A 56,621-nucleotide genomic window follows, 5' to 3' on the forward strand; every position below is an offset into this window, starting at 1 on the left:
CGTGGTCTTCGGCACGGTGGTGTTCGCGATGTTCGCCGGCTTCTACTTCTGGTGGCCGAAGTGGACAGGCAAGATGCTCAACGAGCGCCTCGGCAAGATCCACTTCTGGCTGCTGTTCCTGGGCTTCCACGGCACGTTCCTCATCCAGCACTGGCTGGGCGTGCTCGGCATGCCGCGCCGCTACGCGGACTACATGCCGGAGGACAACTTCACCGGGATGAACCAGTTCTCCACGATCTCCTCGTTCGTCCTCGGCGCGTCGCTGATCCCGTTCCTCTGGAACGTCTTCATCACGGCGCGCAGCCGCCAGCGGGTGACGGTGGACGATCCCTGGGGCTTCGGCGCTTCACTGGAGTGGGCCACATCCTGCCCGCCGCCGCGCCACAACTTCACGTCCCTGCCCCGCATCCGCTCCGAGCGGCCTGCCCTGGACCTGCACCACCCCGAACTCCGGGTGCGTGAACACGAGGCGACGCACTCCCCGGCCGCCGATGTGCTCGGGGCGGCGGACATTGGGTCCCGTGACGTGCGGAGCCCAAGTCCCGACGAGTAGTTTTAGCGGCCCACCGTTCAGCCGGGACCTTTAGGCGGGCCCCTGAGCCGCGAGTCTTAGGCCGCGACGGCCAGAGGTGCCCTTCGCGCGGAGGTTTCCAGCAGCCCGGCGTCGGCCGGTGCCAGGACTCGGACATTGCATTCGGACTGCTGCGGATCGATAGACAGCGGCAGGTGGTGCGATTCGGAGCATTTACGAAGCTGCTCCAGCGCCGAGGGTTCAACGTGCGCGTGGCTGACGTCCACGACGAGCTGCAGGCCTTCCCTCAGATGGTTGGCGCGCTTCATGACGACGTAGAGAGCCTGGATGCTTCGGGCGGTTACATTTCCCTGCGCGGCCACCTGGGCTTCGCCGCATTCGAGATCGAGTCGGACCAAAACCTTAAGCTTGTCGTTCAAAGAACATCTCCCCTCATGCACGGCCGCGACGCTGCGACCGGAAACCACCATAGCCCGAATGTGATTCAGGTAACAGCCAAAAGACCGAATGTTTCTGAATTGCCGCACAGCGCCCTGTTGCCGGGCCGGAGAAACCACGACGGCGGCTGGGCGGGCTTCTCGAAAAGCGTTTCGGCAAGCTCACCCAGCCGGCGTACAAGGCGGACAGCGGGCAACTAACGGGCGGACTCAGTCCCTGGTGGGGTCCGGACGCAGCGGGGCCGGGCCGGGGTCCGGCACGGGGAGCGGTCCCGGCGGTTCGGGCGTCGGGAACGGACTGGGCGGCGGCGTAGGGCCGGACGGATCCGGTCCGTTCGGATTGGGCCGCATGGGATCGGGACCCGGTTCAGGCGGGAATGGTTCGGGTTCGTGCACTGGCGGAATTGTCATGGCTCCCCCTCGGCTGCTCGATGATTTCCGGTTTGCGGACGCGAGTTCAGGATACGCCCGCGCCCGCGGCGGGAACAGGGTTCAAGCCGGCCGCCAGGTTCCCGCTCCCCCGGTAGCGAACGGCCACCCAATTGTCAGTGCGGATCTATATATTGAGGGAATGACCCAGACTCCACTGCAGCACCCCGCAGACAACCCCGCCGCGGCCACCCCTGCGCCTCCCGTCGCCAGGAAAGTGCCCGCCGAGCGCACCCACCACGGCGACACGTTCGTGGACAACTACGAATGGCTCCGGGAGAAGGAATCCGACGAGGTCGTGGCCCACCTGAAGGCCGAGAACGCCTACCAGGAAGCCGTCACCGCCCACCAGGAACCGCTGCGGGATGCCATCTTCCAGGAGATCAAGGGCCGCACCCAGGAGACAGACCTGTCCGTCCCCAACCGCAAGGACGGCTGGTGGTATTTCAGCCGCTCCGTGGAAGGCAAGGAGTACGGCATCCAGTGCCGCGTCCGTGCCCAGGACACCGGCAACAGGGTGGCCGACTGGACACCCCCGGCGGTGGAGGCCGGCGTCGAAATTCCCGGCGAGGAAGTCCTGCTCGACTGCAACGTGGAGGCAAAAGGCAAGCCCTTCTTCTCGGTGGGCGGCTCGGCCGTCACCGTGGACGGAAACCTGTACGCCTACGCCGTGGACAACTCGGGCGACGAACGCTTTACGCTGCGCATCAAGGACCTCCGCACCGGAGAACTGTTGCCGGACATCATCGAGAACACCTTCTACGGCGTCTCCTTCTCCCCGGACGGCACCCGCATCTTCTACACCGTGGTGGATGATTCCTGGCGCCCGTACCAGGTCAAGGCCCACGTTCTGGGCACGCCCGTCACCGAGGATGAGGTGATCTACCAGGAGGACGACGTCGCCATGTGGCTGGGCTTTGAACTCTCCTCCGACCGGCGCCACCTTGTGCTGGGGATCGGCTGCTCCGAGTACAGCGAAACGCGGCTTCTGCGCTTTGACGACCCCTCTGCCACCCTCACCACCGTGATCCCCCGCGGCGAGCGCGTCCTCTACGAGGCCGAACCGTTCCTGCTCGAGGGCCCGGACGGGCAGAAAAATGAGCGCATCGTCATCACCCACAACCGGAACGCAGTGAACTCGATGGTCTCACTGGTGGACCCGGCCGAACTCGCCAAACCGCTGGCCCAGCAGCAGTGGACCACCGTCGTCGAGCATTCCGACGACGTCCGCATCAACGGCGCGGGAGTCACCTCCACGCATCTGGTGGTCTCGGTCCGGAAGGACACCATCGAGCGCGTGCAGGTGATTTCCCTCGCGGGACTCGGCACGGCCACCCAGGAACCCCCTGTTGAACCGGCGTTTGACGAGGAGCTGTACACGGCCGGGGTTGGCGGCTCCGACTACGAGGCCCCGGTAATCCGGCTGGGCTACACCTCCTACTTCACCCCGTCACGGGTCTATGACTTTGTGCTGCCCACCCCGGAGCAGCCGGCCGGTGAACTGCTGCTCCGCAAGGAGAGCCCGGTGCTCGGCGGCTACAACGGGGAGGACTATGTGGCATCGCGGGAATGGGCCGAGGCCGCGGACGGGACCAGGATTCCGCTCTCGGTCCTGCGGCACAAGTCGGTTGCCCGGGACTCCACCGCGGCCGGCCTGGTCTACGGCTATGGCTCCTACGAGTTGAGCATGGATCCGGGCTTTGGCATCGCCCGGCTGTCACTGCTGGACCGCGGGATCGTCTTCGTCATTGCGCACATCCGCGGCGGCGGCGAACTCGGCAGGCACTGGTACGAGGACGGCAAGAAGCTCAGCAAGAAGAACACCTTCACGGACTTCATCGCTGCCACTGATTGGCTGGCGGCCTCTGGCTGGGTCGCGCCGGACCGCATCACGGCCTTGGGCGGCTCCGCCGGCGGGCTGCTCGTGGGCGCCGTGGCCAATATCGCCCCGGAGAAGTACGCGGCCGTCGTGGCCGAAGTGCCATTCGTGGATGCACTGAACACCATTCTGGACCCCGAGCTGCCGCTGTCCGCGCTGGAATGGGAGGAGTGGGGCAATCCCATCACCGACCCCGCGGTGTACCAGTACATGAAGTCGTACACCCCCTACGAGAACGTCCGCGAGGCCGCCTACCCGAAGATCGCCGCCGTGACATCCTTCAATGACACCCGGGTGCTCTACGTGGAACCGGCCAAGTGGGTGCAGGAGCTGCGCAACAAGACCACCGGATCCGAGCCGATCGTCATGAAGATCGAAATGGACGGCGGCCACGGAGGTGCCTCCGGCCGGTACGTGCAGTGGCGCGAACGGGCCTGGGACTACGCCTTCATCGCTGACTCCCTTGGGGCCACGGAGCTCCTCCCGGGCGCGGGGCTGAAGTAGGCCTCAGGGCTGGCTTGCGGTCGTGCCGGCCAGGCGCTGGACCAGCGCCAGGCCGGCCGGGCTGCCTGGCCAATGGCGTTCCAGCGGTTCGTTGCCGGCCCTGCGGATGACTGAGCGGAGCACCAAGGCCACGATGATGACATCGTCGGCATAGCCGATGACGGGCAGGAAGTCCGGGACCAGGTCGATGGGCATCAGGAGGTACCCCAGCAGCAGAACGAGCCGCACGCGGATTCCACGGTGCAGGGTCCGGTCCGCGGCCAGGCGGCGCAGCAGGGTGAGCAAGTCCGGCAGCAGCCTCAGGGCGTCCTTCATGCCGACCGTTTCCGGGTGACGACGGGCGTAGAGGGCCAGCAGGACCAACAACGCGGCGTAGATCAGGGCGATCCCGCCGATGACGGCGATCGCTGCCTCCCACCAGTTCATGGGGTGGCCTCCTCGCAGCACCGGGTTCACGGAGATACTCATCATGCTTACTATTATGCAATGGGCATGTTCGGGGCACCTGTCCGCTGGGGGCAGGGAACCCGGTGCCGGAACTGGAGCATAGCGTGAGCAATGAACAGGGAATGACGCCACTGTCCGATGACGAGCTCCTCGCGCAGGCAGGCACTCCCCTGCCTGACAAGGAAGTCGCATCCGTACTCGATCTCAATGCCGACCTCGACCTCGGCATCAGCGCGGCGGCGCCAATCGACCTCGCCGTTGCGGCGAACGCCAACGTGGCTGCCCCGATTGACGCGGCAGCTTCCGCCAACGTCCTCTCCTTCGGCTCCGAGTCGCAGGCCCTTGCCGATCAGGGGGTCATCATCAACCAGGGAATTACCGCCGACGCCACGGCCGAATCCGCCCAGGACAGCACGATCACCCAGGGCGGCGGCACTGCGGACGGCACGGCCGACGGCGGCACTCCGGAAGGGTCGAGCGCCGATTCGGCGGCTGACGGGACACTCCCCGACGTCGGCGCCCTTCCCGTGGACCCGGCAGGCGCCTTGGACGGCGACCTCCTGAACGTGAACGTGGATCTCGCCGCCGACGCCGACATTGCCGCGCCGATCAATGGCGCCGTGGCAGCCAACGCAAACGTAGCCGCGCCGATCGATGCCGCAGTGGCAGCCAACATCGGATCCATCGACAGCGATGCCTTCGCCGTGGCACAGCAGGACGCCATCATCACGCAGAACATCGACGGTTCGGCAACTGCCACTGCAGACCAGCAGTCCGACCTCGAACAGTAAATCCTCCATGAGTATTGCGTCTGGCGGGCCGTCCTACACGGACGGTCCGCCAGCCCCTTCCGTGTCCACAGGGATCTCGACGGCGCCTGTCCGCGCGGATGGCGTCCAGCTGATCGGCGAGGCCAAAGGCTCCGGCTACCGGGAAGCCCCGTTTCTGGTCCGCCGCGCCGATGGCCAGACCATCCAGCTGACCCGGTTGCTCTTCCTCGTCCTGGAGGGCATTGACGGCGAGCGGGATGCCGTCGACATCGCGGAATACGCCGGCAACCGCTACGGGAAGCTGGTTAGCGCCGACAATATACAAACGCTGGTCGAGGGCCAGCTGCTGCCGCTGGGGCTGCTGCGGCTGGCCGACGGCTCCCAGCCCGGAGTCCGAAAGTCCGATCCCCTGCTGGGCATGCGCTTCCGATACACGGTCACTGACCCGGAGCGCACGCGGAAGCTGACGGCGCCCTTCGCAGCGCTCTTCCATCCGCTGATCGTGGCAGCAGTGACAGTGGCTTTCCTGGCCTCGTGCTGGTGGGTACTCATGGTCAAGGGACTGGGGTCGGCCACCCACGACGCCTTCGCCAACCCCGGACTGCTGCTGCTCATCTTCGCCATCACTGTTCTCTCCGCGGGCTTCCACGAGTTCGGCCACGCGGCAGCTGCACGCCGGGGAGGAGCCACGCCGGGCGCAATGGGGGCCGGCCTGTACCTCGTCTGGCCGGCCTTCTACACCGACGTCACTGACTCGTACCGGCTGGGACGCGGGGGCCGGTTGCGGACGGACCTCGGCGGCCTGTACTTCAACGCGATCGTCGCCGTCGCCATCATGGGCATCTGGTGGGCCAGCGGCTACGACGCGCTGCTGCTCGTGGTGCTCACCCAGATCCTGCAGATGGTCCGCCAGCTCCTGCCGCTGCTTCGCTTCGACGGCTACCACATCCTTGCCGATGCGACGGGCGTGCCGGACCTGTTCCAACGCATCAAACCCACGCTCCGGGGCCTCCTGCCATGGAACTGGCGCAAGCCAGAACCCGAAGCGCAGGCCCTGAAGCCTTGGGCCAGAGCGGTCATCACCGCCTGGGTCCTGATCACCGTGCCGCTGCTGCTGGCCAGCCTGGTGCTGATGGTCCTCGCCCTTCCGCGGCTGCTGGGCACCGCCTGGGCGAGCCTCGAGGACCAACAGGGCCTGCTCGCCGGCAGCCTCGCGGGTGGCAACTTCGCGGATGCCGCCGTCCGCGTCCTGGCAATTGCCGCCGTCGTCCTTCCGCTGCTGGGCATCGGCTACATGCTGGTGCGGCTGGCGCGCCAGCTGGCCGTGGGCCTCTGGAAGAAGACCCGCGGCGGACCACTGCAGCGCGGCACAGCCGTGGCCGCCACCGCTGCCCTCCTGGCCGGGCTCGCCTGGGCGTGGTGGCCTTCACCCGGCACGTACCGGCCGGTGCAGCCCTACGAACGCGGAACGCTGTTCGATGCCACGGCCGCGATCTACCCTGCCCTGTCAGGAGGCGCGGACGGGGCAGTCCTGCAGGAAGGTCGCGGGGGCCGGACGGTGGCGTTGTGGCCCGAAGGCACGGAACCGCCTACTCGCGACAAGCCCCAGCTCAGCATGGTGCTCGTGCCCCGGCAGGATGCAGCAGCGCAGACGGATGCCGGTGAACGGTCGGTCCCCGGACCCGGCACTCCCCTGCCGCCGTCGTGGGTTTTCCCGTTCGACAAGCCTCCGGCACCTGAGGAGGACGGCAACCAGGCCCTGGCGGTGAACACGGTGGACGGGTCCGTGACGTACGACGTCGCTTTTGCCCTCGTCTGGGCCGAGGACGGGCCGGTGGCTACGCGCAATGAGGCCTATGCCTTCGCCAGCTGTGCGGACTGCGCAGCGGTGGCTGTCGGCTTCCAGGTGGTACTGATCATCGGCCAGGCTGACGTGGTGGTGCCGGAAAACCTCTCGGCGGCCGCCAACTACAACTGCGTCCGGTGCCTCACCTACGCCCTGGCCAGCCAACTGGTCCTGACCCTGGACGGTCCCCTGAGCACCGACGGCATGGCACGGCTCACCGCACTGTGGGAGGAGATTGCGGAGTTCGGCCGCACGCTGCAGGGCGTCCCCCTGTCCGAAATCCAGGGGCGGATCGAGGCCTACAAGCAACGCATCATGGACATCATCCGGAACGACCCCAGCGCCTCGCCCGGCAGGACCCCGGGCACGAACCCGACGCCGACCACCGGAGGCGGGCAGACGCAGGCACCGCCGTCCGGAGCGACCACATCAGGTCCGACGCCCGATCCGATGCAGTCTGGATCGGATGATCCGGCTCCTGCTCCCCTGCCATCCGTAGCCCCCGCTCCGGCCGACCCGGCTCCTGCGCCCCCGCCTGCCGACCCGGCACCAGCCCCGGCGCCGACAGGTCCCGCCCCCACCGGGGCACCTGCCGAACCCGCGGAGGCCGTACCGACCCCGGCAGGCGCAGCCCCCGCGACCAACGAGCCGGCTCCGTAGCCGCCGCTGAGGAAGCAACGATTACGGCAGATGACAACGGCCGTCGCCGTCCGCACCCTATATTTGGACGGTGCTCTCATCCCTGAAGAAATACCTGCTGGTCCCCAAGCTCGTGAGGCTGTCCTCCGAGGCGCCGAAGGATCCTCACACGGCCTGGGACCAGTACTGGGGCAACGTCAACAGCACCGGTGCCCAGGGAGACGTTTTGTGGGATGCGGGAGACGACCACGAACTGCTCGGCTACCTGGAACACCTGAAGCGGCAGATGCATCCGGACCTTCCCATCGTGGATATCGGCTGTGGCAGCGGCGCGTTCAGCCGGCGACTGGCTGCCCACTTTCCCCACGTTCTTGGCGTGGACGTGGCCCCCAATGCCATTGCCCGGGCCCGCACTGATTCCGAGGGGCTAGAGGGCATCTCCTTCCTGGTTGCCGACATGACAGCACCGGGAGCCGCACGCTCCGTCGCCGCGGCCCTGGACGCCGCCGACATGCCCGGGGAAGCCAACATCTTCATCCGCGGCGTCCTCCACGTGCTGAAACCCCGTTCCCAGGCGGCCCTGGCAGAGCAGCTGCACCCTCTCGTGGGCAAACGCGGGCGCATCTTTCTGGCCGAAACAGATTTCCGGGGAAACGCCGTCGAATATGTCAGCCATCTTGGTGCCACCCGCCACTGCATTCCGGCGCCCCTCGCGGCTGCGATCCGCGGCCTGCCCATGCCCGGACGCTTCGGTGCCGCCCAGCGCGCGCGGGCCTTCCCCGAGGACCGATGGGATGTGGTGGAGGACGGGCCCGCCGTCATCGAAGCCCGTCCGCTGACCTCCGCTGAGCCCGAACGGATTCCGGGATACTTCTCCGTGCTCCAGGCCCGCTGACCGTGGCACACGAAGCAACCTGCGTTACGTGGCCTTCAGCCAGGCCAGGGCGTCGCGCTCCGAGGTGAAGAACTTCGTGGGGCACGGGACCTTGTTGATGCCGAGAAAAAAGTTGGCGAGCACCCGGTCCACGGGCGACGAGCCGAGGAGTGCGATCCTCGATGCCTGGCAGGGGCGCCCGAACACGGACCGCGCTGCCCGGCTCACCTCGGCGGTCGTGGCCATATCCACAAGCATGGGATGGCGGCTTGCACCGCAGAGCCTATTCACCTCTCCCATGGCGGACTCCGCATCCTCTTCAGTGATGCTGGCACCACGAGCCCAGGTCAGCCGAAGGAGGCCTTCGGCCTCCAGGGTGAGATCAAACAATGTGTTCCGGCCGCTGACATTGGCATTCATTATCGAGACCTCCACGGTGTTGACGACAGTTATCAAGCTACCGTCGCACGCGGCCGCGGCCAATGCGGTCCGAGGGCTGATAATGTGAGTCCAAAATCACGCGTAGCCGCACGGCGGCGCGCAACACGGGGGGCATAGTGGTACAGGCACCGGCGGAGAGTGTTCCGGCACCGCGGGTAGCTGTGGTTGCAATTCCCGAAGCGGACCGCTTGGCCGCCACGGGAAGCGTTCTCACGGCTGCCGGCTTCACCGTGCATTCAGCGTCCGACGGCGGGACGCTCGCGGTCGAACTGGAACGGAACCATGCCGCCGTCGTACTTCTTGATCCGCGCATGATCGACGGAATCTTGTGGGAGGGCACGCCCGTGCTGCTCCTCGTGGACCTCACGGACGACATTGATCTGGCGCGGCTCGAGCCGCAGGGCGTCGCCGACTACGTCTCCCGTGACGCTTCCGCGCAGGAACTGGTCTACCGCGTGGAAACGCTGATTGCACGTGCCCGGGAGCGCCGCCGGCTCCGCGCCCACGCCGAATTCCTCCGCGAAAGCCTCCGAAACGTTTCCGCGGCCATCCGCGGCACCAACAGCCCCCAGCAGATGGCCGGGCACCTGGTCCGGGGCTTTGGAAAGTCACTCGGCGCGGATCATGTCTGGTTCACCACCTTCCAGGATTCACGCGTGCCGCGGATCACCGCCCAGTGGTGCAAGCCGGGACTTTCTGCGCTGCCGGACGGGCTCGGGTCCTATGAGGAAGCGGCCCGCGGACTGGCCACGTCCCTGTGGTCCGAGGCAGATGTCCTGGCGGTGGCCGACCACCAGGCCGAACCCACCTCACCGCTCACCGAAGGGCTCCAGGGCTGGTCCGGACTCACTGACGCCCGCTCCTCCGTTGTGGTTCCCGTCGGCGATGGCGAGTCCGCGCTCGGGATCGTCTGGATCGCCCAGCTGGACACTCCCCACGAATGGACGCGGGCCGAGATCGCCCTCATCCAGCACGTCGCAGGAAATCTTGCCCACAGCCTCATTCAGGGGCACCTCATCAGCGCACAGGTCCAGGTGCTGCAGCAGCTCCGGGAACTGGACAAGGCCAAAACGGACTTCCTGGCCACCGTGAACCACGAGCTCCGCACCCCGCTGACCTCCATCACCGCTTACCTGGACATGATCCGCGACGGCGCCGGCGGTCCGGTGCCGGCAGGCATCGAGTCCATGATGGAGGTCATCTCAAGGAACTCGGACCGTCTACGGCGGCTCATTGAGGACATGCTCACCGTGTCCCAGCAGGACGGCTCCGGAAACCTGCACCTCAAACAGGTGGAGCTGGGGCAGGTCCTGCGGATTGTGGTCGCCGCGCTGCGTCCGCTGGCTGAAGCGCGGAATGTGGTCATCTTGGGCGCCGATTCCCACGAGGACGTCAAGGTCCAGGCGGACGAGGCCCAGCTCGAACAGGTGTTCACCAACATCGTGGCCAATGCCATCAAATTCACCCCCGACGGCGGCCGGATCAGTATCAGTGTCATGCTCGACCCCGCCGGGGACGGCAGCCAGTCGGCCGTCGTTCGCGTCGCGGACACCGGCGTCGGAATTCCCGAGCAGGAAATTGCCCAGGTGTTTACCCGCTTCTACCGGGCGTCCAACGCATCCTCGGCGGCGGTGCCCGGCAGCGGCCTTGGGTTGGCGATAGCCTACGACATTGTGCGGCGCCACAACGGCTCGCTGGAGATGAAGTCATCACTCGGTGCGGGCACCACAGTGTCGGTTTATCTGCCGGTGGCCGGGCCGCAGGAGTAGCCCGGCGGGAATGGCGGACTCCAAACAGTCATGCTGGATGCAAATAAAAACTGCCCCGGGACCATTTGGCCCGGGGCAGCTTTAGTTCGTTTACAGGCGCCAGGATTAGTTGGGCCAGGAACCGATGTATGAGTAGTTGACCGTGGTCTCGGAGGAAGAGGACGTGGTGCCCTTGTCCTTAGGTGCGGCATTGGCAGGAGCAGCGAACCCTGCCACCGCCAGGATGCCGGTCATGAGAAGTGTTGCGGCAAATTTTTTCATCCGCTGATCCTTTCCTATAGTGCGGTGCATTACGGTTACGGGCCATAGTATACGGTTCTTTCCTCAAGTTTTTGCAAGGTTTTTATAAGGACTATTTGCTAGCGAAAATCCACGCACTTTAGTAATCAGAAAGTCCGTAATGGTGCATCGCAAAGGCCCGGCGCAATGACGCATCGTCCAGTCCGTGGATAATTGTCATCATGCCGATGTCTCAAGATTTGTCGCCCTTCGTGATTGCCGAGCTGGAGGCCCGTGAAAGCTGGAAACGGCGGGATTACAGCGCCGGTTACACGCAGGCAGGCCATGCCGCAGATCTCGCCATTGCAGCGGGCGACGAACACCGGTGGTGGAAGATGGTGTTGCTGCAGGCTGAATGCCTGCGGGACCAGGGCTCCTTCGAGGAATGCCAGCAGCTCGCAGCCACGCTGGCCGCTCATCCGGTTTCTGCCTCTGCCCCGGATCTTGGCGCACGCGCCCACATCCTGCATGCCCAGTCGCTGCAGGCCTTGGGCCGACTCCCGGAAGCTGTCGACTCGGCGTCGGCAGCTGCCGACCTGGTGGCCGGCGACTTCGAAAACGTATACCTTCACATCCAGGCCCAGCAGGCCCTCATTGCTGCCCTCGCCGAAAGCGGCCGGTTGCCCGCGGCCTGGCGGGAGTGCCTGGTACTGAAGTCCCTGCTCACCGACGTCATCGATGAGGACACGGCCGGCAAGGCCTACTGGGTGATCGGCAACGTCGCGTTCCTCACCCAGCGGGCTGCCGAAGGCAGCAAGTACCACGATCTGGCTGCAGAAAGGCTCTCCCCCTCCCGGGATGTGGACCTGTGGGCGCGCTTCAACCGCGGCTCGGCGGATATGCGGCTGCGGGCACAGCTCAGCGACGGCGCCACGCTCCGCTGCATCGAACGCGCGGAACTGGCCACCGAGGTAGTGGGCGGCAGTGAGCGCGACCTCCTGGAGATGGCGCTGGTCCGGGGCCATTGGTATTACATCACCGGGGACCTGGACGCTGCGATAAAAATCCTCGCACCGGTCCGCAGCAAGTTCCACATCCTCGCCAGCCAGACCGCGGCAGAGGCCGCCTTCGTCCTGGGCAAGGCCATGATGGAGCAGGGAAACGACGCTGAATCACTGCAGATCCTTGAAGAGGCGGCTACGCTGTTCGATACGGCTGCCGCAACGGAGCGGAGCGCCACGGTGCGGGACTACCTCGTATCCGTCAAGCGTCAACAGCGGTTCCTTCAGGGGGGATAAGTGTCAGAAGCAACGACGGTTCCCGTCGCCCGTTCGAGAACGCCGGACACATCCAATCATCCGACGGCTGCCGGCGTTGCCTGCACAGTGCTGCCGAATCTGGCCGTGTGGGCCGTGCTGCCCCCTGGCGCCGATCTCAATGCGGCCACCATCGCCCGGTTGCGCCAGCAGATCGGTGAACGGGTAGGCGACCGGAGGGCCGCCGTCGTGCTGCATCTCAATGGAATAGCGTCGGTCAGCCGCACGGCTCGGGCCGCCTTTGCGGCCATTGACACCGTGTCCTCCTGGGCGCTGGTCGGCGAAAGCCCTGTGGACCGGCTACTGGGGCATTTTCTCCTCGGCGCAGAATTCCACTCAGCCCGGGCAGAGTATTTCACTTCGGACCGTGAAGCCCTGAACTGGTTGGCCGGTCCGGACGCGGCGTAGTGACGAAGATGTTTGATGACCGCGATCCCCGGCTCGGGCAGCTCCTCGACGGCATTGTCCGGCTCGCAGCGGGTGAGCTGCATTCCCGCATTGCAATCTCGGAAGCGAGGGACGAGCTCGATGCCGTGATCATGGGCACCAACCTGCTCGCCGAGGACCTCCAGATGATCTACCAGGAGCTGGAGCAGCGCGTGGAATCGCGGACCGAAATGCTCGAGGCGGCCCACCGGGAGCTGCAGCGGATGGCCCTCACCGATTCTCTGACCGGCCTCTACAACCGCTCCGCGCTGGTCAGCGCGGTCAACGAGGCCCAAGCCCAGGCGGACAATGGCGGGATGCCGCCGGCGCTGCTGCTGCTGGACCTGGACGACTTCAAGAGCATCAATGATTCCCTGGGCCACTCGATCGGTGACCATGTATTAATCGAAGTGGGGAAGCGGATCCGTGCCTGCGTTCGCGAGGAGGACATGGTGGCCCGGCTGGGCGGGGACGAATTTGCCGTGCTGCTGCCCGCAAGCACGCCCGCCCAGGCCACGGTGGTGGGAACCCGGATCCTTGACGCCCTCCGCGGAACCATCGAGGTAGACGGCAAGACCATCCGGTGCGGGGCCAGCCTGGGCCTTCGCATAGCTGACCGAGGTGAGACGTCCGAGGCCCTGCTCATGGAAGCCGACATCGCGATGTACGCGTCGAAGGCGGACGGCCGCAGCAAACTGCGCGTATTCGAACCGGCCATGCTCCATGCCCGGCAACTCCGGAACCAGCTGGTGGGGGAACTGCGCCAGGCCATCGCCGGGTCGCAGCTGGTGCTGTTCTACCAGCCGGTCATTGAACTGGCCACCGGCAGAATCGAAGGCGTGGAGGCGCTGGTCCGCTGGCAGCATCCCACCCGGGGCCTCATCATGCCGGACGAGTTCATCCCCGTCGCCGAGGAAACAGGCCTCATCTCCGCGCTGGGCAACTGGGTCCTCAACGCCGCCGTGGAGCAGCTGCGGCGCTGGCGGACAGCCCCCGAAACCAGCCGGCACGACTTCTCCATGCGGATCAACATCTCGGCGGCCGATCTTCAGCGCCTTGAGTTCATCGAGGATGTCCGCGATGCCCTGACCGCCAGCGAACTGGACCCCGCGCTGCTGGTCCTGGAGCTGACCGAGGGTGCCATCATCCAAGGCAATGAACTCGACCGCTACACGCTGGCCAGCCTGCGGAAACTCGGCGTGGGCCTGGAGATCGACGACTTCGGCACCGGATATTCCTCGATCAGCTACCTGCGGCGCCTGCCGGTGGACCGGGTCAAGGTGGACCGCACACTCCTCTCCGCCCTGGGCAGCGACCCGGCCCAGCCCGCCCTGATTGCGGCCATCCTGCAGCTCATCCGGGCGTGCGGACTCGAGGCCGTCTGGGAGGGCGTGGAAAACGCGGAACAGGCCGAGCACCTGCGGAGCACCGGGTGCATCAGCGGGCAGGGCTACTACTTCAGCCGTCCCCTGCCCGAGGCCGAATTCACGAAGCGCCTGGCGCAGCACGACGTCTGGCCCGCCTGATTCCCATCTGTTGCTCCGTAGATGCCGTTATCAGGGCTGATAAGGGCACCTACGGAGCACTCGACGAGATCAACCCCCGACGACGGCGGCTGTTGCCTCGGCGATCGCCCGTTCCTCGTCCGTGGGCACCACCAGCACCGGGATGAGTGAGGCAGCGGTGGAAATCACCCGGGGTTCCTTTGACCGCTCACGGTTCAGGCCGGCGTCGAGCTCAATGCCCAGGGCGCCGAGCCGCTCCCCCACCAGCGCACGGAACTGATGCGAGTTCTCGCCGATCCCGGCGGTGAACACCAGCGCCTTCGCGCCGCCCACGGCCACATGGTAGCCGCCGATGTACTTGGCCAGCCGGTAGGAGGTCACGGCGAGCGCCGTCGCCGCGCGGGCGTCGCCTGCCTCAGACGCCTCCACCACGGAGCGCATGTCGTTGTTGCCGGCCAAGCCCTTCAGCCCGGATTCGCGGTTCAGCATGGAGTCGAGATCCTCGGCGTTCCAGCCGGTGCGGGCCAGGAACACGAGGATCGACGGGTCGAGGTCGCCGGAGCGGGTGCCCATCACCAGACCTTCCAGGGGCGTAAAGCCCATCGACGTGTCCACGGACTTGCCGCCCCGGATCGCCGTGACTGAGGCGCCGTTCCCCAGGTGGGCGATCACGCCGTCGAACTCTTCAACCGGAATGTCCAGCAGCCCGGCCGCCTGGTGGGTGACATATTCGTGCGAGGTGCCGTGGAAGCCGTAGCGGCGGATGCCGTGGTTTGTGTAGAGCTCGTCCGGGACGGCGTAGCGCCAGGCGTGCTCGGGCAGGCTGCGGTGGAAGGCGGTATCGAACACCGCCACCTGGGGCATGTCCGGCCACTTCTTCGAAATCGCGCGGATGCCCAGCACGTTCGCGGGGTTGTGCAGCGGCGCCAGCGGGTTGAGCCGTTCGATGGCGCGGGTGATCTCGTTGTCGATCAGCACGGGCTCGCCGAACCGTTCGCCGCCGTGCACCACGCGGTGCCCCACGGCATCCAGCTCCCGGCCGCCCAGCACCTCGTGGATGGCCGCGTCCACCAGCTCGAGCGCCTCCGCATGGTCGGCGGGACCGACCACTTCCCCGTCGCCCTGGCCGCCGGTGGACATGCCGATCCTCTCGATCAGCCCTTCGGTGAGGATGCTGTGGGACGCCACATCGCGCACCTGGTACTTGAGTGAGGACGAGCCGGAGTTGATGACGAGCACGAGCATGGGGCCTCCTAGGCTGTGGCTTCTGCGGACGGGACGGGTGCTGCTGGCTTGCTTTCGGTGGTCTGGGCCTGGATCGCGGTGATGGCCACGGTGTTGACGATGTCCTCCACGGTGCAGCCGCGGGAGAGGTCATTGACCGGCTTGCGGAGCCCCTGCAGGACGGGCCCGACGGCGACGGCACCTGAGCTCTGCTGCACCGCCTTGTACGTGTTGTTGCCGGTGTTCAGGTCCGGGAAGATGAACACGGTGGCCTGCCCGGCGACGGAAGAGCCCGGCATCTTGGACTCGGCGATCGACGCATCCACCGCAGCGTCGTACTGGATGGGACCTTCGACGGCGAGATCAGGGCGGCGGCTCCGGACCAGGTCGGTGGCCTCCCGGACTTCCTCGACGGCCTCACCCGAGCCGGAGCCTCCGGTGGAGTAGGACAGCATGGCAACCCGCGGCTCAACGCCGAACTGGGCCGCCGTCTCCGCCGAGGCAAGGGCGATGTCGGCGAGCTGTTCCACATTGGGGTCCGGGTTCACGGCGCAGTCGCCGTACACCAGCACACGGTCCGGCATGAGCATGAGGAAAACCGAGGACACGATCTTCACGCCGTCCCGGGTCTTCACGAATTCCAGCGCCGGGCGGATGGTGTGGGCTGTGGTGTGAGCTGCACCGGAAACCATGCCGTCCACGACGCCCAGCTGGACCATCATGGTGCCGAAGTAGCTTTCGTCCTGCATGACCTCCAGCGCGCGCGCCAGGTCCACGCCCTTGTGCGCCCGCAGCTCCGCGTACCTGGCGGCAAACTCCTGGCGCAGTTCCGAACTGGCTGGGTCCACGATGTTGATGCCGGCGAGGTCGATGCCCCGGCCTGCCGCAAGCTCCCTGATGTCCGCCTCGCGGCCCAGCAGGGTGAGGTCGCAGACGTCACGGCGGTGCAGGATCTCCGCGGCCCGCAGGATGCGCGGGTCCGTGCCCTCCGGAAGGACGATGTGGCGGCGCTGGGACCTGGCCCGTTCAATGAGGTCGTGCAGGAACCGCAGCGGGGTCATGCGTTCCGGCCGGGGCAGGTGCAGGCGCTCCAGGATCTCGGCCTCGTCCACCTGCCGGGACCACAGGCCCAGGGCCGATGCCACCTTCCGGCGGTGCCCGCTCCAGATTTCGCTCCGCACCTCTGAGACCCGGCGTGCGGTGGTGTAGGTGTCGTCCGTGGTGGCGAACACCGGGAACGGGGCCGAGGCCAGCAGGGGGTAGATGTTGGCGTCCGGGGCCAGCCCGCCGGTGAGGATGAGCCCCGACGGCACCGGGAATTCCGGCGAGAACGACGACGCCAGGCAGGCCACCATCACATCCGCCCGGTCACCCGGCACGATCACCAGGGCGCCGTCGTCGAGCACGTTCAAAAAGTTGCCCACGCTCATGGCCGCGACTTTGACGTCCCTGACATCGCGCTCCATGTCGGCACGCCCGGCGATCTGCCCGATCCCCAGCGCCGTAGCCACCTCACCGGTGGTGGGCCGCGCGATCTCCTCCAGCTCGGGGAAAACGTACACCGGGCGGCCGGACGCGCCGGGCTTCACGGCGGCGGCAATCGCGTCCACGTCCGCGGGATCGGCGCGGTTCACCATGATGGCCAGCAGCGAGCACTTCTCCGCGCTCAGCTCCTTGCGGGCGACGTCGACGGCGGCGGCGGCCTCGGCGACGCTGCGCCCCTTGGCGCCCACCACAGCCACCACGGGGGCAGCCAGGTTGTTGGCAAGGCGGGCGTTGAGGTCGAACTCGACGGCGGCGTCGTGGCCGGTCAGGTCCGTCCCCTCCACGATGATCACATCGCAGTGCCGGCCCATCTCGGCGAAGATCTCCACGCAGCGGGCGTCGATCTCCTCGCGCCTGCCCTCGGCCAGCAGGCCGCGCACCTCGGTGAACGTCAGGCCTCCGCGGCAGCGCCGGTCATCCAGGTCGAAGCGGGATCTCATCAACGCCACCATGGGATCCGCGCCCGCATCGTTGCCGTGGACCACCGGCTTGAAGAATCCGATCCGGTCCGCGTGCCGGTGCAGCGTGTCCGCCAAACCCAGCGCTACGAGCGATTTCCCCGAGCCCGGGGTGGTCGCACTGACATAAATCCCTTTGGCCATGTTCAAGTCCTCTGGTTGGAAGGTCCCCTCCATACTTTCACTTGTTCGCCGCCTTTCGGGAGCAGACAATGGTGTTGATTCCCACGTCAGCGGCTCAGCGCTCCGACGGGCACGTGGCGGGCAAGCGCCTCGATACCCTGTCCATAACAGGCGACTCCGAACGACGGTACTGCTGATGCACTTTCGAGGTTCCCCTGCCGTTTCCCGCGCCGTACCCGCGTCCCTCATCAGGAAGCACCCCGTGGCAGCCTTCCTCGTTCTTGCCATCCTTCTGTCCTGGGCCGCCCAGATCCTGTCCCTCCTGCTGGTTGGGAACATCCTGCCCGGGATCCTGGCCGAGCTGCTGATCCTGCTGGGGACGTCGGTTCTTGTCACCGGAGCCGCTGACGGACGGCGGGGAGTGCGCGAACTCTTCCGCCGGGCATTCCGATGGCGTGTGGGTTTCGGCTGGTACGCTGCAGCGCTGCTGGCCCTTCCGGCGCTGACTGTGCTCGTTGCCGCCGCCTCCGGTACCTTCCACGAGCCCGCCGACGGCTGGGCGGCGCTGCTGGGCAACTACCTGCTGAACACCGTGCTCATCGGTGCCCTCCTTGGCAACATCTGGGAGGAGCTGGCCTGGACCGGTGTGGTGCAGCACCGGATGATGGACCGGCACCGGATGGTGGTCGCGGCCCTGCTGACTGCTGTCCCGTTCGCGCTCATACACCTGCCCTTCGCCTTCGCGGAGAAGGGTCTCACCGCCACGCCGCTGGCTGACGTGGCCGTCTCCTGGGCGGTCCTGTTCCTGTTCGCCCCGTTCTTCCGCGTCCTTATGGGCCTGGCCTACGTGGGAACGGGCTACAGCCTGCTGGTTGTGGGGCTGCTGCACGCTTCCTTCAACGCCTCCGCGGCGACAAAGCTGGACGTGTTCGACGGCGACTGGCAGCAGATTGCCGCGCTGATCGTCCTGCTCGCCGCCGCCATGTCGCTGCGCGGCATCCGCGGTAGGCGCCCCGCAGGTCAAGGCGGGCCCGAACGGACACTTAAGCACCCCGCCGAGCGGTTGCGGAACCGCCCGCCGGAGGAGACCGGACATGGCGCACCATCCGCCGGCTGAGGAACGCGACCGCACACAGTCCTGGCCGGCCAACCGGCGGCTCACGATGTTCTTTGTGCTGGCCTTCCTCATCTCCTGGCTGCTCTGGCCGCTGACCCTTCTCAACCCGGAGAGCTCACCCCTGATCCCGATCGGGCCAGCCGTGGCCGCGGTCCTGGTCGCTGGCTTCTCCGGCGGAAAGGCCGCCCTGCTGCGGCTGCTGCGGCAGTTGGGCCGTTGGCGCGTCCCGGTGCACTGGTACGCGCTGAGCCTGGGGCTGCCCTGCGCTCTGGTGGTGGCGTCCGCGGCATTGACTGTGGCCGGCGGCGCGCCCGCCCCGGACCTCGGCCCGAACCCGGGGTGGTTCATGCTGATCGGCACGTTCGCATCAACCCTGGTGGTGGTGGGTCTGTTCGAGGAGCTGGGATGGCGCGGCTACGCCCTGCCCCTGCTGCAGCAGAACCACACCGCGCTGGCCGCCGCCCTGCTGCTCGGCGTCGTGTGGGGCCTGTGGCACCTACCCGAACTGGTCTCGGACCCCAGCGGGCAGCGCCCGCCGGTTCCGTTCCTGCTCATGGTCATCGCCCAGTCCGTGCTGCTGGCCTGGATCTACAACGGCACCGCCACCGTCGGCCGCCAGTCCGCTGCCGCCTCCGGTCGGCGGACCGCGGAAGACTCCTCCGCGGTCACCGGAAGCGTACCCCTCTGCATGATCTTCCACGCCGCGTTCAACACCTGCGGGGCCTTGATTTTTCCGGCACTGGCGGGGCCTCACTACCTCACGCTCTGGTGGACTCTCGCGCTGCTCCATGTGCTGGCGGCACTCGTGGTCATCGGCTACGCGGGGCCCTCCCGTCTGGTCCGCACTCTTGACATGAGGGCCCTCCATGGGATTACCTAATGAACATTCGGTATATAAAGCTGGAGGCAATGACGCATGGCTGGAACGACAATTTCCGGGGTACCCCACCCGATCCTCGAGAACGACTACGCCTCCGAGTGGATGGGAATCGAGGTCCTGTCCCTCGGGGACGGCGAGGCCACCATCCGCATGACCCTCCGGCAGGAAATGCTCAACGGCTTCGGAATGGCGCACGGCGGAATGATCTTCGCCTTCGCTGACACCGCTTTCGCCCTCGCCTGCAACCCGGCCACACCGGCTGCCGGCCCGGGAACCCCCGGCTCCGAGACTTCCGGCCCGGGAACCCCCGGTTCCGCAGAGGCAGCGGACGCCGACGGCGGTACCGGCGCCGCGGGCGCCGCAACTGACAGCATCACTGTTGCGTCCGGCGTCGACATCAACTTCCTCAAGCCGGCCTTCCAGGGCCAGGTGATCACCGCCGTCGCCCACCGCCGTTCCAGCGCGGGCCGCAGCGGCCTCTACGACATCCAGATCTTCGCCGCCGACCCCGGTTCCGAGATCAGTTCCGGCAAGCCGGGAGAACTCATTGCCGAGTTCCGCGGGCGCAGCCGCACCATCCCCAAGAGTAGGAACAAATCATGACCCTCCACGCCACTGAACCCAACGCCGCCTCCTCCGGAGCCACGGCGGCGCACGCCACCGACGCCGTGCTGGACCCCGAGGAGACCATGTCCCGGGATGAGCTTGAGGCGCTTCAGCTCAGCCGCCTGCAGCACACCCTGGCGTACGCCTACGAGCGCGTGCCGCTGTACAAGCGCAAGTTCGACGACGCCGGCATCCACCCCGCAGACCTCCGCGAGCTGTCCGACCTCGGCAACTTCCCCTTCACCACCAAGGACGACCTGCGCCGGGAGTATCCGTTCGGCATGTTCGCCGTGCCGCAGAGCGAAGTAGCCCGGGTGCACGCAAGCTCGGGTACCACGGGCCGGCCCACCGTCGTCGGCTACACCAAGCAGGACCTTGCCGACTGGGCCAAGCTCGTGGCCCGCTGCCTCCGCGCCTCCGGCGTCCGTCCCGGCATGAAGGTCCACAACGCGTACGGCTACGGCCTCTTCACCGGCGGACTCGGCGCCCACGCCGGCGCAGAAGCACTGGGCTGCACGGTCATCCCCATGTCCGGAGGCCAGACCGAGCGGCAGATCCAGCTGATCCAGGACTTCGAGCCGGACGCCATCCTGGCCACCCCCACGTACCTGCTGACCATCGCCGACGCCATGGCGCACATGGGCATCGACCCCACGTCCACCTCGCTGAAGTACGCGGTGCTCGGCGCCGAACCGTGGACGCAGGAGATGCGCCACGAACTCGAAGTCACCATGAACATCAAGGCCTGCGACATTTACGGCCTGTCCGAGGTGATGGGTCCGGGTGTAGCCGGCGAATGCGTGGAAACCCAGGACGGCAGCCACATCTGGGAGGACCACTTCCGCCCGGAAATCATCGACCCCTTCAACCCCGCGCCCGGCAAGGAAAACGTCCTGGCCGACGGCGAGCACGGCGAACTCGTCTTCACCTCGCTCACCAAGGAAGCCCTGCCGATCATCAGGTACCGCACCAAGGACCTCACGCGCCTGCTCCCCGGCACCGCCCGCCCCGCCCACCGCCGGATGGGCCGCATCACCGGCCGCAGCGACGACATGATCATCCTCCGCGGCGTGAACCTCTTCCCGTCCCAGATCGAGGAAATCGCCCTGCGCATCCCCGAGCTCAGCCCGCACTTCCAGCTCGTGCTCACCCGGCCCGAAGGCCAGCGCATGGACCAGCTGACGGTGAAGATCGAGCGCCGGGAATCCGTCCCGGCAGAGGCAACTACGACGGCGGCCCGCACCCTGCGCGAGCAGATCAAGATCCACGTGGGTTCTTCGTGCACGGTGGATGTGGTGGAGCCCGGGTCGCTTGAGCGCTCCAGCGGCAAGCTGCGCCGGATCTACGACATGCGTCCCAAGGGGTAGACGCCGGCACTCTTCCCGGATCTGCGGTGGGCTGCCCAAGGGGCGGCCCACCGCTTTTGTTTTCGCCCTCGCTTGGATTACCGAACGTTCATGAGAAAATAGCCAGTATGCCCAGCACAGCAGCAAGTACAACAGCACCCACGAAGCGCGGCCGTCCCGGATACGACCAGCAGTCCGTGCTGCTGATCGCCGTCGACGTCTTCAACCGGCATGGCTACGACGCCACGTCCATGGGCATTCTCGCTGAGAACCTGGGCATTTCGAAGTCCGCAATCTACCATCACGTGCCCTCCAAGGGCGATCTGCTGAAGCTCGCGCTTGACCACGCGCTCGGCGGCCTCGAGGCAATTCTCGAGGAGCCGGGGGCGACGTCCGGCGCCGCGGACGCGCGGTTGGAGTTCGTGCTGCGCCAGACCATCGCCGTCCTGGTGGACCGGCTGCCGTTCGTCACCCTGCTGCTGCGGCTGCGCGGCAACACAGACATCGAACGCAACGCCCTGGAACGACGGCGCGCCTTCGACCACAAGGTGGCAGTGCTGATTTCTGCGGCCAGGGATGAGGGTTCGCTGCGGCAGGACATCGACCCCCGCACCGTGACCCGCCTCCTGTTCGGCACCATCAACTCCATCGTGGAGTGGTACAAACCGGGCGGTTCGCTGTCACCCGAAAAGCTGGCGGACGACGTCATCACCATGGCCTTCGACGGCCTCCACGCGAAGCCTTGACCCGGGTGGCCCCGGTACCCGTTGACGCCGGATGGCCGCTGCACCCACGCTGAATGCATGGCCACGAAACTGTCCGAGCTTCTCTTCGGCGCATTTCCTGATCTCCGCTACCAGCCAACCGCCAAAAGGGTCCGCGCGGACTTTGAAGGAAGCCCCGTCGTCGACACCCAAGAGGCGCTCCTGGTATGGGAGCCGAAACGGGTCACGCCGGTCTACGCCGTTCGGGAAAAGGACCTTCTGGTCCGGCTCCGGCGCCCCGAAGCCGAAGGCGGCAGCACCGAGGAGCATCCGTTTGCCTGGTCAACCAGCGGACAGACCGGCCTGGACCCGAGAACCGGCTTCCGGCGCCACACCGCTCCCGGGGAGGAACTGGACGTCGTCGGCTCGGCATTCACCGCCGCGCATGCCGCCTTCCGCCCCTCCGATCCTGACCTTGAAGGCTATGTCGTGCTGGATTTCAAGGCCTTCCACTGGCTCGAGGACCAGGAGGAAATCATCGGCCACCCCCGCGACCCGTTCCACCGGGTCGACGTCCGGGCGACGCTGCGGCGCGTTGAGGTAATGCTCGACGGCGTGAAACTCGCCGACACTGTGGGCGCCCAGCTGCTGTACGAGACCATGCTGCCGGTCCGCTACTACATCCCGCCCGAGGACGTCCGGCTCGATCTGCTGGAGGCGAGCCCGCGCCGGACCGTCTGCCCGTACAAGGGTGAGGCGAGGTACTGGAGCCTCCCCGGCTCAGAACGCGGGAAGAACATCGCCTGGGCCTATGACTCCCGGTTCATCGACGCCCAGCAGATCCACGGGCTGGTCTGCTTCTTCGACGAGCGGGCGGACGTTGCCGTGGACGGCGAGCTCCAGCCGCACCCGATCACCCCCTGGTCCTAACCCAAACCCTCCCTCACCTCCCGCCACCCAAAACCAAACCCTCCCTCACCTTTCGCCGCCCAAAACCAAACCCTCCCTCACCTTTCGCCGCCCAAAACCAAACCCTCCCTCGCCTTTCGCCGCCCAAAACCAAACCCTCCCTCACCACGGTGAGGAAGGGCTTGGAAAGAACTGCCGCGGAAGCAGGGGATTGGTCAGAGCTGGTATTCGGCCTGCCGCCCCAAGGTTTCGTGGACGCAGAGAATGTTGTTTTCCGTGTCCATGAACCAGGCGCACTTCTCGGCGTCGGTTGTACAGATGTGGTTTTCGGTCTTGAGATCCGGCCGGTCATAGTCCTGGAACCGGACGCCCTTGGACTCCATGTCCTGAACGGTCCGCTCGATGTCCCTGACCTCGAAACTCAACGTGGTGTGCTCAGAGTGCTTGCCGTCCCTGACAGGCATCAACTGCAGCATGGGGCCGCCTTCACTGCCGAACAATTCGCTTCCGTCGTCTGCCACGCCACGATGAGGGAGTCCAAGTGTTTCCGCGTAAAAACGACGGGCGCGCTCTTTGTCATCCACCGGCAGGACAGTTGTGGCTGTGTTTAGTACTAGGGTCATTTCGCCACCTCCTACGGAGCACATTTTAAGCCCGCGGACCTCCGAAAGATCAGGCTAAATTTGCACGCCAGGCACCGCTCAAACACGGCCTAAAACGCTCCCTCACATCCTGCAGTCCACCCCCGCTCTCCCACACGAAGTGAGGGAGCGTCCGGGAAAGACCTACAGAAAGTGAGGGAGCGTCCGGGAAAAACCCACAGAAAGTGAGGGAGCGTCGGGTTATTTCTCCACGAGGGTGAGGACGTCGTAGGTGGCCACGATTTCGTCGTTCTGGTTGGTCAGGACGGCGTCCCAGGCCACTTCGCCGTACTCGTCCGTTTCGCGCGGGGTGATCTTCTTGGCCGTCAGCGTCACGCGGATGGAGTCCCCGGCGGCCACCGGTGTGATGAAGCGCAGGTTCTCCAGGCCGGAGTTGGCGAGTACAGGACCCGGAGCCGGCTCCACGAACAGTCCCGCGGCCCAGCTCAACAGCAGGTAGCCGTGCGCCACGATGCCGGGGAAGAACGGGTTGGCTTCCGCGGCTTCCTGGTTGGTGTGGGCGTAGAAGGTGTCGCCAGTGGAGTTGGCGAAGGCCGTGATGTCCTCCAAGGTAACCTCGCGCAGCCCGGAGCGGACGGCGTCGCCGATCCGCAGCGTCTCCAGCGACTTCCGGAACGGGTGGGTTCCTTCGGTGTCGACCGTGAAGTTGCGGTCCGCGCCCGGGTGCCAGACGCCGGTCACGGCCGTCAGCATGTTGGGCGAGCCCTGAATGGCCGTGCGCTGCATGTGGTGCATCACCGAGCGGATGCCGCCCAGTTCCTCGCCGCCGCCGGCGCGGCCGGGTCCGCCATGGACCAGGTGCGGCACCGGGGAGCCGTGGCCGGTGGAGCTGCGGGCGTCCTCGCGGTTGAGCATCAGCACGCGGCCGTGGTGTGCGGCGATGCCCGTGACCAGTTCCTGCGCGACTGCGGGATCGTTGGTGCAGACAGATGCGACGAGCGAGCCGCCACCGCGGGCGGCGAGGCGGACGGCGTCGGGAATGTCCTTGTACCCGATCACGGACGAAACCGGGCCAAAGGCCTCCAGCGAGTGGACCTGCTCCGCCTCGGCGTCCGCCCAGCTGAGCAGCACCGGAGACATGAAGGCGCCGCCCTCGACGACGCCCGTTGCGCCGTCCGCACTGGTGACCGACGGCGAATCCAGCGTTCCGTACGCCAGTTCGCCGCCGGCGTCGAGCATGGACTGCACGGCGGCGCGGACGTCGGCGAGCTGCTCCAGGGAGGCGAGGGCGCCCATGGTGACACCCTCGGCGCGGGGATCGCCGAGCACCACGCGCTGCTCAACCCTGGCGCCAATCGCGGAGATGACCGCCGGCACCAGCTCCTGCGGCACGATGGCGCGGCGGATGGAGGTGCACTTCTGGCCGGCCTTGACCGTCATTTCCGTGACTACGGACTTGATGAAGGCGTCGAACTCCGGGGTTCCTTCGACGGCGTCCGGGCCGAGGATGGCCGCGTTGAGGGAGTCGGTCTCTGAGGTGAAGCGAACGCCGCCCTGCACCACGTTCGGGTGCGACTTGAGCGACTGCGCGGTGGACGCGGAACCGGTGAAGGCAACGAGGTCGCGGTAATCCAACACGTCCAGCAGCCCGCGGACGGACCCGGAAATGAGCTGCAGCGAGCCCTTGGGCAGGATGTTGGACTCAACGATGGCCTTCACCACGGCGGCGGCCACATAGCCGGTTGGGGTGGCGGGCTTGACGATGGTGGGGACGCCGGCGATGAACGCGGGTGCGAGCTTTTCCAGCATGCCCCAGACCGGGAAGTTGAAGGCGTTGATCTGCACGGCGACGCCCGGGATGCGGGTGTAGATGTGCTCGCCGGCGAAGGAGCCGTCCTTGGACAGCACCTCCATGGGCCCGTCCACCACAACCTGCGAGTTGGGGAGCTCGCGCCGCCCCTTGGAGCCGAACGTGAACAGCACGCCGATGCCGCCGTCAATGTCGATCATCGAGTCGATCTTGGTGGCGCCGGTCTGGGCCGAGAACGTGTAGAAGTGCTCGCGCCGGGCGTTCAGGTACTGCGCCAGCTCCTTGAGCTTGAGGGCGCGCTGGTGGAACGTGAGCTTGCCGAGTTCCGTCTGGCCGGTGGTGCGGCCGTAATCCACGACGGCGGCAAGGTCCAGCCCGTCGGTACTCACCTTCGCGAGGATTTCGCCGGTACTCGCATCGCGCACGGGGACAGCGGACGCGGCAGAACCGGCGTCGGGAGTCCACCAGGAGTCCTGCACAAAACTGGGCACGGTCTCGACCGTGTCCAGGGAGGGCTTGGGAGCGGTAGCGGTTGTGGTCATCGTTGACGGGTCCTTCCAACGCGGAACAAAGAAATCCGGGCGATCCGGCAAACCGGCCAGCGCATTACTGACCGTCCGTTCGGTAATATGTCTACAGTACATGAATGTCCCGTGCTGCACACTAGGTCGCAGCACACTGGCCCGGCCACCTTCCGGGTTCCGACACCATCCTGAGGAGACCACATGACGCCCCAGCCCCGCGACACAGATGTGCAGACCGCCGAACCGAACACGAGGGACCTGTGGAAGATCACCCTCGGCGAGCTCGACGAAAAGATGGGCGTGAAGATCGTGGAGGAATCCGTGGACCGGGTGGTGGCCACGATGCCCGTGGAGGGAAACCGCCAGTCATTCGGCCTGCTGCACGGCGGCGCTTCGCTGGCCGTCGGCGAGGCGGTCGGATCCTGGGCAGCGGTGATCCACGCAAGCACCCTGGGCAAGACGGCGGTGGGTGTGGACGTCTCGGCCACGCACCACAGGTCGGCGCGCAGCGGTCTGATCACCATCACGGCGACGCCCATCCACCTCGGCGGAACACTCACCACCCATGAGGTCCTGATCACCAACGACGCCGGCCAGCGGCTCTGTACGTTGCGGATCACCAACCTGCTGCTGCATCCCAGGAACTGAGCCTTCACCTCTCCGCCTTTGCCCGCGGATAGGCTGATCAGGTGACTGAACTGGCCGGCCTGACCCCCACGCTGCTGGCTGTTGCCCTCCTGATGGCTGTGTCGGCGGGCGTTCTCACGGGCTCCAGGGTGCCGCACGCCTGGGCACCGGCACTGGCCATCCTCCGCGGCGCCGCACAACTGGCGGCGGTGAGCCTGATCCTGGGAGCCGTGATCACCAGCAGCGTCTGGGTCGCGGTGGCTTTGGGAGTCATGTTCCTTGTGGCCACGGCGACCGCCACCCGACGCCTGGGCTGGAGCTGGATCCATCTGGCCATGGCCGGTTCGTCCATGGCGGCCGGCATCGTCGTGGCGCTGGCCGTCGTGTTCGCCACGGGGTCGATTGAACTGACCAGCCGCTATGCACTGGCTCTCGGTGGCATAGTCATCGGCAACTCGATGACAATCGCTGCGCTGGCCGGCCGCCGCTTCAACGAGGCCGTGATTGACCGGTGGGACCTCGTGGAGGGATGGCTGGCGCTGGGCGCGACCCCGCGGCAGGCCACCCGTGACATGGCGCGCGGTGCGGCCTACTCCGCCCTCATACCGTCGGTCGACCAGACGAAAACGACCGGACTGGTCACCCTGCCCGGGGCTTTTGTCGGGGCCATCTTCGGCGGACTGTCACCCCTGGAGGCAGGACGTTTTCAGATTGTGGTGCTGGCAGCGATCATCGCGGCCGGCTCGGTGACCGCGGTTGCGCTGGTGCACATGCTCGCTCCGGTCCGCCGCCGCCCGGCCCGGCTGACCTAGGCACTTCGGTCCCGCTGACATAGGCAATCCGGTGCGCGCGTTAGCGCCGGCCGCGGCGCCTGACGGCCACCACCAGCAGACCGCCAATAACCAGGGCCGCCCCTGCAATGCCGCCGGCCGGCAGCAGTCCCGACGCCCCCGTCGCCGCCAGCCCGACGGCGGCCGCGGGCGTCTGCCAGGAATTGATGCCTCCGGCGGGCAGCACCGCCACAACGGACGGTTCGGGCGCCGGCGTAAGGACTGCCGGTGTGGCCGGCCGGGCAGGTGTCGGCTTCGGCGTGGCGGGCGAGCCATCCGGCCCGGCCGTGGCGGCAGGGTTGGACGGCCCTGGCGCTGGTTGCGCCGGCGCCGGTTCCGCCGGCTTCTCCTTGGTGCGGAAAGTGCTGATGCCCGAGCGGCTGAAGCCGTTGACCGCCTGCGCCGAGAACTGGGTCATGGACGCGGGCGCCGTGAAGGACCAGCTGCCGTCCGGGTTGGCGGGCACGTCCAGCGGTTCATGACCGGGAATGGTGATTCGGACGCTGGAGCCGGCCGGAACATCCGCCGCAGGAGCCGCGGGAATCCGGCCCACGACGCGCTGCCCGGCAGCGATCGGCCCGGCGGGCAGGGACCCGGCCAGCACGGGCTGGTTGAGGAACAGCCTCAGCTGGGTGCCGGGAACCGCTGTCAGCGAATCCTGCAGCGTGGCAGCCACAGCGAAGTTCTGGGCTGACGTCCGGGGATTGCCGGCCGAGTGCGTCCCCACCGCATAGTTTCCGCTGATCCAGGGACCGCCGGAGTCACCTCCCCGGGACTGCACGGAAGTGGACAGGAATCCGTTGAAGGACCGAAGATCGTCCGGGTCGCCGGAGGGGCCGCGGACAACGTAGATCCCCACCTCGTCCACGGTGCCGCACGACCAGCCTTCGGTCCGTCCGGAGCGGCAGACGGACTGGCCCACTACCGGCTTCGCGGTGCCAATGATCGGCACCGCGGCAGCGGCCAGGTTCGCGGGATCTGCCCAGGTGGTCGCGGCGGGGAGGAGGTTGAGGTCGGCGCGGATTGATTCGATAACGGCGATGTCCTTGCCGGGCTCCCCCGGATTTTCGACATCGCCCGTGATCCGGGAGTTCCCAGATCCACCGAACTGACTGAAGCCAAACGTCCCCAGCTCCCCGGTAACACCGCTGTCCGCCACGGAGCCCGCCGCCGGTTCACCTGCCGGGAGCGTGACCTCGGCAAGCCTGGCCGCACCGTCGTCCGCGCAGTGCCCGGCCGTGAGCACCAGTGGCTCCCCCGCGGGGCTGAACGCGCTGAACCCTGCCGAGCAGACAACTCCGCCGCCGTCGACCCTGTATCCCTGACCGCCGAGGAAATCCTCTTCGCTGACCAGGGGCGCGCCCTTCTCCAGCACGACGTTGGCGTACTGGGCCACGAATTCAGACGGCGACATGCCCTGCCCGCCGGCTGGCGCAGTGGCTGGTGACTTGGCCGGCGCTGCATTCTCGGGTGAGTTGTCGCCGCCTGCGCGGATGATGAACGTCCCGTCGGCCCCGGCGGCCACGGCCTGAAGACCGGCCGGCCCGACGTGGCGCAGGTAGGCCTGGTAGAGCTGTTGGACGCTGGAGGCTCTGAGGTCCTTGTCCGCAGCAGCAGGTCTTGATACGGCAGGTTCTGGTGCCGCGGGCTTGGATGCCGCGGGAGTCGCGGCCGCAGGCGTACTCCCGGCCGCCGGTGTGGTCCCGGCCGCAGGTGTGGCCCCGGGTGCGACCAGGACGAATTCGTTCCTGCCCGCTTCATCGGCCGCGTTGATTCCGGCCAGGCCCTTCTGGAGCTCAGCACCGGAGCCTTCAACCAGAATCTGGCCGCCGTGTAGCCGGACCGCCACGAAGCCCGGCAGCTTTCTTAGACTGGGCAACGCGTCGGCTGCGCGCTTTCCCTGCGCACCCGCGGCGTTGAACTCCCCAAGGGTCATGCCCAGGTCCCTTGCCACGGCTTCTGCGAGACCGCCGTTTGCGAGACCGCCGTTTGCGAGACCGCGGTCGCCCGGACCGCCGTCGCTGGGGCTGTCTTCGCCGGGACGACCGCCACCAGGACTGCTGGCCCCGGTGGTGACCGCCGGCGTCGGGCTTTCCCCCGCGGCGTAAGCCGGCACGGAAACGGCGGTGGCCCCAAAGACTGCCATTGCTGCCACGCCCAGGGCAGCCGCCCGACGGGCCAGCCCGCGGCGGGCTGCGGCACCGCTCCCGATCGATGTCACAGGCTTACCCTGGCGCCGAGGACGGACAATATTGCTTCCAGCTCCGGAGAAGTGACGCCGTGCCGCAGCAAGTACTCCCGCGTGTTGAGTGACCTGACGAACTCCAGGACGACGGCGCCGCGGCTTGCCAGCAGCGGCGAAAGTGCTTCGTCGTCCAGGTACCGCTCGTGAGGGTGCGGCGTGGCGAGCGTGCGGTGGCGCTCGTTGATGCCGCGCATGGCTGCCTGGTAGGACTTCACGATGTGGTCGTCGGTGGCGCCCGCCAGGTCCTGGAGCATCGCCGCGACCATGCCGCTGCGGTCACGCCCGGCTGAGCAATGGATCACGACGCCGCCGGGCGACGCGGCGGCCACGGCCTTGAACACGGCGGCCAGCCTGTCCGGAAAGAACCGGGCATTGGCGGCATAGTAGGCCGGATCGTTGAGGTAGGGAACGCAGAGCGCCTTGAACTCGCCGTGATCCGGGTCCTCGGTGGGCGCATGCACCACCTCGAAGGCAGCGAGCGCTTCGCCCACCTCGGGGTCGGTGGCGCGGGGCTGGCGTTCGCCGGGGTTGCGGAGGTCAATGACGGTGCGGACGCCGTCGCGGTACGCTTCCTGCCAGCCGGCAGCCGTGAGCCATTCGCGGCGGCCCATCCGGTAGACCGAACCGGCCACGCGCCAGGCGTTTACGGCCCCCTCCCAGCTGACGGGTACCTGTTCGCTCGCGTTCACGGTGACAGCTAACCACATCTTCCCCGCCAGCCGCAGGGGCCCAGACCAAGTAGTGCCCCACCGCGCGGCAAAAAAGCGGGTACCGCAAGGTCGGGAGTTACGCCCCGCGCGGGCATAACCTAGGGCAATGAGCGCCGCACCGCGCCGAAACTTTCAATGCCCGCCACGCCGCGGGCATTCGTCATCGCTTGCCGATTTCCTGCAGCGTCCGCTGCGCTTGTGCCTGGTTTCCCTGAATGAGGGGCTTCATCGTGATAACCAAACAACTGATCCAACGCCGTACCGCCCGCCTCACCGGCCTCGTCGCCGTGTTGGCCCTAACGGCGGGCCTGACCGCTGGTCCGGTATCCGCCGACGGGTCTGACACCTATGTGGCACTGGGCGATTCCTTTGCCGCAGGCCAGGGTGCCAGCCCGTATGCCGATGCCTGCTTGCGAAGCGCCCAAGGCTATCCGGCCCTTTTGGACGCCGAACCGTCCGTGTCGTTGTTGGCAAGTAAGGCATGCACCGGCGCCACCACCAGCGTCGTCCGGGAGACCCAATTGGCCTCCTTGGACAAGAAAGTCGACCTGGTGACCGTCACTGCAGGCGGCAACGATCTCGACGCCATCGGGGCATTGGTGACGTGCACACAGGATTCGGCTGAGGCATGCGCGAATGCACTGGGTCAAAAGGCCTACATCCTCCAGCAGGCCACGAACAATCCTGCTGCGAGCCCGTTCTTCCAGGGCCTCCTGGCAATGCTGCGCGAAATCCAGGCCAAGGCGCCCCATGCGGACATCTACGTGACCGGATACCCGCTGCTCTTCGAATCCGGCGTAGATCAAATGTTTGAGACCGTCAACGGACTGACGCTTCAACTCAACCAGGTCATTGACAGTGCGGTCACAACGGCCGCATCCGATAAGGCGCGCAGCCGCTCAGGGGCCCGCGTTCACTATGTGGACGTCTCGCAGGCCTTTGCCGGGCACGGGATTGGATCAGCGCAGCCCTGGATTGTCGGTCCGCCGCCCGCCTGCGTCTCCTCGGCCACCTGCGGCACGGAAACGGAAATTTTCCACCCGACAGCAACTGGTTATTCCCAAGGCTACGCAAAGTCCATCAAAGCAGCGCTGGGCCGGTAACTGCCGGACTGGCCCGGTTTCGAGACCTGCCGCCCTGCTGGCCCGGTTTTCCGCCCCTCGAGACGGAAAACCGGGCCAGTTCGCAGAAGTCCAGAATTCACGCCCAGGCAGGTGTGCTGTTCCGGTTGTCTCGCTAGGCTGATGCCATGATCAAGGTCGCGGGTACAGTCAGCGCTCCCCTGCCGGCAAGAACGGCCTTCGCCTACCTCTCGGCGTTTGAGCATACGAGCGAATGGGACCCCGGTACCGCGGTAATGGAGAAGCTCACGGAAGGGCCGGTCGCCGTGGGGCACCGCTATCACGCGGAGACGCTCTTCCGCGGCAAGCGCCAGTCCCTGGAGTACGAGGTCATCGAACTGTTCGACAACCACATCAAGCTGCGCGGCGAAAACGACGATGTGGTGTCCTTTGACTCCATCGATGTACGATCCACCGGTCCCGGCTGTGACGTCCTCTACACCGCTGAGTTCAGCATCAAGGGGCCGTTCAAGCTGCTTCAGCCCTTCCTTAAACCGGCGTTCATGTCATTGCGTGATCCGGCGTTGGAAGGGCTGCGGCAAAAGCTCCACTCCCTCTGACGGCAGCCCTCTCAGCCGGCCCAGTCGAAGAACCCCTTGCCGGTCTTCCGGCCCAGCTCGCCGCGTGCCACCTTGTCCTTCAGGATCTGCGGCGGCGCGAAGCGCTCACCCAGCGTTGACTGAAGGTATTCGGCGATGCCCAGCCGCACGTCCAGGCCCACGATGTCCGTGGTCCGCAGCGGCCCCGTGGGGTGCTTGTAGCCGAGCACCATCGCGTTGTCGATGTCCTCCGCGGACGCGACGCCTTCCTCCACCATGCGCATGGCTTCCAGCGCGATCGCGACGCCCAGCCGTGAGGAAGCGAAACCGGGAGCGTCATTGACGACGACGGCGGTCTTGCCGAGTGCCCTGACCCACCTTTTCGCTGCGGCAGCCAGGTCCTGGGACGTCTGCTCGCCAAGCACCACCTCAATGAGGGTGGAAGCGGGAACGGGGTTGAAGAAGTGCAGGCCCAGGAAGTTCTGCGGGCGCTTCAGCTCGTGGGCCAGGCCGTTGACCGACAGCGAGGACGTGTTGGAGGCGAGGTAGGCGTCGTCGGAGAGGCGCGCCTCGATTCCGCGGAGCGAGGTGACCTTCAGGTCCCAGTCCTCCGGGACGGCCTCCACCACCAGCTGGCGGTCCTTGAAGTCGTCGTAGTCCACGGTCACGGAAAGGCGGGAGGCCATCTCGTCCAGGTTGCCGTCCGTGGCGCCGCGTTCGATGCTCTTGGCCGCCGCGGACTCCACACGTTCCCGGGCGGCTTCGGCGGATTCGTCATCACGCTCCACCACCAGGACGTTGGCGCCGTTGATGAGGAAGGCGTGGGCGATTCCCGCGCCCATCCGGCCGCCGCCGAGAACTCCGACGAAGCCGGGAAGATCCGTGGACGGAGGGTTGGCGGGCAGTGTCGGGTTGCTCATGGCTGGTTCTTCTTCTCTGTTTTCTTGTCTGCCTTTTTATCTGTCTTCTTATCCAAAAACGCCTGCATCCTGTCGAACTTCGCCTGTGACTCGAAGAGGATGCCCTGGGCCAGCTGGTCAATCAGCGGGTGGGCGTCGGCAGGTGCGTGGAACACGGATTTGGTGATCCGTACGGCCAGCGGGTCCTGCCGGGCGATGCGGTCGGCGAGACTGTGGGCGCCGTCCATCAGCACCGGTGCTTCATGGATTTCGGTAATCAGGTTCACGCTCAGCGCCTCTTCGGCACGCAGGACGCGGCCTGCCAGGAGAATCTCCTTGGCCACCGGCTCCCCCACCAGCTCCTTCAGCCGCCAGCTGGCGCCGGCCGCGGCAAGGATTCCGAGACCGGTTTCGGGATTTCCGATCCGGACGCTGGGGGTGCCGATCCGGAAGTCGGCGGCATACGCCAGTTCTGCGCCGCCGCCCAGGCAATAGCCGTCCAGCGCCGCGATCACCGGCATAGGCAGTCTGGCAATCCGGACAAAGATCGTTGAGTTGATGCCCTGCAGCGCGTCATCCCGTCGCCGTTCCCGCAGCTGCGCAATATCCGCGCCGGAGGCAAACACCCCTTCAACGCCGGCAAGGATCAGGATCTTGGGATTCCGCTCCAGGGCAGCGCAGACCGCGTGGAGTTCGTCCACCATCTGCTGGTCGATCGCGTTGCGGACCTCGGGGCGGTTGAGCAGCACCACCACGCGGTCCTCGCGCTCTTCGACCAGGAGGGTGCTGAAGTCCTGGGTGCTTAAGTGTCCGTTCGCGCTGTCCGGAGCCGGCATTACACGCGCTCCAGCAGCATGGCGGTGCCCTGGCCGACGCCGATGCACATGGTGGCCAGGCCGATCCGCGCATCCTCGCGTTCCATCCGGCCCAGCAGGGTGATGGCGATCCGTGATCCGCTGGAACCCAGCGGGTGCCCCAACGCGATGGCGCCGCCGTCGTTGTTCACGATGTCCGGGTCCAGGCCCAGGCGCCGCATGCTTGCCAGCGACTGGGTGGCGAACGCTTCGTTAAGTTCGACGGCGCCAAGGTCGCCGACGCTGAACCCGCTTCGCTTGAGCACCTTCTGGGTGGCCGGAACCGGGCCGATGCCCATGACTTCCGGCTCGCAGCCGGCAGAAGCGCCGTCGATGATGCGGGCACGGGGCGTCAGGCCGAGCCGGTCGATGGCGGACTGGGAGGCCACGATGATGGCTGAGGCGCCGTCGTTGAGCGTGGACGAGTTGCCGGCGGTCACCACCGAGCCGCCCGGGATCACCGGGCGGAGGCCGGCCAGGACGTCCATGGTGGTGCCGGGCCGGGGGCCCTCGTCCGTGTCCACGACGGTTTCGGACTTCCGGGTCTTCACGGTCACCGGAACGATCTCGTCCTTGAACCTGCCGGCCTCGATGGCCGCCAGGGACCTCTCGTGCGAGCGCACCGCGAAGGCGTCGGCGTCCTCGCGGGAGATGCCGTCGACCCGCCCGACTTCTTCCGCGGTTTCCGGCATCGAGAAGGTCATCTTGCCGTCGCGCGACAGTTCGCCCTTCTTGAACGCGGGGTTGACGAAGCGCCAGCCGATGGAGGTGTCGAAGATTTCCCCGGGTTTCGCGAAGGCCGTCTGCGGCTTCTCCTGCACCCAGGGCGCGCGGCTCATGGATTCCACGCCGCCAGCCACCACGATGTCCGCGGCCCCCGATTTGATCATCTGGCTGGCCATAATGATGGCGCTCAGGCCCGAGGCGCACAGCCGGTTCACGGTGATGCCGGGGATATGGAGGGGAAGTCCGGCCAGGATGGTGGCCATGCGCGCCACGTTGCGGTTCTCCTCGCCGGCACCGTTGGCATTGCCGAGGATGACCTCGTCGATGGCGTCCGGGTCCACGCCGGCGCGGGCCACGGCTTCGCGGACCACGAGCGCTGCAAGGTCGTCGGGGCGGACCCCCGAGAGTGCACCGCCGTATCGCCCTACCGGGGTACGTGCGCCGCCAACCAGAAAAGCCTCGACCATGAGAACATCCTTTTCGCAGGGAGTTGGGCCGGAAACGAATAAATTACCGACCGTTCGTTCTATAAAGATTACACGGCAGGCTCCGACGGTCAACCACACCCCCGGATTGAATCAGCCCTCGTAGCCGCAGATCGCGGCAACCTTGTCCGCCGAGGCACTGCCCTCGTCGAAGGTGTAGCCGACCCACTCCCGGGCCAGGCGGCGGGCCAGTTCAAGGCCGATCACCCGCTGGCCCATGCACAGGATCTGGGCGTTGTTGCTCAACACCGACCGCTCCACGGAGAACGAGTCATGGGCCGTCACGGCGCGGACCCCCTTGACCTTGTTCGCGGCAATCGCCACGCCGAGGCCCGTGCCGCACACCAGGAGGGCGCGGTCCGCCGTGCCGTCAGCCACCATGCGCGCGGCCTCGACGGCGATGTGCGGATACGCGGTGTGGCCGTCCGCGCCGACGCCCACATCGACGATTCCGGCGACGAGGCCGTGGGCCGCCAGGTCCTTCTTCAGGGCTTCCTTGTATTCGAAGCCCGCGTCGTCGCAGCCGACGACAATTCTTAGCTTTTTGGTCATGGAGATGTTCCTTTCACGGATTCTGAAGGTGATGGAGCCAGCGGGTCTACGGGTCAAAGGGCCAGGGCGCCAGCGGGAAGGTCCGCCAGACCGCCGGCCAGCAGGGCGAAGGAGGTGGCGCCGGCGTCGGGCGTACCCACGGACCGTTCCGCCAGCGGGCGGGCACGGCCCAGCTTGGGACTCAGCGACGCCGTTGCTTCCGCCTTCTCGGCGGCCACGGCAGCGGCGGCCCGCCAGGCATCGGGGAACGCAGCGCCGTGTCCGACGCCGGCGGCCAGCTCCTCAACGAACGGCAGGAGTGCGTCCACCAGGGTCTTGTCGCCAACGGTGGCGCGGCCCAGGTCAACGATCGCGGCGGAGAACGCCTGGCCCGCGGCGACAAAGTCCTGATCGGCGTAGGCGGACCTGCCGTCGGTCAGCGACCGGCCGGCCGCTTCCAGCGCTGCTCCCCAGAGGACACCGGAGGTGCCTCCGGCATGTTCCGCCCAGGCCTGGCCCGCGGCCTGCAGCAGCCACGCTGCCCCGGCGCCGCCGTCGTAGGCAATTCGGGCGGCGGCGAGCGCGGCGTCGACGCCTTTCACCATGCCGCGGCCGTGATCGCCGTCGCCGGCCACCGCGTCGATGTCTCCGAGCATGGCCTCATCGGCGTGCAGGATCCGCGCCATGGTTTCCAAGGCACCGACGGCCGTACCGGCCAAAGCCCGGGCAGCCGGAGTGGCTTCGGGAATGGCATGGGACTCCCGCACGTCATCACCGGACTCCTGGGCGAAACCGCCGATGGCGGCGACGGGTGCGCGCTGCTTCCGGAACGCCGGGGTGTACGCGTCGGCCCGCCAGAACGTCTCCAGTTCGTCGTCCAGCCACATCAGGGTGAGGGAGACTCCGCCCATGTCCAGGCTCGTCACCAACTCGCCCACTTCCGCGTCGACCACTTCCAGGCCCGCTTCCCGGAGCAGCCCCGCCACGGTTCCCCACAGCAGGAAAAGTTCCTCGTATTTGGTGGTGCCAAGGCCGTTAAGGATCGGCGCCACGCGTTTGCCCCCACCCTGCGGCGCGGCCTCGAGGAGCGAGTCCACCATGAGCTGAGCCAGTTCATGGGCCGCAGGCATCTGCTCGTCGCGGATGCCCGGCTCGCCGTGGATGCCGAGCCCCAGGCCGAGTTGGCCCTCCGGGACCGTGAAGAGCGGCCGGTCGGCGCCCGGCAACGTGCAGCCGGAGAAGGCCACGCCAATGGTCCGCGTGGCGGCGTTCGCCGCCCGTCCTGCCCGCTCGACGCCGTCGATGTCCAGTCCGGCCGCGGCTGCGGCCCCGAGGACTTTGAAGACCGAGAAGTCTCCGGCGATGCCCCGGCGCTTGTCCTCCTCGGAGGCGGAGGCGACGTCGTCCGTCACCACCACGATCCGGACGTCGATGCCCTCCTTGCGGAGGCGTTCCGCGGCGATGCCGAAGTTCATGTTGTCCCCGGCGTAGTTGCCGAAGGTCAGGACGACGCCCCGCCCCTGGTGGGCGGCCTTTGCCACCGAGTAGACCTGGGCGGCCGACGGCGACGTGAAGACATTGCCGACGACGGCACCGGTGGCGAAGCCGCTGCCCACCAGGCCGGCGAACGCCGGGTAGTGGCCCGAGCCGCCACCGACGACGACGGCCACCTGCGGTTCGCCGGACCTCAGGGCCACCGCGCCGCCCGGCACGCCGCGCAGGCGGTCGGCGTAGAGGTCAAGGAATCCGGTGAACTGGTCCTCGGCGAATTCCGCGGGGTCGTTGAAAATTCTGGTCATGGCAGTTGCTCCAAGCTCGGTATCCGGGTCTTAGTGGTGGCGGGTTCCGGCAGTGTCCGCCGGAACCTTGAGGAAAGTGGTCAGGACGAAGGCCACGCCGTAGAGGACCACGAAGGCCCACACCACGCCGGCATTGCCGCCCCAGGGAAGGACCGCCGCAACGACGGCCGCACCGAGGAAGGCAGCTCCGCCGGCGGCTGTGGTGTACATGGCCATGGCCGCGCCCTTGTGGTCGGGGGTCAGAGCCGGCATGATGGCGCCCATCGGGACAAAGCCCGCCAGCATGATGCCGAATGCCACGCCGGCCAGGACGGACAGCCAGTAGCCCCAGTCCGAACCGGGCGCCACCAGATGGGGGACGTACCACCACGCCAGGAGACCGGCGGCAGAACCGACGACGCCGAACCAACGGACGGTGCGCTGCCAGCCCCACTTGTCGCCGATGGCGCCGAAGAGGGCGTTGAAGGCGATGTTGGACGCATAGACGATGACGGTCATCATCAGCCACTGCGTCTGGGACCATCCCAGCTCACCGCCGATCACGCCGGGCAGGATCACGAACATGCCGTACTGCGGGGCCGTATTGATGAGCCGCACGATGAACCCCATCAGGATCCGCGGTTCACGCACCAGCAGCCGGACACCGCCGGAGAGGACTGCCGCCGTCGACTCCCCCGCCGGGGCGAGGCGCCGCGTGCCCCGCTCCTCCCTGACACCGAGCCAGGCAATGAGGAAACCGGCCGTCACCAGGCCGATCGAGGCCGCCATGGTCAGTGACTCCCCGGCACGGCCCCCGCCGAAGACAGGGATAAAGGTCAGCGCGAACAGCGAACCGAACGTGGGCAGGCCGCCGGTGAACATGACGTAGAACCAGCCCACGGCCGTGCCGTTGCTCTTCCGCGGCGCCACCGTGTTGATCCAGACCAGGAACGCGAAGGCGAAGAGCGGGTAGCCGAGGCCGCGCAGGAAGTAGCTGGCCATGATGCCGGCGGTGAAGCCGGCATTCAGGCTGAGGAGGAACAGAACTTCGAAGACCACCCAGGCCGCAAAGCCGAGCGCCATGACGCGCCGCGGACCCACCAGGTCGGAGAGTGCGCCGGACAGATACGAGGCGATCGTAACGGCGACGCCGTACATGGTGATGATGGTCGGGGCCAGCATGGCCTGCCCGCCCAGCGCGTCAGCCATGTGCGGTGCGATGAAGTTGGACTCGACGCCGTTGCCAGTCATGAAAACCAGGACGCCGAGGAATCCCCAGCGGAGGGAGTGCGGAATGCCGATCCGGTCAAGCAGTCGTTCCCGCGCAGCGACGGCGGGCGTGGCAAATGTAGTCATGGGAAAACGCCTTTGTTTTGGGGGGCAGGTGGGTCAGGGTCCGCGGGGCCCGTGCAGGGTCCCCGCGGACCGCCGGAACTAGCGTGCGGAACCGGGCAGGATGGAGACCTTGACGGAGGCGCCGGCAGTATCTCCCACGAGGTCCAGGGCGTCCTGGAACCTGTCGAGGGGGAACTGGTTGGTGCAGATCTCGTCCATGGGCAGGATGCCGGATTCAATCATCTTGATGGCGGCGGGCCAGCAGTGGGGCCCCAGGTGGGCTCCGCGGACGTCGAGTTCCTTGTCATCGCTGATGATGGACCAGTCCACGGACACGTCGGAGCCGAAGACGGAGTATTCAACATAGGTTCCCAGCTTGCGCAGCAGGTTCAGGCCCTGGGCTACGGCCGAGGGATGGCCGGTGCCTTCGATGTAGACGTCTGCACCGTAGCCGTCGGTCATGTCCTTGACGAGCTGCACGGCGTCCTCGCGTCCGACGTTGATGACGACGTCGGCGCCGCACTTGCGGGCCAGTGCCAGTTTGTCGTCGGACATGTCAAGGGCCACCACCGTGAGCGGGCTCTTGGCCTTGGCGCCGGCGATCATGCCGAGGCCGATCGGGCCGCAGCCGGCGACGACCACGACGTCGTTGAACTGGATGTCGGCACGTTCCACTGCATGCAGGGAGCAGGACAGCGGTTCGGCAAACGCGGCGTGCTGCGGGGCGAGGTCCTTGGAAACTTTGTGGGTCCGGGCGTTGGGCGGGACCACCAGGTACTCTGCCATCGCACCGTTGTAGTTGCGGAAGCCGAACATGTCGTGCGGGCCGCACATCCAGTACTGGCCGCGCTCGCAGTACCGGCATTCCCCGCACGGAACGATCTGCTCGCAGGCGATCCTGTCACCGAGCTTGAGTCCGTGGCGGGCCAGGCCGGCCTCGCCGCCGCTAACTATCGTGCCGACAAACTCGTGGCCCGGCGTGACTTCCTTCTGCGCCCACGCGGGGCGGTTTTCGTCGCCCCAGAACTTGGCGGCGCCGTGGTAGCACTTGAGGTCACTGGCGCAGACACCGACGGCCTCCACCTTCATCAGCAACTCGTCCTCCGCTGGGACGGGGGTTGCCACTTCTTCCAGTGTGTAGTTCTCCGGTCCGTGACAAATGACGGCCTGCATGACCGGCGGCACTCCGGTGCCGGTCTCAGCTGCTTCTGCGTATGTGGTTGACATGTTGCCTCCTTGGAACGTGTGACCTGCGTCAATGTCTCAAGTCTGAAAGCAGTGTGAACAAATGTCAAGAACAAAATTTCTAGCAATGAATCGGCGTGAAATTTTGTTCACGCCTCGGCTACCATGGAGGCATCTGAGTCGCGACGGAGGGAGCGGAGTTATGCAGGAGGTCGATCCGGCCGGCAGCAGCAGCAAATTTCCGCTGGACACGCTCTATCAGGCCGCACGCATGTACTACCTCGAAGACGCCAACCAGGTGAAGATCGCAGAGGCGCTTGACGTCTCCCGCCCCACGGTCAGCCGCCTTCTGGCAGAGGCCCGGCGCATCGGACTGGTCCGCATTGAAGTGGTGAACCCTGCCCGGACGGCAGCCGATTCCCTGGGCGGAGACCTCGCCGCCGCGCTGTCGCTGCAGAAGGTCTACCTTGCCGACGGCGACCAGTCGCGGCGCCTCCGGGTGGGACTGCTCCCCCTGGTTGCAGAGGCCGTAACCGATATGGCCCTGGCACCGGGCGACGTCCTGCTGGCCTCCTCCGGGCGCACCATCTATGAGCTCAGCCAGGCCGTGCTGCCGAAACTCCCCGGCGTGATCGTCGCCCCCAGCGTCGGTGGCCAGACCGAGCCGGAACCCTGGTACCAGACCAATGAAATTGCGCGCGCCATGGCCGAACACACGGGCGCACACCCTGCGTTCCTGTGGACCCAGGCCCTCCCCTCCCCCGAGATGCACCAGTTCCTGCAGCGGGATCCTGACTTTCAGCGGATCCATCGCTTGTGGGAGTCCGCCAAGGGCGCGCTCCTGGGGGTCGGTGCCCCTCCCACCACCCGAAGTTCCATCTCACGGTTCATTCCCAAGGACGACGATTCGCTGGCCCGCGCCGTGGGCGACATCTGCCTGAACTTCTTCGACATCCACGGCGACCGGGTGGATTTCCCCGGCAGCGACAGGATCGTCGCCACCTCGCCGGAAATCCTCCGCGCCATTCCGCATACCGTCGGCGTGGCGGTGGGCGTCGAAAAGGCCAGCAGCATCGTGGGTGCAGCCCGGGCCGGCTATTTCGGGAAGCTGGTCACGGACGCCACTACGGCGCGGGCGGTACTCGAATACCTGGACGCGGCCTAACAGCCTAGCTCTGTCCGGCCTTTTCCTGGATCCTGGCCAGGGCGTGCATGTGGTCACGGTTCGACGCGTACAGGCTGCAGTAGGTGGCGTACATCTCGTCATAGAGACCTGCGGTCCCCGCCGTGGGTTCCACGAGCCTGTCGGCTTTCATCCAGTCCGTGTCCGGCGCCACGGTTCCCGTGCCCACAGCGGCCAGCAGGGCATCCCCATAGCTGGCTCCGATGGTCACCTTCGGCACGATTTGCGTCCTGCCGGTGACGTCACTGGCGATCTGGGACCACAGCCCGGCCTTCAGTCCGCCGCCCACGGCCAGAAGCCGGGTAATCGGTTCTCCTGCCTCCTCGACCAGGTCCAGGGTTTGCCGCAGTCCAAAGCAAATGCCTTCCAGCGCCGCGCGAAGCAGGTGCCCTCGGCCGTGCCGGAGCGTCAGTCCCATGATCATCCCCCGGGCGTCCGGATCCAGGATGGGAGTGCGTTCGCCGGCGAAATATGGCAGCAGGAGCAAGCCCTCGGCGCCGGCGGGAACTGCGGCCGCGTCCTTCAGTAGGTCTTCCATCGGGGTTCCGCCCAGGATCTGCTGCAGCCAGGTCAGGAGGCTCCCCGAGGTGGACATCCCGCCGGAGAGCGTCAGGGACCCGGGCTCGACGCCGGAAACTGTCCACAGCTGCGGATGGCTCCTGAATGCCCGGAGCTGCTGCACGAAGAACATGGTGGAGCCATACATGAGCATGGTGTCGCCGGAACTCCGCACCCCGGCGCTGTAGGCCTCAACCCACGCGTCAACCGTTCCCGCGCAGACCGGTGTCCCCGCCGGGATGCCGGTGAGGGCCGCCGCCTCCCGCGTAACCTGGCCGGCGGTCTCGGCGGGCCAGAGCAGCCTCGGCAGCGGCAGATGTCGCGCCACGGCAGCGGCCCGGTCCGTGATCCATTCGCGGCGGCGGATGTCATAGAGCGGATCGCACTGGCTGGCCGTCGGGTGGTCCAGGATGTATTCGCCCGTCAGCTTGTGTACGAGAAACGAGCTGCAGGAGAACCAGTATCTCGCCGCCGCGAAGACCTGCGGCTCATGGTTTGCAATCCAGCGGAGCTTGGGTCCCACTGACTGGGACGACAGCGCCTTTCCGCCGTCTGCGGTGATCCTGGCTTCGCCGAATTCCTCATTGAGTTCGGCGATTTCCCGGCTGGCCCGCGTGTCCACGCCGTAGAGGATCGCCGGCCGGAGCGGCACCCCGCGGGCGTCCGTCACCACCAGGCAGGGCCCCATGCCGCTGACGGCCACCCCGGTCACCTGCCGTGCATCGCGCCTGGCGAACAGCTCGCGGCAGAGATGCTGGACCTCTGCCCACCACGTGTTTTCGGCATCAAATTCGGCCCATCCCGGCCGCGGCAGGGAGACTGCATGATGCACGGTGGCGGTGTCGATCACCGTCCCGTCCGGAGAGGCCAGAACCGCTTTGCTGCTCCCCGTTCCGATATCGACGCCCAGGAGCACGGCCTGCCACCTTCCTTGTGGGCCCTCCGCCGGGGCACTACCGAAATCGTATCCCCGGCTTACGCCACCACGAGGCCAAGATGCGCCGCCAGCAGTGGCGCGATCAGGCCCAGCTGGTAGTCGTCAATCACCACGCCGGCAAGATTTCCCAGGCCGCTGATGCTCCGGAGGTCCGTGCCGCGAAGGTCGAAGTCCTGCAGCGTGGCGCCGCTGAGGTCGAGGCTTCCGATGGTGCAGTTCCGCAGGGCAACGCGGGCGGCGGTCGCGGAGCCCAGGTCCAGCTCATTGATGATGCAGTCGCTGACCAGGACGTCAGCGAGCCGGGAACCGCGGAGGTTCACGTAGTCCAGCTTGCCGCCGTCGATCCTCACGGACTGCCAGCCACTGCCGTACAGCTCAGCCGATCCCCAGCGGGGGTTGCTGAACTCGACATCGTGCAGCGTGGACCTGGCCGCTGTCAGCACGGGCGCGTAGGCCTCGTCCACACGGCAGTCGCGGAAGCTGGCACCCCGCAGCTGGGTTTCGTTGAAGGAGACGCCGGAGAATGCGCACTCCGCAAAGACGATCCCGCCCAGCTCCAGGCCGTCGGCAGCCGCCCTGCTGTACCGCACGCCGTCGTACCGTTCGCCGGCGCGGAAATCAGGAGAAGCGTCGTCCCGCAACCCGTCGAGCCGGACCGGGGCCAGGCGCGGAGGCCTCACCTTCAGCGTTTTCCCGGGAGCGGCCCGTCGCTCCGCCACTACAGCGACTCGGCCTTCGCGGCAATCTCCGCGAGATCCTTGGCCAGCGCTTTTCGCGTGACGCTCATGCCGATCTTGCCGAACAGCGCCATCGTGACCTTGCTGACGACCGTGGGATGGAGGACTTCGGCGCCGAACGTCAACGTCAGGTCCGTTCCCCCTCCGCGCTCGGCCAGCGTGAAGCGTGAGGTGTAGTCCGCCCCGCCCTGGAGGGCCTTGACCGTGGTGCTGTGGGGCGGATCGGCCTGGGCCACCCACATTTCCACGGTCTCGCGGCGGCCCAGCATGGACCGTGTTTCCTTCCAGCGGGTTCCTTCGCCGTACGGACCCTCGCTGATCATCTGGACGGATTCCACGCCGGAAAGGGTCCCGGCCGAGCCGGGAATGTCGGAGATCACCGCCCAGACTTTCTCCGGGCTGGCGTTCACGTGCTGCGTCAGGCTTGTGCTGTGATCCATGGTCCGAGCCTAGCCCCGGGGACTGACATTGGCACTCAACCCTGCCCCCCTTGAATTAGTAAGCATGCTTTGTGTTAGGCTGAAATGGCTTTGTCAGATCAACCGGCAACGGAAGGTGGCTAACACCATGGGTATCGGAGACAAGATTTCGAACGCAGCAGAAGACTTCGGCGGCAAGGCCAAGGAAGCTGCGGGAAACGCTACGGACAATGACAGCCTGAAGGCCGAGGGCCAGAAGGACCAGGTCGTTGCCGACGCCAAAAAGGTCGGCGAAGACGTCAAGGACGAGTTCAAGAAGGACTAATCCCCAGCGACTCACACACACGACGACGGCGGACTCTCCTTGGGGGGTGTCCGCCGTCGTCGTTTGTGCATCCCCCGCCAAGCGCGAACGGACACTTAAGCCCCGTCGGAAGGGGGCGTAAGTGTCCGTTCGCGCTTCAGGGGTGGGGACGCTAGCTGTACAACTCGCTCTTCGGCTCGTTGTTCTTGACCTTCTGCCAGCCCAGCCACAGCACCACGGCGAAGAACGGGATGGTTGCCAGGGTCCAGAGGCCAAGGTAGAAGACCTCGCCGCTCTTGCTGGTCATGGTGTCGAACCCGATCAGCACTGTGATGGCGAGAAGGCCCAGCAGCCCGGCCCAGCTGGTCCACGGCGAACCGGGCATCGGCAGGCTGGAGGTCACGCCCTTCCGGTGGCGCAGGGCGATCTGGCTGGCGAAGATGGCACCCCAGGTGAAGATCACGCCGATCGAGGCGGTGTTCAGCGCCAGGTCGAAGGCGTGCGAACCGCCGAGCCAGATGTTCAGCAGGATGCCCACCAGGTAGAACGCGGCGATGGCCAGGATGGCTGCGTACGGCACGTGGCGCGAAGACATCTTGGTGAGCCACTGCGGGGCGTGGCCGTTGTTGGCCATGGTGCGGAAGACGCGGCCGATCGAGTAGAGGCCCGAATTGCACGAGGACAGGGCGGCGGTGATGACGATCATGTTCATGACGTCACCCACCCAGCCGAGGCCCATCTGGCCGAACACGGTGACGAACGGGGAGACGCCGGCCTTGTACTGGTCGGACGGCAGGAGCATTGCGAGCAGCGTCACCGAACCGACGTAGAAGACCACGATGCGGAGCACGACGGCGCGGATCGCCTTGGGCACTTCGCGTTCCGGGTTCTGCATTTCGCCGGCGGTGATGCCGACGAGTTCGATGCCGTTGTAGGCGAAAATCACGGCGTTGAGGACCAGGACCATGACGAGGGCGCCCTTGGGGAACATCCCGCCGTCCCCGGCGAAGAGGTTGGCCACGGAGGCGTTGCCGTCTCCCACCTGGGCATTGGTGAGCACCATGAAGGTGCCGACTGCCAGGAAGATCAGGATGGCGCCGACCTTGAGGCAGGACGCCCAGAATTCAAACTCGCCGAACGCCTTGACGCTGAGCAGGTTCACTGCCACGAGAAGCGCCAGGGCGGCGATGGCGGATGCCTCAACCGGCACGTTGGGGAAGAAGAACTGGAAGTAGAGGCCGATCGCGATCAGCTCGGCGATGCCCGTCATGCCCCAGTTGATGAAGTACATCCAGCCGGACAGGAAGGCGCCCTTCTTGCCGAACATTTCGCCGGCGTAGCTGACGAAGGAGCCTGACGTCTGGCGGTACATGATGAGTTCGCCCAGTGCCCGCATGAGGAGGTAGGCGATGACGCCGGCTATGGCGTAGGAGAAGATCAGCGCCGGGCCCGTGGAGGCAAGGCGTCCGCCGGCTCCCATGAAGAGGCCGACGCCGATGGCGCCGCCCATGGCGATCATGGTGACGTGGCGTCTGCCCAGGGTCTTTTTGTAGCCCTCGGCGCTGAGGGTCGAGTCGACGGCGACGGATGGGGCCGTCCGGCTCTCAAGTTCGGTGGGGGTAATTTGAGGCACAGCTGTTCCTTGTAGGTCGTGGTGTTGCCGCAGGTCGGTATGTTGCCGGTTGGGGAACCTGGAGTTCTTGCACAGATAATTCGCGTTCTAACCCCTTATGAGGGCCATATGCGTGCAAAACTCACGAAGCATCGAAGGTTCGCGCGACGCATCCATCGTACAAGATTCCAGCGGCGCTCCGTGACGCGGGCAACATTTTCCGCATTCGGCACCCGACCGGGACGCCCGTGGCCATCGAAGTATTTCGAATGGATAAAAACATTCCTGATCAGCGGCAATTGCCGCTACCCTGAGCCCATGGGGGTGACGCGCGTCACGCCCCGCCTACGGCACTCGTGCCATTCCTCAGGGGGGACTATGAGAAAGAGAGCACTACTGCCTGCAGCTCTGCTGCTTGCAGTTGCTGGGTGTTCGGGCGGCGGCTCCGGTCCTGCCGGACCGGGCACAAGCCAAACGCCCGCACCAACGGCGACAACGGGCCCAACGGGTTCAACAGGAGTGTCAGAGACACCGCTGATACCACCGCCGCCAACCACCGCACCATCCTTGCCCACGGACGTTTCCACCACGCTGAACGCGATCAAGGACCTGCAGGAGCACACATGCACCGCGGGCGCCGACGGATCGTGGAGCTTCACGGGGAACCTGGTCAATACCTCGGATAAAGCCAAGATCTACACCGTTGCCGTCGCGGTGACCGTGGGTGCCGCCGTTCAGGGCCACACCCTCATCACGGAAACTGTCCCGGCAGGAAAATCGGCTGAAGTGTCAGCCAAGAACTTCGCGAAGACCACTGGCTCAACGGGCCAGTGCGAACCGGTCGTCTCGGCAAAGGATGCTTCGTGAAGAAAACTCTCCTGACGGCTGCCCTGCTCCTGAGCTTCGCGGCCGGGTCTCTTGCTGCCACGCCGGCCCTCGCCGAAGAATCCGCCACCGCCACGCCGTCTTCCCAGTCCACGGACACGGCAGGCGCCGCCACCGCCGAGGCCACGCCTACTCCGACACCGACACCAACTTCAACCGCGTCGGCTTCGGAGGCACCGCTGCCGTCGGAGTCCGTGCCGCCGTCCCCGTCCCTTACGCCCACTCCGTCGGCAACGCCGGCCGAGCCCACTCCGGCTACGCCGTCACCCTCGGTCACGCCGTCGCCGTCGGTCTCACCTGCGCCGAACGCGACGGCAAAGGTCGAGCCACCGGCCGAACCCGCACCCGTCGTCGTCAAGGGCGCCATTGCCGTGAAATGGCAGGCCATGAACGGCGCCGCCGGCGTGCTCGGCGCACCTGTCGCGAACGAAATCTGCATGGGAAGCCTTTGCGGTCAGACGTTCAAGGGCGGAACCATGTACTGGACCTCGGCAAGCGGGGCACATCCCGTCCTGCTGACCGCCGGCCGGACAGGACCATCCTGGTATGCAAACGGACGCACCGCAGTATTCGGCTATCCCGTCACGGATGAGTTTGCTGTCAGCGGCGGAACCGTCCAAAAGTTCTCCACCGGCAAGATGCTGGCATCATCCACGAAGGGCGTTTTCCAAATTTGGCTGAAGGGCGCGATCGGAAGCCGCTGGGACGCCTTGGGAGCCGTGAGTGTGGTCGGCCTTCCGCTGTCCCAAGAAATCTGCGGCCTGCGTGACGGCGGCTGTGTCCAGGTCTTTTCCAAGGGCTACCTCTACTGGAGCCCGGCCACCGGGGTACGCCTGGTCAGCGGGATCTACTACACCCGGTGGGTAGGCATGGGCGGCCTCAACGGCCTCATGGGCTACCCGACCAGCGATGTGGCCTGCGGCAAGCCGGCCGGCGGCTGCCTCCAGACCTTCCAGGGCGCCACAGTTTTCTGGTCCCCGGCAAGCGGAGCCTGGGTCACCAAGGGCGGAATCGGCGCCAGATACATGGACGTCGGAGCGATGCGGAGCGCCCTCGGATATCCCACCGCGAACGAGAAATGCATCCCCGGGCAGTGCGTCCAGTCGTTCCAGGGCGGCTACATCGGCTGGACACCGGCGGCAGGCACGCGGATCTACGCCATGACCGAGTGCGCCAAGCTCAACAATGGGCGGACCAAGTACTCGACGAACGGCGCAAACCGGGTCCTGTTGACGTACACCGGGGGCTACAAGCAGTCCTATGCCACCAACGTCTACTGCGTCCGAATGGCCGGTGTGTATGTTGCCGACTGGAAGACCGACGGCTACGTGGGTGCCTCCGGGTTCAAGCCGCCGGGAGTGCCCTCCGGCCCGACCCGCTACCTCTACTCCCCTACCGGCTCCTACTCGGTGACGGAGGCATTCGGACTGGGCAACCCCGGAACGAAGCTCGCCTACCGCACGCTGAACCCGAACTCCCGCTGGGGCGGAAACCCCTGGACCCCGACGTACAACAAGTACTTCGAGTCGTCCTCATGGGTGGGGTGGGACGAGAACATGTGGTACTTCGCCACCCGCGCCTCGCACGACTACCGCCAGGGTGTGGTGGTCAACTACAACCGCCCGAACATCGTGCAGGACGCCGGGTTCGCCATTTTCCTGCACATGAACAAAGTCCCGACGGCGGGCTGCATCTCGCTCGATGACTGGGCAGTCGTCGACTACATCCGGAAGTCGACCCCCGGCGACCGCATCATCATGGGAACGTACAACGACATCTTCCGGTAACCCGGCAACAGTCACCTTTTCACGTTGGCGCCAGTGCCGGCGGCCCAAGGCCGCCAGCACTGGCGCTGGCCGTTTCCGGGGCGCCCACCCCGCGAGTCGGTTGGCGCGCTAGTCGGTTGGCGCGCTAGTCGGTTGGCGCGGCAGGGGCAAGCACTCCGCGGTCCATCGTGTATCGCAGCCAGGTGCCGGTGACCCGCGAGGGACCGCGGGCGCCATCCGTGGCACCCTGCGCGCAGCCGCGGAACCACTGCCGCAGGGCGCGGTCGTGGCTCACCATGACCACGGTCCCGCCGAACCCGGCGAGGGCGCTTTCGAGTTCCTCCACGAGAACCGGGGCCAGGTGGTTGGTCGGCTCGTCAAGCAGCAGGATGTCATGATCGCCCAGAAGCAGCCTCGCCAGCGCAAGCCGCCGCTGCTGGCCTGCTGACAATCCGCCCAAGGGAACATGGAACTCGGTGGTGCGGAACAGGCCAAGCCGGAGCAGGGCCTCTGCATGGTCGTCGATGTTGCCGCCCAGGCCGGCAGCGAATGCGGGAAGCAGCCGCATGGATGGCTGTTGCGGCAGTTCAAGCTCCTGCTGCAGGTACCCCGCCCTCCCCCGGCGCTCCACCACGCCAACGCCCGGCACCAGGGCCCCCGCCAGCACGGACAGCAGCGTTGATTTCCCGGCCCCGTTGGGCCCTGTGATCAGGATCTTCTGTCCGGCATCCACGCGGAACCCCGGCACGTCCAGTCGGCCCGGGATGCGCACACCGTGTACCCGAAAGACCGCGCCGTACAGTTCCTCGGCGTCCCGGCCGGCGCCGCCAGAGCCAGCCACGCCACCGCCCTCGCCAGGGCCGCCGTCCGCATCCGCAGCCAGCCGCGCATCCAGCTTCAGCCGTTCGGGAGGCCTTTGGACCGGACTCGCTTCGAGGCGCCGGAGCCGCTCCTGGGCGTTGCGGATCTTACTCGTGGCGGCGCTCTCCCAGGTTCCGGCCTTAAAGTCGAAGCCCATTTTGTCTCCGTCGCGCCGGCGGCCGTAGCCCATCTTGGTGGCGACCGTGTCCGCCTGCTTGCGTTCGGCGGCCATGGCGTCGATCCAGCCGTGGTACTGCTGCACCCAGCGCTGGCGCTCGGCCCGCTTCTCCTTGAGGTAGCCGTCGTAGCCGTTGCCGTACCGGTTCACCGCGCAGCGTTCGGCGTCCACTTCGATCACTGTGGATGCGATCTTCCGGAGCAGGACACGGTCGTTGGAAACGACCACCACCGTACCGCGGTGGGCGCCAAGGCGTGCTTCCAGCCAGGCCACGCCATTCGCGTCCAGATGGTTGGTGGGCTCGTCAAGAAGCAGGATTTCGGCGGGGTCCGCCAACAGGCAGGCAAGGGCCACGCGTTCCTGCTCCCCGCCGGAGAGCGAGCCCATGGTCCGGTTCCGGTCCACGCCGCCCAGGCCCAGCCGGTCCAGGGCCGCTTCCACCCGCGATTCCGCGGCGTAGCCTTCACGCAGCTGGTACTGGGTCTGCAGGCTGCCGTAGGCCTCCAACCCGGAGTCGTCGGCGGTGGCAAGGCCCCTTTCAAGCCGCTCAAGTTCGGCTTCGATGTCACGCAACGGTCGCAGGGCGTCGTCGATGGCGTCGGCCACGGTCAGCCCCGCCGGCAGCCCCGCTGTCTGCGCCAGATAGCCCACACGTCCGTGGCGGGCAGCCGTGCCTGCCTCCGGCCTCTCCAGTCCTGCCATGATTTTCAGCAGGGTTGATTTGCCGGCGCCGTTTTCTCCGACGATCGCCACGTGCTCGCCCGGGGAGATCACCAGATCGACGCCGTCAAACAGTTCCCGGTCCCCGTAGCTGTGCCCAACGCCGTAAAGGTGCAGCTGGTCGGCCCGGAAGGCCGGCGCAGCGGAGGACGTCTGCGTAACGCGGGAGGTCTGGTCAGTCATGGGAAGTCCTTGCAGTCCGAAGGGTGGCCCGGATCGGTCCCGTCAAGGGGGATGTGATCTGCGGAGCCCGGTAACAAGATGCGACCCGGCCATAGGCCATCGCCGCTGATTAGGACTTCATGCCTTCCAGACTGCCCGGCAGCGCCACCGCCGTCAAGGTTCGTGCTCGCGCCCAAGGCGCGTCCCGCCGTCGGCCGCTTACCTCAGACGGCGAGCGCAGCGGCCTTCCTGCGGCGGGCTTTCGCCAGCCGGGTGCCGATGAGCCCCTGGCGGGGGCTGAACAGATAGACGAGGGCGAAGACCGCGCCCTGCGTGAGCACCACCATGGCGCCCGATGCCGTGTCCAGGTAGTAACTGAAGTAGATGCCGGCAATCGAGCACGCGGCCGAAACCACGGGAGCGATGACCAGCATGCGCGAAAACCGGTCGGTCAGCAGGTACGCCGTGGCCCCGGGAATGATGAGCATGGCCACCACCAGCACCACGCCCACGGTCTGCAGCGCCACCACCGACGTCAATGCCAGCAGTCCCAGAAGCAGCGCGCCGAGGCGCTTCGGTGACAGCCCGATGGCGTGTGCATGGGTGGGGTCGAATGCGTAGAGCGTGAGGTCGCGACGCTTCAGGATGAGAATGGCGAACGCCACCACGCCCAGCACCAGCACCTGGATGAGGTCCGGGATGCTGACGCCCAACAGGTTGCCGAAAATGATGTGGTTCAGGTCCGTCTGGCTCGGCGTGACAGAGATCAGCACCAGTCCCAGGGCGAACAGGGACGTGAACACGATTCCGATCGCGGCGTCCTCCTTCACTCTGCTCGTGCTCCGGACCACCCCGATCAGGGTCACCGCGATCAGCGCGAACACCAGCGCGCCGAGGGCGAACGGCGCCCCCACGATGTAGGCAAGGACGACGCCGGGAAGCACGGCATGGGAGACGGCGTCGCCCATGAGCGACCAGCCGATCAGGACGAGCCAGCAGCTCAGGACCGCGCATACGACGGCGGCAAGCGCCGTGGTGACGATGGCGCGGACCATGAAGTCGTAGCCGAGGGGTTCCATGAGGAGAGTGATGAGGTCCATCGTCAGATTCCCCGCTCGTTGTCGATGGCCTGAACAGGTTGCCGGTGGCCTGCGCTGTCCCCGTGCCCTGCGCCGTCCCGGTTCAGGACGTCCAGTCCGAACGCCATGGCCAGGTTCTCAGGCTGCAGCACCACGTCCGGAGCTCCGTGCATCAGCACCTTGTGCATCAGCAGCACGGCTTCGTCACACAGCTGCGGGAGGGCGTGCAGGTCATGGGTGGAGATGAGGATGGTGCAGCCGTCCGCAGCCAGTTCGCGCAGCAGGCGCGTGATGGTGGCCTCCGAGCGCTTGTCCACGCCTGCGAAGGGCTCGTCGAGCAGCATGATCGTGGCCCCCTGGGCTATGCACCGCGCCACGAAGGCACGCTTCTTCTGCCCGCCGGAGAGCTGGCCGATCTGCCGGCCGGCAAACTCTGAGAGTTCCACCCGGTCCAGTGCCTCGTGCACGGCAGCCCGGTCGGCCTTGGAGGGGCGCCGGGTGAAGCCCTGGCGTCCGTAGCGGCCCATCATCACCACGTCCCGCACGGACAGCGGGAACTGCCAGTCCACGTCCTCGCTCTGCGGGACGTAGCCGATTCCGCCCTCCTTGCGCGCCTTTGCGGGCGGTGCGCCGTTGATCAGCACGCGCCCGGCGTCGGGCTTGATCATGCCCATGATGGCCTTGAACAGCGTGGACTTTCCGGAGCCGTTCATGCCGATCAGGCCGCAGATTCTGGCGTGGTCGAGGCTCAGTGAGGCCGAATCCAGCGCGAGCACTTCGCCGTAGTGCACGGTGACGCCCTCCACCTGGATGGCGGGTTGCGGCGCGGACTGCCCCAAGGGCGCCTGCCCGCGGGCTGCGTGCGTGCTCATGACGAACCGCCGCTCAGTGCGGCAGTGATGACCTTGGAGTCGTGCCTGATGAGGTCCAGGTACGTGGGGACGGGGCCGTCGGCTTCGGATAGGGAATCCACGTAGAGCACGCCGCCGAACTTTGCGCCGGTGGCTTCCACCACCTGCTGCATCGGGGCGTCGGAGACCGTGGACTCGCAGAAGACGGCGGGAACCTTGTTCTTCCGGACGAAGCCGATGGCCTCGGTGATCTGCTGCGGCGTGGCCTGCTGTTCGGCGTTGACCGCCCAGATGTACACCTCTTGGAGGCCGGCATCGCGGGTGAGGTAGGAGAAGGCTCCTTCGCAGGTCACCAGCGCCCGCTGATTCTTGGGGACAGCGGCCAGCTTGGCCTTCATCTCATCCTGTACGGCCTGCAGCTTTGCCTTGTAGGCCTTGCCGTTGGCTTCGAACACGGCAGCGTTGCCGGGGTCCAGGTCGGAGAAGGCCTTGACCATGTTGTCCACGTAGATCTGGACGTTGACCGGCGACATCCACGCATGGGGGTTGGGCTTGCCCTTATAGGCGTCCTCGCTGATGTTCATGACGTCCACGCCCTCGCTCACCACCGCGTGGGGCACGTCCATGCCCTCCACGAACTGCGCGAACCAGGCTTCCAGGTTGAGTCCGTTGTCCAGGATGAGGTCGGCCTGCGACGCCTTGCGGATGTCCCCCGGCGTGGGCTCGTAGCCGTGAATCTCCGCCCCGGCCTTGGTGATGGACTCCACCCGGAGTTTGTCACCGGCCACGTTCTTCGCCACGTCAGCCAGCACCGTGAACGTGGTCAGCACGACCGGCCGGCCGTCGTCACCGTTTCCGGACGCATTGCCGGCGCACGCAGTAAGCGACAGGGAAAGAAGCACGACGGCAGCCGCGCACTTCAGCCGGCCGGCCCGCTTTGGGCGGGCAGTCGCGGCTCCGGTGCGGGCATGTGGACGGGGACCGGAGGTGCCGGAACCAGAGCGTGTGGGTGCACTCCGGAAGGCAACGGTTCGGCGGACTACTTTGGCGCACCGAAACAGAAAGTTAGGCATGCCGAATATTCTAACGGGAGGGTCACGGCCACTGCAACGCACGTCCAGCCGCCGGCTGACCGGGCTTCGCGGAACAGCGTTCCCGCGGTCCCGGCCGGCGGGCCCGAAGCGCCGCCGCAGGACTAGGCTGGAGGCATGGTGACAACCCGACGCCCCCTCCCCGCTCCGCGCCCGGAACTTTACCGGTTTTCGCCGCTCGACTACACCACTGTGGCGCTGTACGTTGCCATTGCCGTCTTCTTCGCCGTAGCCGGGGAACTGCTCCTGCCACTGCTCCGGATGCTGGCCCCGACACCGGCCGTCGCCTCGTACGCAGTGAACCTGCTGTTCTACGGCGGCGTCGGCATCCTGGCGCTCTTCGCCGCGCGGCGGGTCGTGGCGCGCGATCTCAAGGTGCTGGCCACCAGGCCCTGGTTTACGGCCGTGATGGTGCCGCTGGCTGTCATCGCCATGATGATTTTCACCGCGATCCTCGTGGTCCTTGGCGGCACCACGGAGACCTCCGTCAACCAGGCCGGGCTCCAGGCGCTCATGCAGCAGGTTCCGGCGTGGCTCATGGTGCCGCTCATTGTGGTGGTGGGCCCGTTCGTGGAGGAGTACATCTTCCGGCACCTGCTCATCGGCAAGCTCAGCCGCCGCGTCAACATCTGGGTCTGCTGTGCCCTGTCCGTCGTGCTGTTCGCCGCCCTCCACATCGTCGGCCAGGAGGCACTCACGCTGACGGCCCTGATGCCTTACCTGGCCATGGGCGCCACCCTCGTGTTCGTCTACGTGTGGACGGGGCGGAACCTGATGTTCTCCTACTTCGTCCACGCGGCCAAGAACCTGCTGGCCGCCATCTTCCTGTACACCATCCCGCCGGAACTCCTTGACCAGATGCAGCAGGTGCAGGGCTAGGAACGCGCGACGCTACCGCCGCCACCCTGTTCAGGGCGACCGCCGTCGTCGTAGTTTTGTCCCATGGGACTCAACATTCAGATCGTCGTCGACTGTAAGAATCCACATGATCTCGCCGACTGGTGGGCAGAAACTCTGGAGTGGGCGGTGGAGCCGCAGGACGAGGCGTTCATCCGGTCCATGATCGATCAGGGGTTTGCCACCGACGCGGAGACGCAGGTGCACAAGGGCAAGCTGGTCTGGCGGGAGGGTTGTGCGATCCGCCCCACCGAGGAAATCGACGCCAAGAAACCGCAGCGCCGCCTGCTGTTCCAGACCGCGCCGGAGGGGAAAACCGTCAAGAACCGGGTGCACTGGGATGTGGCCTTGGACGGCCGGGACAAGGACGAGGTCCGCACGCAGCTCGAAGCCCGCGGCGCAACGTTCCTCTGGACGGCCAGCCAGGGACCGCACGAATGGCACACCATGGCGGACCCCGAGGGCAACGAGTTCTGCATCAGCTGACGCGATTACTAGACTTGGACGGTGAGCAACGAAATCCCCGCCAAGGTATCCGATGTGTTCGACCCGTCGCGCTGGCGCACCGTGTCAGGTTTCGACGACTTCCAGGACATGACCTACCACCGGCAGGTGGAGCGCTCCGAGGACGGCGCGGTGGTGCGGGACCTGCCCACCGTCCGGATCGCCTTCAACCGCCCCGAGGTCCGCAACGCCTTCCGCCCCGGCACGGTTGACGAGCTCTACCGGGCCATGGACCACGCCCGGATGACCCCGGACGTCGCCACGGTCCTGCTCACGGGCAACGGCCCCTCCCCCAAGGACGGCGGGCACTCGTTCTGCTCCGGCGGGGACCAGCGGATCCGCGGCCGGGACGGCTACCGCTATGCCGACGGCGAGACCCAGGAAACGATCGATCCCGCCCGCGCCGGCCGGCTCCACATCCTGGAGGTCCAGCGGCTGATGCGGACGATGCCCAAGGTGGTCATCGCCGTCGTCAACGGCTGGGCCGCCGGGGGTGGGCACTCACTGCATGTGGTCTCGGACCTCACCGTCGCCTCGCGCCAGTACGGCAAGTTCAAGCAGACGGACGCCACAGTGGGCAGTTTCGACGCCGGTTACGGTTCCGCGCTGCTGGCGCGCCAGATCGGGCAGAAGGCTGCCCGTGAGATCTTCTTCCTGGCCCGGGAGTACTCCGCCGACGACATGGTCCGCATGGGCGCCGTGAACGAGGCCGTGGACCACGAACGGCTCGAGGACGTGGCGCTCGAATACGCCGCGGATATCGCCCGGCAGTCGCCGCAGGCCATCCGCATGCTCAAGTTCGCGTTCAACCTCGCCGACGACGGCCTGGCCGGCCAGCAGGTCTTCGCGGGCGAGGCCACACGCCTGGCCTACATGACCGATGAAGCCGTGGAGGGCAAAGAGGCGTTCCTCGAGAAGCGGGACCCGGAATGGTCCAGGTTCCCGTACTACTTCTAAGCCGGCACGACTTCTAAACCGGCACGACGCAAAGGCAGCCCCATGACTCCAAGGATTCCAGCTCCCAGGCACACTTCTCCGAGGAGGACCACGTGAACATCGAGCCAGCCCTGAAGGCGCTTGCTGCCGCCCTCCACGGTGAGGGCCCCGCCGTCGAACTTTCCGCCGGCCCACACGGGGATCCTGTGGTGTCACTGGTGGAGACCGCCGGGATCGAGGACGCCGCCGTGGTGGTGCGCACGTCCGGTTCCACAGGCACGCCCAAAGCCACGGTGCTGACGGTCGACGCCCTCGCGGCCTCCTCGATGGCCACCGCCTTCGCGCTCAAAGGCGAAGGCCAGTGGCTCCTGGCCCTGCCCGTGCAGTACGTCGCGGGAGTTCAGGTGCTGGTGCGTTCGCTGTTCGCCGGGACGAGGCCCTGGGCCATGGACCTGTCCAACGGGTTCACCGTGGACGGATTCACGGCCGCGGCACTGGAACTGACGGACAAAATCCGCTTCACGTCCCTGGTGCCCTCGCAGCTGCAGCGCCTGCTGGCCACCCCGTCCGCCGACACACTCGCGGTGCTGCGCCGCTTCAACGGCATCCTGCTCGGCGGCGGCCCGGCTCCGGCGGCCCTCCTTGAGTCCGCCCGCGACGCCGGCATCCGTATCGTCACCACCTACGGTGCGGCCGAAACCTGCGGCGGCTGTGTGTACGACGGCTTTCCGCTCGAGGGCGTGGCCGTCCGGCTGTCCGACGACGGGCGCATCCACCTCGGGGGTGCCACGCTGGCGGCCGGCTACCTTCATGCCCCCGGGCTGACCGCGGAGGCCTTCACCGAGGAGGACGGCGTCCGCTGGTACCGGACCAACGATCTCGGGGAGCTGGATGCCGACGGCCGGCTCACCGTTCTGGGCCGCGCCGACGACGTCATCATTACCGGCGGCATCAAGATCTCCGCCGCACACGTGCAGGAAGAGCTGGAGAAGTTCGACGGCGTGACGGCGGCTTTTGTGGCCGGGGTCCAGTCCGCGAAGTGGGGACAGGCCGTGGCTGCCTACGTTGCGGTGTCCGGTTCTTCGCATCGAGCCTCGTCCGGCGACGGCGCCGACGGCGCGGCCTTGGCCGAAGAATGGCACCGGACACTGGGCCTGCTGGCGCCCAAGACCGTCCTTCCGGCCAGCGCCCTGAT

Annotated in this window: 52 protein-coding genes (1 of these 52 running past the window's edge); 27 read left to right on the plus strand and 25 right to left on the minus strand. The window is 66.7% G+C overall.

Translation table 11 applies throughout. The features are described from left to right. Positions 1-553: cbb3-type cytochrome c oxidase subunit I (locus JYA52_RS08955; RefSeq protein WP_205652836.1), on the plus strand; the 553-nt coding region annotated here is incomplete at its 5' end. A 56-nt stretch (positions 554-609) separates the two neighbouring features. On the opposite strand, the gene JYA52_RS08960 is transcribed toward JYA52_RS08955, so the two are convergent. Beyond that, the gene (locus JYA52_RS08960) at positions 610-951 is read right to left on the minus strand and encodes a hypothetical protein (RefSeq protein WP_205652837.1); all 342 of its coding nucleotides are present in this window, start codon (positions 949-951) and stop codon (positions 610-612) included. 589 nt (positions 952-1,540) lie between these two features. Between JYA52_RS08960 and JYA52_RS08965 the strand changes: the two genes are divergently transcribed. Then, the gene (locus tag JYA52_RS08965; protein WP_205652838.1) at positions 1,541-3,781 is read left to right on the plus strand and encodes a S9 family peptidase; all 2,241 of its coding nucleotides are present in this window, start codon (positions 1,541-1,543) and stop codon (positions 3,779-3,781) included. A gap of 3 nt (positions 3,782-3,784) precedes the next feature. Here the strand turns inward: JYA52_RS08965 and JYA52_RS08970 are convergent, their stop codons facing one another. Then, the gene (locus JYA52_RS08970) at positions 3,785-4,252 is read right to left on the minus strand and encodes a YkvA family protein (RefSeq protein WP_307869342.1); all 468 of its coding nucleotides are present in this window, start codon (positions 4,250-4,252) and stop codon (positions 3,785-3,787) included. A gap of 98 nt (positions 4,253-4,350) precedes the next feature. Here JYA52_RS08970 and JYA52_RS08975 point away from each other — a divergent pair, with 98 nt between their 5' ends. The 3 genes from JYA52_RS08975 to JYA52_RS08985 all read left to right on the plus strand — a co-directional run bounded on the left by JYA52_RS08975 (position 4,351) and on the right by JYA52_RS08985 (position 8,378). Further along, entirely contained in the window at positions 4,351-5,019 is a 669-nt protein-coding gene (locus JYA52_RS08975) for a peptidoglycan-binding protein (RefSeq protein ID WP_205652890.1), read from the plus strand. A 7-nt stretch (positions 5,020-5,026) separates the two neighbouring features. Next, positions 5,027-7,504 carry a hypothetical protein gene (locus JYA52_RS08980; protein WP_205652839.1) on the plus strand — a complete coding sequence of 826 codons (2,478 nt, stop codon included), beginning with the start codon at positions 5,027-5,029 and terminating at the stop codon, positions 7,502-7,504. Between the two features lie 70 nt (positions 7,505-7,574). Next, positions 7,575-8,378, plus strand: a complete 804-nt coding sequence (locus JYA52_RS08985; RefSeq protein WP_205652840.1) for a class I SAM-dependent methyltransferase — start codon at positions 7,575-7,577, stop codon at positions 8,376-8,378. Positions 8,379-8,402: 24 nt separating this feature from the next. Here the strand turns inward: JYA52_RS08985 and JYA52_RS08990 are convergent, their stop codons facing one another. Then, entirely contained in the window at positions 8,403-8,777 is a 375-nt protein-coding gene (locus JYA52_RS08990) for a DUF7793 family protein (RefSeq protein WP_205652841.1), read from the minus strand. Between the two features lie 182 nt (positions 8,778-8,959). On the opposite strand from JYA52_RS08990, the gene JYA52_RS08995 reads away from it, so the two are divergent. Continuing rightward, positions 8,960-10,567 carry an ATP-binding response regulator gene (locus tag JYA52_RS08995; protein WP_307869343.1) on the plus strand — a complete coding sequence of 536 codons (1,608 nt, stop codon included), beginning with the start codon at positions 8,960-8,962 and terminating at the stop codon, positions 10,565-10,567. 105 nt (positions 10,568-10,672) lie between these two features. On the opposite strand, the gene JYA52_RS09000 is transcribed toward JYA52_RS08995, so the two are convergent. Then, positions 10,673-10,828 carry a hypothetical protein gene (locus JYA52_RS09000; protein ID WP_205652843.1) on the minus strand — a complete coding sequence of 52 codons (156 nt, stop codon included), beginning with the start codon at positions 10,826-10,828 and terminating at the stop codon, positions 10,673-10,675. Positions 10,829-11,028: 200 nt separating this feature from the next. Between JYA52_RS09000 and JYA52_RS09005 the strand changes: the two genes are divergently transcribed. From JYA52_RS09005 to JYA52_RS09015, 3 genes are read left to right on the plus strand one after another with little or no spacing between them, the layout of a single operon-like run. Then, positions 11,029-12,084, plus strand: coding sequence for a hypothetical protein (locus tag JYA52_RS09005; RefSeq protein ID WP_205652844.1), 1,056 nt, complete (start codon positions 11,029-11,031; stop codon positions 12,082-12,084). Continuing rightward, positions 12,085-12,510, plus strand: coding sequence for a DUF7793 family protein (locus tag JYA52_RS09010; protein ID WP_205652845.1), 426 nt, complete (start codon positions 12,085-12,087; stop codon positions 12,508-12,510). A gap of 8 nt (positions 12,511-12,518) precedes the next feature. Further along, on the plus strand, positions 12,519-14,054 hold the full coding sequence (locus tag JYA52_RS09015; RefSeq protein ID WP_205652891.1) for a putative bifunctional diguanylate cyclase/phosphodiesterase: 1,536 nt from the start codon (positions 12,519-12,521) through the stop codon (positions 14,052-14,054). A gap of 69 nt (positions 14,055-14,123) precedes the next feature. On the opposite strand, the gene JYA52_RS09020 is transcribed toward JYA52_RS09015, so the two are convergent. After that, positions 14,124-15,278, minus strand: a complete 1,155-nt coding sequence (locus tag JYA52_RS09020) for an acetate kinase (protein ID WP_205652846.1) — start codon at positions 15,276-15,278, stop codon at positions 14,124-14,126. A gap of 8 nt (positions 15,279-15,286) precedes the next feature. After that, entirely contained in the window at positions 15,287-17,404 is a 2,118-nt protein-coding gene (gene pta / locus JYA52_RS09025; RefSeq protein WP_205652847.1) for a phosphate acetyltransferase, read from the minus strand. Positions 17,405-17,645: 241 nt separating this feature from the next. On the opposite strand from pta, the gene JYA52_RS09030 reads away from it, so the two are divergent. The 6 genes from JYA52_RS09030 to JYA52_RS09055 all read left to right on the plus strand — a co-directional run bounded on the left by JYA52_RS09030 (position 17,646) and on the right by JYA52_RS09055 (position 22,966). Then, positions 17,646-18,500, plus strand: a complete 855-nt coding sequence (locus tag JYA52_RS09030; protein WP_205652848.1) for a CPBP family intramembrane glutamic endopeptidase — start codon at positions 17,646-17,648, stop codon at positions 18,498-18,500. Further along, a complete protein-coding gene (locus tag JYA52_RS09035; RefSeq protein WP_205652849.1) occupies positions 18,478-19,380 on the plus strand; it encodes a CPBP family intramembrane glutamic endopeptidase in 903 nt (300 codons plus the stop codon). The genes JYA52_RS09030 and JYA52_RS09035 overlap by 23 nt, the downstream gene beginning before the upstream one ends. 36 nt (positions 19,381-19,416) lie before the next feature. Next, positions 19,417-19,983, plus strand: coding sequence for a hotdog fold thioesterase (locus tag JYA52_RS09040; RefSeq protein WP_205652850.1), 567 nt, complete (start codon positions 19,417-19,419; stop codon positions 19,981-19,983). Continuing rightward, positions 19,980-21,353 (plus strand): phenylacetate--CoA ligase PaaK, encoded by a 1,374-nt coding sequence (gene paaK / locus JYA52_RS09045; protein ID WP_205652851.1) that lies wholly within the window; start codon positions 19,980-19,982, stop codon positions 21,351-21,353. The genes JYA52_RS09040 and paaK overlap by 4 nt, the downstream gene beginning before the upstream one ends. Positions 21,354-21,460: 107 nt before the next feature. Then, complete coding sequence (locus JYA52_RS09050; protein ID WP_205652852.1) at positions 21,461-22,078, plus strand: TetR/AcrR family transcriptional regulator; 618 nt, start codon at positions 21,461-21,463, stop codon at positions 22,076-22,078. A 57-nt stretch (positions 22,079-22,135) separates the two neighbouring features. After that, positions 22,136-22,966: a DUF427 domain-containing protein gene (locus tag JYA52_RS09055; protein ID WP_205652853.1), complete on the plus strand. Its 831-nt coding sequence runs from the start codon at positions 22,136-22,138 to the stop codon at positions 22,964-22,966. A gap of 194 nt (positions 22,967-23,160) precedes the next feature. Here JYA52_RS09055 and JYA52_RS09060 read toward each other — a convergent pair whose 3' ends face one another. Next, on the minus strand, positions 23,161-23,568 hold the full coding sequence (locus JYA52_RS09060; protein WP_205652854.1) for a VOC family protein: 408 nt from the start codon (positions 23,566-23,568) through the stop codon (positions 23,161-23,163). Positions 23,569-23,787: 219 nt separating this feature from the next. Continuing rightward, positions 23,788-25,899: a phenylacetic acid degradation bifunctional protein PaaZ gene (paaZ, locus tag JYA52_RS09065; RefSeq protein WP_205652855.1), complete on the minus strand. Its 2,112-nt coding sequence runs from the start codon at positions 25,897-25,899 to the stop codon at positions 23,788-23,790. A gap of 183 nt (positions 25,900-26,082) precedes the next feature. Between paaZ and JYA52_RS09070 the strand changes: the two genes are divergently transcribed. Then, the gene (locus JYA52_RS09070) at positions 26,083-26,529 is read left to right on the plus strand and encodes a PaaI family thioesterase (protein WP_205652856.1); all 447 of its coding nucleotides are present in this window, start codon (positions 26,083-26,085) and stop codon (positions 26,527-26,529) included. A 41-nt stretch (positions 26,530-26,570) separates the two neighbouring features. Beyond that, positions 26,571-27,320 (plus strand): ABC transporter permease, encoded by a 750-nt coding sequence (locus JYA52_RS09075; protein ID WP_205652857.1) that lies wholly within the window; start codon positions 26,571-26,573, stop codon positions 27,318-27,320. Between the two features lie 40 nt (positions 27,321-27,360). Here the strand turns inward: JYA52_RS09075 and JYA52_RS22925 are convergent, their stop codons facing one another. Both JYA52_RS22925 and JYA52_RS09085 read right to left on the minus strand, forming a co-directional pair. Further along, positions 27,361-29,559, minus strand: a complete 2,199-nt coding sequence (locus JYA52_RS22925) for a S1 family peptidase (protein ID WP_205652858.1) — start codon at positions 29,557-29,559, stop codon at positions 27,361-27,363. Continuing rightward, a complete protein-coding gene (locus tag JYA52_RS09085; protein WP_205652859.1) occupies positions 29,556-30,290 on the minus strand; it encodes a tyrosine-protein phosphatase in 735 nt (244 codons plus the stop codon). Before JYA52_RS09085 ends, JYA52_RS22925 begins: the two co-directional genes overlap by 4 nt. Positions 30,291-30,523: 233 nt before the next feature. On the opposite strand from JYA52_RS09085, the gene JYA52_RS09090 reads away from it, so the two are divergent. Next, the gene (locus JYA52_RS09090) at positions 30,524-31,396 is read left to right on the plus strand and encodes an SGNH/GDSL hydrolase family protein (protein ID WP_205652860.1); all 873 of its coding nucleotides are present in this window, start codon (positions 30,524-30,526) and stop codon (positions 31,394-31,396) included. A gap of 146 nt (positions 31,397-31,542) precedes the next feature. Then, entirely contained in the window at positions 31,543-31,974 is a 432-nt protein-coding gene (locus tag JYA52_RS09095) for an SRPBCC family protein (protein WP_205652861.1), read from the plus strand. An 11-nt stretch (positions 31,975-31,985) separates the two neighbouring features. On the opposite strand, the gene JYA52_RS09100 is transcribed toward JYA52_RS09095, so the two are convergent. The 7 genes from JYA52_RS09100 to JYA52_RS09130 form a co-directional block, all read right to left on the minus strand. Beyond that, positions 31,986-32,873 carry a 3-hydroxyacyl-CoA dehydrogenase family protein gene (locus tag JYA52_RS09100; protein WP_205652862.1) on the minus strand — a complete coding sequence of 296 codons (888 nt, stop codon included), beginning with the start codon at positions 32,871-32,873 and terminating at the stop codon, positions 31,986-31,988. Further along, positions 32,870-33,688, minus strand: a complete 819-nt coding sequence (locus JYA52_RS09105; protein WP_205652863.1) for an enoyl-CoA hydratase/isomerase family protein — start codon at positions 33,686-33,688, stop codon at positions 32,870-32,872. Before JYA52_RS09105 ends, JYA52_RS09100 begins: the two co-directional genes overlap by 4 nt. Further along, a complete protein-coding gene (locus JYA52_RS09110) occupies positions 33,688-34,899 on the minus strand; it encodes a thiolase family protein (protein ID WP_205652864.1) in 1,212 nt (403 codons plus the stop codon). The genes JYA52_RS09105 and JYA52_RS09110 overlap by 1 nt, the downstream gene beginning before the upstream one ends. A 111-nt stretch (positions 34,900-35,010) precedes the next feature. Continuing rightward, on the minus strand, positions 35,011-35,469 hold the full coding sequence (locus JYA52_RS09115) for a ribose-5-phosphate isomerase (RefSeq protein WP_205652865.1): 459 nt from the start codon (positions 35,467-35,469) through the stop codon (positions 35,011-35,013). 53 nt (positions 35,470-35,522) lie between these two features. Beyond that, positions 35,523-37,247: a dihydroxyacetone kinase family protein gene (locus tag JYA52_RS09120; protein WP_205652866.1), complete on the minus strand. Its 1,725-nt coding sequence runs from the start codon at positions 37,245-37,247 to the stop codon at positions 35,523-35,525. A gap of 30 nt (positions 37,248-37,277) precedes the next feature. After that, entirely contained in the window at positions 37,278-38,582 is a 1,305-nt protein-coding gene (locus JYA52_RS09125; protein WP_205652867.1) for an RbtT/DalT/CsbX family MFS transporter, read from the minus strand. Between the two features lie 78 nt (positions 38,583-38,660). Beyond that, positions 38,661-39,788 carry a zinc-binding dehydrogenase gene (locus tag JYA52_RS09130; protein WP_205652868.1) on the minus strand — a complete coding sequence of 376 codons (1,128 nt, stop codon included), beginning with the start codon at positions 39,786-39,788 and terminating at the stop codon, positions 38,661-38,663. A gap of 160 nt (positions 39,789-39,948) precedes the next feature. Here JYA52_RS09130 and JYA52_RS09135 point away from each other — a divergent pair, with 160 nt between their 5' ends. Then, positions 39,949-40,911 carry a sugar-binding transcriptional regulator gene (locus tag JYA52_RS09135; RefSeq protein ID WP_205652869.1) on the plus strand — a complete coding sequence of 321 codons (963 nt, stop codon included), beginning with the start codon at positions 39,949-39,951 and terminating at the stop codon, positions 40,909-40,911. A gap of 4 nt (positions 40,912-40,915) precedes the next feature. Here JYA52_RS09135 and JYA52_RS09140 read toward each other — a convergent pair whose 3' ends face one another. Genes JYA52_RS09140 through JYA52_RS09150 form a run of 3 tightly spaced genes read right to left on the minus strand, consistent with a single transcriptional unit; the run spans position 40,916 to position 43,601 of the window. Further along, on the minus strand, positions 40,916-42,403 hold the full coding sequence (locus tag JYA52_RS09140) for an FGGY-family carbohydrate kinase (protein ID WP_205652870.1): 1,488 nt from the start codon (positions 42,401-42,403) through the stop codon (positions 40,916-40,918). A 59-nt stretch (positions 42,404-42,462) separates the two neighbouring features. After that, positions 42,463-43,110 (minus strand): pentapeptide repeat-containing protein, encoded by a 648-nt coding sequence (locus JYA52_RS09145; RefSeq protein ID WP_240460140.1) that lies wholly within the window; start codon positions 43,108-43,110, stop codon positions 42,463-42,465. A 32-nt stretch (positions 43,111-43,142) separates the two neighbouring features. Continuing rightward, a complete protein-coding gene (locus tag JYA52_RS09150; RefSeq protein WP_205652872.1) occupies positions 43,143-43,601 on the minus strand; it encodes an SRPBCC family protein in 459 nt (152 codons plus the stop codon). 127 nt (positions 43,602-43,728) lie between these two features. On the opposite strand from JYA52_RS09150, the gene JYA52_RS09155 reads away from it, so the two are divergent. Then, complete coding sequence (locus JYA52_RS09155) at positions 43,729-43,905, plus strand: CsbD family protein (protein WP_205652873.1); 177 nt, start codon at positions 43,729-43,731, stop codon at positions 43,903-43,905. Positions 43,906-44,056: 151 nt separating this feature from the next. Here the strand turns inward: JYA52_RS09155 and JYA52_RS09160 are convergent, their stop codons facing one another. After that, on the minus strand, positions 44,057-45,517 hold the full coding sequence (locus tag JYA52_RS09160; RefSeq protein ID WP_205652874.1) for an amino acid permease: 1,461 nt from the start codon (positions 45,515-45,517) through the stop codon (positions 44,057-44,059). Positions 45,518-46,063: 546 nt separating this feature from the next. Here JYA52_RS09160 and JYA52_RS09165 point away from each other — a divergent pair. Then, on the plus strand, positions 46,064-46,363 hold the full coding sequence (locus JYA52_RS09165) for a hypothetical protein (protein WP_205652875.1): 300 nt from the start codon (positions 46,064-46,066) through the stop codon (positions 46,361-46,363). Further along, positions 46,360-48,168, plus strand: a complete 1,809-nt coding sequence (locus tag JYA52_RS09170; RefSeq protein ID WP_205652876.1) for a hypothetical protein — start codon at positions 46,360-46,362, stop codon at positions 48,166-48,168. The genes JYA52_RS09165 and JYA52_RS09170 overlap by 4 nt, the downstream gene beginning before the upstream one ends. 124 nt (positions 48,169-48,292) lie before the next feature. On the opposite strand, the gene JYA52_RS09175 is transcribed toward JYA52_RS09170, so the two are convergent. The 4 genes from JYA52_RS09175 to JYA52_RS09190 form a co-directional block, all read right to left on the minus strand. After that, the gene (locus JYA52_RS09175) at positions 48,293-50,089 is read right to left on the minus strand and encodes an ABC-F family ATP-binding cassette domain-containing protein (protein ID WP_205652877.1); all 1,797 of its coding nucleotides are present in this window, start codon (positions 50,087-50,089) and stop codon (positions 48,293-48,295) included. Positions 50,090-50,292: 203 nt separating this feature from the next. Further along, on the minus strand, positions 50,293-51,168 hold the full coding sequence (locus tag JYA52_RS09180; protein WP_205652878.1) for a metal ABC transporter permease: 876 nt from the start codon (positions 51,166-51,168) through the stop codon (positions 50,293-50,295). A gap of 2 nt (positions 51,169-51,170) precedes the next feature. Beyond that, positions 51,171-52,019 carry a metal ABC transporter ATP-binding protein gene (locus tag JYA52_RS09185; protein WP_240460134.1) on the minus strand — a complete coding sequence of 283 codons (849 nt, stop codon included), beginning with the start codon at positions 52,017-52,019 and terminating at the stop codon, positions 51,171-51,173. Beyond that, positions 52,016-53,071 (minus strand): metal ABC transporter substrate-binding protein, encoded by a 1,056-nt coding sequence (locus JYA52_RS09190; RefSeq protein ID WP_276208557.1) that lies wholly within the window; start codon positions 53,069-53,071, stop codon positions 52,016-52,018. The genes JYA52_RS09185 and JYA52_RS09190 overlap by 4 nt, the downstream gene beginning before the upstream one ends. Positions 53,072-53,206: 135 nt before the next feature. On the opposite strand from JYA52_RS09190, the gene JYA52_RS09195 reads away from it, so the two are divergent. From JYA52_RS09195 to JYA52_RS09210, 4 genes are all read left to right on the plus strand, one after another. Further along, a complete protein-coding gene (locus JYA52_RS09195) occupies positions 53,207-53,968 on the plus strand; it encodes a CPBP family intramembrane glutamic endopeptidase (protein ID WP_205652879.1) in 762 nt (253 codons plus the stop codon). A 63-nt stretch (positions 53,969-54,031) separates the two neighbouring features. Continuing rightward, entirely contained in the window at positions 54,032-54,472 is a 441-nt protein-coding gene (locus JYA52_RS09200) for a VOC family protein (protein ID WP_205652880.1), read from the plus strand. Positions 54,473-54,493: 21 nt separating this feature from the next. Beyond that, a complete protein-coding gene (locus JYA52_RS09205; protein WP_205652881.1) occupies positions 54,494-55,447 on the plus strand; it encodes a 1,4-dihydroxy-2-naphthoyl-CoA synthase in 954 nt (317 codons plus the stop codon). Positions 55,448-55,539: 92 nt separating this feature from the next. Next, a protein-coding gene (locus JYA52_RS09210) for an AMP-binding protein (protein WP_205652882.1) crosses the window boundary here: on the plus strand, positions 55,540-56,621 show its 5' portion. It continues 73 nt past the right edge of the window; the window shows 1,082 of its 1,155 coding nt (coding positions 1-1,082); the start codon lies at positions 55,540-55,542; its stop codon lies beyond the right edge, outside the window.

This window comes from Arthrobacter pascens (assembly GCF_017052465.1).
Classification (GTDB): Bacteria; Actinomycetota; Actinomycetes; order Actinomycetales; family Micrococcaceae; genus Arthrobacter; species Arthrobacter pascens.

What these genes read in the sequence shown, in the direction of transcription:
- JYA52_RS09060 (WP_205652854.1), bottom strand. Translation starts at nt 23,568, where the DNA reads ATGACCCTAGTACTAAACACAGCCACAACTGTCCTGCCGGTGGATGAC.
- paaK (WP_205652851.1), top strand. Translation starts at nt 19,980, where the DNA reads ATGACCCTCCACGCCACTGAACCCAACGCCGCCTCCTCCGGAGCCACG.
- JYA52_RS09185 (WP_240460134.1), bottom strand. Translation starts at nt 52,019, where the DNA reads ATGAGCACGCACGCAGCCCGCGGGCAGGCGCCCTTGGGGCAGTCCGCG.
- JYA52_RS08980 (WP_205652839.1), top strand. Translation starts at nt 5,027, where the DNA reads ATGAGTATTGCGTCTGGCGGGCCGTCCTACACGGACGGTCCGCCAGCC.
- JYA52_RS09100 (WP_205652862.1), bottom strand. Translation starts at nt 32,873, where the DNA reads ATGAGCAACCCGACACTGCCCGCCAACCCTCCGTCCACGGATCTTCCC.
- JYA52_RS09020 (WP_205652846.1), bottom strand. Translation starts at nt 15,278, where the DNA reads ATGCTCGTGCTCGTCATCAACTCCGGCTCGTCCTCACTCAAGTACCAG.
- JYA52_RS09195 (WP_205652879.1), top strand. Translation starts at nt 53,207, where the DNA reads ATGGTGACAACCCGACGCCCCCTCCCCGCTCCGCGCCCGGAACTTTAC.
- JYA52_RS09200 (WP_205652880.1), top strand. Translation starts at nt 54,032, where the DNA reads ATGGGACTCAACATTCAGATCGTCGTCGACTGTAAGAATCCACATGAT.
- JYA52_RS09035 (WP_205652849.1), top strand. Translation starts at nt 18,478, where the DNA reads ATGGCGCACCATCCGCCGGCTGAGGAACGCGACCGCACACAGTCCTGG.
- JYA52_RS09085 (WP_205652859.1), bottom strand. Translation starts at nt 30,290, where the DNA reads ATGTGGTTAGCTGTCACCGTGAACGCGAGCGAACAGGTACCCGTCAGC.
- JYA52_RS09095 (WP_205652861.1), top strand. Translation starts at nt 31,543, where the DNA reads ATGATCAAGGTCGCGGGTACAGTCAGCGCTCCCCTGCCGGCAAGAACG.
- JYA52_RS09190 (WP_276208557.1), bottom strand. Translation starts at nt 53,071, where the DNA reads ATGCCTAACTTTCTGTTTCGGTGCGCCAAAGTAGTCCGCCGAACCGTT.
- JYA52_RS09175 (WP_205652877.1), bottom strand. Translation starts at nt 50,089, where the DNA reads ATGACTGACCAGACCTCCCGCGTTACGCAGACGTCCTCCGCTGCGCCG.
- JYA52_RS09155 (WP_205652873.1), top strand. Translation starts at nt 43,729, where the DNA reads ATGGGTATCGGAGACAAGATTTCGAACGCAGCAGAAGACTTCGGCGGC.
- JYA52_RS09110 (WP_205652864.1), bottom strand. Translation starts at nt 34,899, where the DNA reads ATGGTCGAGGCTTTTCTGGTTGGCGGCGCACGTACCCCGGTAGGGCGA.
- JYA52_RS09180 (WP_205652878.1), bottom strand. Translation starts at nt 51,168, where the DNA reads ATGGACCTCATCACTCTCCTCATGGAACCCCTCGGCTACGACTTCATG.
- JYA52_RS08990 (WP_205652841.1), bottom strand. Translation starts at nt 8,777, where the DNA reads ATGAATGCCAATGTCAGCGGCCGGAACACATTGTTTGATCTCACCCTG.
- pta (WP_205652847.1), bottom strand. Translation starts at nt 17,404, where the DNA reads ATGGCCAAAGGGATTTATGTCAGTGCGACCACCCCGGGCTCGGGGAAA.
- JYA52_RS09055 (WP_205652853.1), top strand. Translation starts at nt 22,136, where the DNA reads ATGGCCACGAAACTGTCCGAGCTTCTCTTCGGCGCATTTCCTGATCTC.
- JYA52_RS09130 (WP_205652868.1), bottom strand. Translation starts at nt 39,788, where the DNA reads ATGTCAACCACATACGCAGAAGCAGCTGAGACCGGCACCGGAGTGCCG.
- paaZ (WP_205652855.1), bottom strand. Translation starts at nt 25,899, where the DNA reads ATGACCACAACCGCTACCGCTCCCAAGCCCTCCCTGGACACGGTCGAG.
- JYA52_RS09005 (WP_205652844.1), top strand. Translation starts at nt 11,029, where the DNA reads ATGCCGATGTCTCAAGATTTGTCGCCCTTCGTGATTGCCGAGCTGGAG.
- JYA52_RS09000 (WP_205652843.1), bottom strand. Translation starts at nt 10,828, where the DNA reads ATGAAAAAATTTGCCGCAACACTTCTCATGACCGGCATCCTGGCGGTG.
- JYA52_RS08965 (WP_205652838.1), top strand. Translation starts at nt 1,541, where the DNA reads ATGACCCAGACTCCACTGCAGCACCCCGCAGACAACCCCGCCGCGGCC.
- JYA52_RS09050 (WP_205652852.1), top strand. Translation starts at nt 21,461, where the DNA reads ATGCCCAGCACAGCAGCAAGTACAACAGCACCCACGAAGCGCGGCCGT.
- JYA52_RS09115 (WP_205652865.1), bottom strand. Translation starts at nt 35,469, where the DNA reads ATGACCAAAAAGCTAAGAATTGTCGTCGGCTGCGACGACGCGGGCTTC.
- JYA52_RS08970 (WP_307869342.1), bottom strand. Translation starts at nt 4,252, where the DNA reads ATGATGAGTATCTCCGTGAACCCGGTGCTGCGAGGAGGCCACCCCATG.
- JYA52_RS09150 (WP_205652872.1), bottom strand. Translation starts at nt 43,601, where the DNA reads ATGGATCACAGCACAAGCCTGACGCAGCACGTGAACGCCAGCCCGGAG.
- JYA52_RS08975 (WP_205652890.1), top strand. Translation starts at nt 4,351, where the DNA reads ATGACGCCACTGTCCGATGACGAGCTCCTCGCGCAGGCAGGCACTCCC.
- JYA52_RS09070 (WP_205652856.1), top strand. Translation starts at nt 26,083, where the DNA reads ATGACGCCCCAGCCCCGCGACACAGATGTGCAGACCGCCGAACCGAAC.
- JYA52_RS09120 (WP_205652866.1), bottom strand. Translation starts at nt 37,247, where the DNA reads ATGACCAGAATTTTCAACGACCCCGCGGAATTCGCCGAGGACCAGTTC.
- JYA52_RS09125 (WP_205652867.1), bottom strand. Translation starts at nt 38,582, where the DNA reads ATGACTACATTTGCCACGCCCGCCGTCGCTGCGCGGGAACGACTGCTT.
- JYA52_RS09015 (WP_205652891.1), top strand. Translation starts at nt 12,519, where the DNA reads ATGTTTGATGACCGCGATCCCCGGCTCGGGCAGCTCCTCGACGGCATT.
- JYA52_RS09105 (WP_205652863.1), bottom strand. Translation starts at nt 33,688, where the DNA reads ATGCCGGCTCCGGACAGCGCGAACGGACACTTAAGCACCCAGGACTTC.
- JYA52_RS09040 (WP_205652850.1), top strand. Translation starts at nt 19,417, where the DNA reads ATGGCTGGAACGACAATTTCCGGGGTACCCCACCCGATCCTCGAGAAC.
- JYA52_RS09135 (WP_205652869.1), top strand. Translation starts at nt 39,949, where the DNA reads ATGCAGGAGGTCGATCCGGCCGGCAGCAGCAGCAAATTTCCGCTGGAC.